The organism is Acidovorax sp. (assembly GCF_021287135.1).
In the GTDB taxonomy this organism is placed as follows: domain Bacteria; phylum Pseudomonadota; class Gammaproteobacteria; order Burkholderiales; family Burkholderiaceae_C; genus Acidovorax.
In genome coordinates this window covers 56,538-99,921 of sequence record NZ_JAJTBB010000036.1, presented here as the reverse complement: position 1 = coordinate 99,921, position 43,384 = coordinate 56,538, and the positions used below count along the sequence as shown (strand labels likewise).

The following is a 43,384-nucleotide window of genomic DNA, read 5'->3' as shown; positions in this document are numbered from 1 at the left end:
GCGAACTTCGTCGGGATGGTCGTGTTCTTCGTGATCATCTTGGTCATCACGCCGCCCAGGGTCTCGATGCCCAGGGACAGGGGCGTCACGTCCAGCAGCAGCACGTCCTTGCGGTCGCCCGACAGCACCTGGCCCTGGATGGCGGCACCCACGGCCACGGCTTCGTCAGGGTTCACGTCCTTGCGGGGGTCCTTGCCGAAGAATTCCTTCACCTTCTCCTGCACCTTGGGCATGCGGGTCATGCCGCCCACCAGGATCACGTCGTGGATGTCGGACACGGACACGCCGGCGTCCTTGATGGCCATGCGGCAGGGCGCAATGGTGCGCTCGATCAGCTCGTCCACCAGGCTTTCCAGCTTGGCGCGGGTGAGCTTGATGTTCAGGTGCTTCGGGCCCGAGGCATCGGCCGTGATGTAGGGCAGGTTGATGTCGGTGGAGGCCGAGTTCGACAGCTCGATCTTGGCCTTCTCAGCGGCTTCCTTCAGGCGTTGCAGGGCCAGGACGTCCTTGGACAGGTCCACGCCTTGCTCTTTCTTGAATTCGCTGATGATGTAGTCGATGATGCGCTGGTCGAAGTCTTCGCCGCCCAGGAAGGTGTCGCCGTTGGTCGACAGCACTTCGAACTGCTTTTCGCCGTCCACGTCCGCGATCTCGATGATGGACACGTCGAACGTGCCGCCGCCCAGGTCATACACGGCGATCTTGCGGTCGCCCTTTTCCTGCTTGTCCAGGCCGAAGGCCAGGGCTGCAGCCGTGGGTTCGTTGATGATGCGCTTCACATCCAGGCCCGCGATGCGGCCGGCGTCCTTGGTGGCCTGGCGCTGCGCGTCGTTGAAGTACGCGGGCACGGTGATCACGGCCTCGGTCACGGGCTCGCCCAGGTAGTCCTCGGCGGTCTTCTTCATCTTGCGCAGGATGTCGGCAGACACCTGCTGGGCCGACAGCTTCTTGCCGCGCACTTCCACCCAGGCGTCGCCGTTGTCCGCAGCCACGATGGAATAGGGCATCAGATCGATGTCCTTTTGCACTTCTTTTTCGGTGAACTTGCGGCCGATCAGGCGCTTGATGGCGAACAGCGTGTTCTTGGGGTTGGTCACGGCCTGGCGCTTGGCCGAGGCGCCGACGAGGATCTCGCCGTCTTCCTGGTAGGCCACGATGGAGGGCGTGGTGCGGGCGCCTTCGCTGTTCTCGATCACGCGGGTGGTGTTGCCTTCCATGACGGACACGCAGCTGTTGGTGGTGCCCAGGTCAATGCCGATGATTTTTCCCATGTTTTTTCTCCGAAATGCTGGAATGGTTTGGATGGCTAGTAACTTGTGGATAACTTGCGTCGCTTCAAGTCGTCCCTCTCGATTTATTTCAAGGCCGATGTCAAGGCGGCAGCAATTACTTCGGCGCCGTGACGGTGACCAGCGCGGGGCGCAACACCCGCTCGGCGATCACATAGCCCTTTTGCAGCACGGCCACCACGGTGTTGGGCTCCTGCTCGGCCGGCACCACGCTGATGGCCTGGTGCTGGTGGGGGTCGAACTTGGCGCCCGCCTCGGGGGCGATGGCCAGGACCTTGTTGCGCTCCAGGGCGGAGGTAAGCTGGCGCAGGGTGGCGTCGGCACCTTCGCGCAGTTGCTGCGGGGTCGCTTCCTTGATGGCCAGGGCGGCGTCCAGGCTGTCGCACACCGGCAGCAGGCTCTCGGCAAAACTCTCGATGCCGAACTTGCGGGCCTTGGACACTTCCTCTTCGGCGCGGCGGCGGGCGTTCTCGGCTTCTGCCTTGGCGCGCAGGAACTGGTCTGCCAGCTCGGCGCTCTTGGCCTTCAGCTCGGCCAGTTCGCCCTGCAGGCGGGCCAGCTCGTCAGAGGCGTGGGCAGCCATGGCGGCTTCGACTTCTTCGGGGGCGGGGGCGCTGGCAGCGGGGGTGGGGGAGCTGTTTTCGGACATGTCTTGTCTTGTGGTCTGAAGGAAATGGAAACAAGGGCCCCGGGGCCCGGATTGGCGGGTACGCGCGGCACTTGGGGGCAAGCGGCCGCAAATCAAGACCTGCCCGGGCGCGCCCTTGCGGCGGGCGCAGGGCGGAGGCCGCGCGCATTGTCGGTCATCGGCATGTCGGCCCGCGGCCTGGTTTTGCAAGGGGTGGCCCCGGCGGGGCGCGCCGGCAGGCCCGTGCGGACTGCCTGGGTGGCGGCCAGTGTACAAGCGCCAGCCGCCGGGCTATAATCGCAGGCTTTCCCTTGCCACACCACTTCACGACGCGGTGGGTGGCTTCATCCAGAAGGAGTCTGCATGCGTCATTACGAAATCATTTTGTTGATCCACCCGGATCAAAGCGAGCAAGTTCCAGCCATGCTGGAGCGCTACAAGGGCATGATCACCCAGGGCGGCGGCAAGATCCACCGCGTGGAAGACTGGGGCCGCCGTCAACTGGCGTACCTGATCAACAAGCTGGCCAAGGCCCACTACCTGTGCGTGAACATCGAAGCCGACCAGGCTGTGATGGCCGAGCTGGAGCACGCCTTCAAGTTCAACGACGCCGTGCTGCGCCACCTGACGGTTCAGAAGAAGAAGGCCGAGACCGGTCCTTCCTCCATGATGAAGACCGTGGAGCGCGAAGAAGCCCGCAAGGCCAGCCAGGCTGAGTACGCCGCAGCCGGCGGCGAGCGCTGATCCTTTCCCGTTGGAGTGGAGAACCGCGTCGTCTTGACCGCCTGTATCGCAGAGGCTGAGTCGCTGCGCTACACGCCCGCCGGACTGCCTGCCATCACGCTGCGCCTCGAACACGAGTCGCAGCAAACCGAGGCAGGCCATCCCCGCGAAGTCAAGGCGGCCATCAAAGCCGTCGCGTTCGGCGCGATGGCCGAGCGCCTGGCCCGGCAGAACATCGGAAGTCTCTGGACTTTCTCCGGTTTTCTGGCCAACCCGCGCAATGGCAAGACCCCGGTGCTCCACATCCAGGATATTCAACAAAATTAATTTTCAAGAGGTCCGCAATGGCCACGTTCAAGAAGTTCAACAAAGACAAGCGCCCCAAGCGCAACACCCAGTCCCTGCTGTTCAAGCGCAAGCGTTTCTGCCGCTTCACGGTGACGGGCGTTGAAGAGATCGACTACAAGGATGTCGACACGCTGCGCGACTTCATCGCCGAAAACGGCAAGATCATCCCCGCACGCCTCACCGGCACGCGCGCCATCTACCAGCGTCAGCTGAACACCGCCATCAAGCGCGCCCGCTTCCTGGCCCTGGTGCCCTACAGCGACCAGCACAAGATCTAAGGAGCACAACCCATGCAAATCATTCTGCTCGACAAGGTTGTGAACCTCGGCAACCTGGGTGAAATCGTCAAGGTCAAGGACGGTTACGCTCGCAACTTCCTGATCCCCTCGGGCCGCGCCCGCCGCGCTACCGAAGCCGCCAAGGCTGAGTTCGAAGCCAAGCGCGCCGAGCTGGAAAAGGCTGCTGCCGCCAAGCTGGCAGAAGCCCAGGCCCAAGGCGAAAAGCTGGGCGGCACCACCGTCAAGCTGACGCAAAAGGCTGGCGTGGACGGCCGTCTGTTCGGTTCCGTGACGAACCACGACATCGCCGAAGAGCTGAACAAGCAAGGCTACAAGATCGCCAAGTCGCAGATCCGCCTGCCCAACGGCCCCATCAAGACGGTGAGCGACTCCACGGTGAGCGTGGCCCTGCACACCGACGTGGTCGTCGAAGTCAACGTGTCGGTCTACGGCGAAACCGCCTGATCGGCCCTTGAGCTGCCGCAACAGCCGCCTCCGGGCGGCTTTTGCATTTGGGCTGCCGGTTTTTATACAGGCTTGCCCACGGGCTGTCCCGCCCTTTTCCACAGACTTATCCCCCGCCAGCTTGCGTGGGGAGAGGGTCCAGAGTCCCAACCGCCATCGCCTTTGCCCGGAGAGCCGCCATGTCTGCAGTGTTTCCCCCCTTGGAGGAGAACGGCTTCGCGCCGCATGTGCCGCCGGTGTCGTCCGACCGCGAGGTGGCGCAGTTGCGGGTGCCGCCGCATTCCATTGAAGCCGAGTCCAGCGTGCTGGGGGGCTTGCTGCTGGACAACAACGCCTGGGACCGCGTGGGCGACCTGCTGGTGGAAAGCCATTTCTACCGCCACGAACACCAGCTGGTCTACACCGCCATCGGTGCGCTCATCAATGCAAGCAAGCCGGCCGATGTGATCACGGTCTTCGAGCACCTGCAGAACCTGGGCAAGGCGCAGGAGGTGGGCGGGCTGGCCTACCTCAACAACCTGGCGCAGTATGTGCCGAGCGCCAGCAACATCCGCCGCTATGCGGAAATCGTGCGCGAGCGGGCCATCCTGCGCAAGCTCGTCACGGCCAGCGACGAGATCTCCACCAACGCCTTCAACCCCCAGGGCAAGACCGTGGAGCGCATCCTGGACGAGGCCGAAGCCAAGATCTTCGCCATCGGCGAGGAGGGCTCGCGCACCAAGCAGGGCTTCCAGTCGCTCGATTCGCTGGTGATCGACCTGCTCGACCGCGTGCAGGAGATGGCGGACAACCCGGTGGACGTGACCGGCGTGCCCACCGGCTTTGCCGACCTGGACCGCATGACCTCCGGGCTGCAGGCGGGCGACCTGGTGGTGCTGGCGGCCCGGCCGTCCATGGGCAAGACCTCGTTTGCCGTGAACATTGCCGAGCACGTGGCGCTCAACGAGGGCCTGCCCGTGGCCATCTTCTCGATGGAAATGGGGGCCGCGCAGCTGGCCGTGCGTATCGTGGGCTCCATCGGGCGGGTGAACCAGGGCAACCTGCGCACCGGCAAGCTGACGGACGACGAGTGGCCGCGCCTGACGGAGGCCATCGAAAAGCTGCGCACCGTGTCGCTGCACATCGACGAGACGCCGGGCCTGACCCCGGGCGAGCTGCGTGCCAACGCCCGGCGGCTGGCGCGCCAGTGCGGCAAGCTGGGGCTGATCGTGGTCGACTACCTGCAGCTCATGAGCGGCTCCGGTGCCGCCAGCGCCGACAACCGAGCCACCGAGCTGGGCGAAATCTCCCGGGGGCTCAAGATGCTGGCCAAGGAGCTGCAGTGCCCGCTGATCGCGCTGTCGCAGCTCAACCGTTCGGTGGAGCAGCGCACCGACAAGCGCCCCATGATGTCCGACCTGCGCGAGTCCGGCGCCATCGAGCAGGATGCCGACATCATCATGTTCATCTACCGCGACGACTACTACAACAAGGACTCCAAGGAGCCCAACGTGGCCGAGGTCATCATCGGCAAGCAGCGTAACGGCCCCACCGGCACGGTGAAGCTGTTCTTCCAGAAGAACCAGACGCGTTTCGAGAACCTGGCGATGGGCGGCGGAGACGACTACTAGTGAAATTGGCTGCTAGCGCCCATGGATAAAGCGCTGCAAGCTATAAAAATAGTAGCAAACAGGTTCTGGGCCGCCCGGCTCGCGCGCGTCAGCGCGTGAGCACCCAGGCCAGCAGGCCCGCGCAGACGCAGCCCAGCGCGACGGCGGCCAGCCGCAGCCGCCGGTAGCGTTGGCGCAGGTCGTCCACCGCCTGGATCACCTGGGCGTTTTGCTGGGCCAGCGACTGGATCAGTGCCGCGCTGTCCATCTGCTCCTGCTCCAGCTGCGCCACGCGCTCGCGCAGGTGCTGCAGCTGGGCCGGGACGGGCAGGCTGGACTCGGCCGGGTCCGGCAGGCCGCCGGCGGAGGCCGTGGCCTCGGCGCTGCCCTTGCGGGCCGCACCCAGCAGCTTTTTGGCGGCTTGCAGGATCTGTGGCGTTGCCTCGATGACGTCGCCCCAGGGCACCAGCTTGAGTGCTGCGACCCAACCCGCCATCGTCAGAGCACCTCGCTGGCGAAGTCCGCCAGGCGCGAGCGTTCGCCACGCGCCAGGGTGATGTGGCCGCTGTGCGGCCAGCCCTTGAAGCGGTCCACCGCGTAGGTCAGGCCGGACGAGCCTTCGGTCAGGTAGGGCGTATCGATCTGCGCCAGGTTGCCCATGCAGATGATCTTGGTGCCAGGGCCCGCACGGGTGATCAGCGTCTTCATCTGCTTGGGCGTCAGGTTCTGCGCCTCGTCGATGATCACGTACTTGTTGAGGAAGGTGCGCCCGCGCATGAAGTTCATGCTCTTGATCTTGATGCGGCTGCGGATCAGCTCGTTGGTGGCAGCGCGGCCCCATTCGCCCGCATTGCCGCCGTCGCCCTTGGCCAGAAACTCGAGGTTGTCGTCCAGCGCGCCCATCCAGGGACCCATCTTTTCTTCTTCGGTGCCGGGCAGGAAGCCGATGTCCTCGCCCACGCTCACGGTGGCGCGGGTCATGATGATCTCGGTGTAGCGGCGGTCGTCCAGCACCTGGGTGAGGCCTGCAGCCAGGGCCAGCAGGGTTTTGCCGGTGCCGGCCGTGCCGGTGAGGGTGACGAAGTCCACCTCTGGGTCCATGAGCAGGTTCATGGCGAAGTTCTGCTCGCGGTTGCGGGTGGTCACGCCCCACACGGCGTTCTTGGTGGAACCATAGTCCTTGAGGGTCTGCAGCACCGCCGTCTTCTCGCGGATCTCGCTCACCCGGGCAAACAGGCTGGGCTCGCCGGGCGCCTCGAAGTACACGAACTGGTTGATCATCAGCTGCGGCACGACGGGCCCGCCGATGCGGTAGTAGGTGTGGGAGCCGCTTTGCCAGCTCTCCACGTTCTTGCCGCTCTTGGTCCAGAAATCGGGGGGCAGGGCCATCACGCCGGCGTACAGCAGGTCGCCATCTTCCAGCGTCTTGTCGTTCTGGTAGTCCTCGGCCTGCAGGCCCAGGGCGCGCGCCTTGACGCGCATGTTGATGTCCTTGGACACCAGCACCACCTCGCGCGGCGCGTGCAGCTTGCGCAGCGCCTCGACCACGCCCAGGATCTGGTTGTCCGCCTTGCCCGGGGGCAGGCTGGTGGGCAGGCTGTAGTCGAGCGGCGCCGTCTGGAAGTACAGGCAGCCGCCGGCGGCGCGCTGGCCCGTGGAGTCCAGCTTCAGGCCGCGGGCGATGTCTGCACCCTGCACGCCCGCCAGCGCGTCCAGCGTCCGGCTGGTCTGGCGGCCGTTGCGGGCGACTTCCGTCATGCCCTTCTTGTGGGCGTCCAGCTCTTCCAGCACGATCATTGGCAGGAAGATGTCGTGTTCCTCAAAGCGGAACAGGCTGGTCGGGTCGTGCAGCAGCACGTTGGTGTCCAGCACGAACAGTTTGGTGGGGCCGGACGCTGGTGTGCGCTTGCTCCGCGTCGGCGCTTCCGAGGCCTTTTTCAGCGTGGCAGCGGCGGCGGTGGTGCTGCGCCGTGTGGCACCGCCACTGCGGGCCGATGGTGCGGCGAGCGCGGCGGGCTCGGGCGCCGCCAGCGCTCGGGGGGCTGCGGCCGTTGCGGCCATGGGCTCGGTGGCCGCTGCGCTGGCTGTTGCCGCCGTCAGCGCCTTGCCCCGGGCCTTGGTGGCGGACGTGCTGCGCGCGGCAGCGGGGGCGAGGACGGCGGGCTCGGCCGCCTCGATGGCCACGGCGGTGCGGGGCCGGGCGGGGACGTCAAAGGCTTCAGGAGCGAGCAGGGCGGCGCGCCGTGTGGGGGCGGGGGGCAGGGGCATGGTGGCAGGCCTCGGGAAGAGAGTGTTCAGAAAGCAAAAAGCCGCCTGGAGGCCAAGGCGGCTTTGTCGGTAGAGCGGAGGGTGTGCGTTGCGGCAACCAGGTGCATCGACCCATTATGCCTAGCCCGGGTGTCGCCCCGGTGCGGGCAGGGTCCGTGTGTGGTTTTAGCGCTGCAGGCTCCGCGTCCGTGGCTCAGGCGGCTTTCTTGAGCGCCTTGATGGACTTCACGGCCTTGAGCACCTCGTCCACGTGGCCGGGCACCTTCAGGCCGCGCCACTCTTGCACCAGCACGCCGTCGGGGCCGATCAGGAAGGTGCTGCGCTCGATGCCCTTGACCTTCTTGCCGTACATGATCTTGTTCTTGACCACGCCGAACATGTGGCACATTTTTTCCTCGGTGTCGGCGATCAGCTCGAACGGCAGTTCCAGCTTTTCCTTGAAGTCGTCGTGCGACTTCATGTTGTCGCGCGACACGCCGAACACGGCGGCGCCGGCCTTCACGAAGTCCTTGTACTTGTCGCGGAACTGCATGGCTTCGGTGGTGCAGCCGGGGGTGTTGTCCTTGGGATAGAAGTACAGCACCATCACCTGACCCAGGTGGGAGGTGTTGGAGACCTTGATACCACCGGTCGCGTTGGCTTCAAATTCAGGGAGGGGTTTGTTGACAACGATCGCCATAGCACTTCAATCTCTCAGGATGTAGTCGTTGAAAAGCCGGGGACGGATGTGTGCTTGCTCTTGGTGGCGCCCCCGACCGCAACCGTAAATTTTACTCTGAAAACCCCAGGCGACCAAATGTAAGACAGTGTGTCTTTCCCTGGGGCGGGGGGCGTTTTCGGTGGCGTGCGCCTGCGCTGCAGCGGGCGGCGGGCGGGCTGCTCAAGCCGCTTCGAGCACCAGCGCGGCCACCACGTTGCGGCCCTCTGCCGCCAGGATGTTGAAGGTGCGGCACGCGGCCGCGGTGTCCATGGTCTCCAGCCCCAGGCGCCGCGCCATCAGCGGCGCCAGCCAGGCGGCCGGCGGGAATCGGTTGCGGTTGCCGCTGCCGAAGATGATGAGTTCGGCGTCCAGCTCGGCCAGCTGCGCGAAGTGCGCGGGCGTGAGGTCCTCGAAGCGCGCGCAAGGCCAGGCTTCGCGCAGCCCGCTGGCGCCCACGATCACGCTGTGGGTGACCTTGTCGGCGTCGATCCCGATCCAGCCGGGGCCATAGCCGCTGATGGTTTGCGTGGTCGAGCGCTCGGGCTGGAATTTCATGGGCGGGAAGGGTTGTGCAGGCGCAAAGCGGCCGGATGGCTGCGGGGCGCCGGGCCCGGTGCCGGGGCTGATCTGTGGTCAAATTATAGGTTTCGCCCGGGCTGTCGCGCCCCGCGACGCCCTCCGACCCTACTGCCTTGTCGTCCGCGCATGAAAACCGTCCAGAAATCCGCCAAGCTCGCCAACGTCTGCTACGACATCCGGGGGCCCATCATGGACGCGGCCAAGCAGATGGAGGAAGAGGGCCACAAGATCATCAAGCTCAACATCGGCAACCTCGCGGTGTTCGGCTTTGATGCGCCGGAAGAGATCCAGCAGGACATGATCCGCAACCTGCCGAACTCGGCGGGCTATTCGGACAGCAAGGGCATTTTTGCGGCCCGCAAGGCCGTGATGCACGAGACCCAGAAGCAGGGCATCAAGGGGGTGACGCTGGACGACATCTACCTGGGCAATGGCGCCAGCGAGCTGATCGTGATGGCCACCAACGCACTGCTGGACAACGGCGACGAGCTTCTCCTGCCCTCGCCCGACTATCCGTTGTGGACGGCGGCGACCAGCCTGTCGGGCGGAACGCCCGTGCACTACCTGTGCGACGAGGCCAATGGCTGGATGCCGGACCTGGCCGACATCCGCGCCAAGATCACGCCGCGCACCAAGGGCATCGTGGTCATCAACCCCAACAACCCCACGGGCGCGCTGTACTCCGATGACCTGCTCAAAGGCATCGTCGCCATCGCGCGCGAGCACGGTCTGGTGATCTTCGCGGACGAGGTGTATGACAAGGTGCTGTACGACGGCGCCAAGCACACGGCCATCGGTTCGCTTTCCGAAGACGTGCTCACGCTCACCTTCAACTCGCTGTCCAAGAGCTACCGCTCGTGCGGCTACCGTGCCGGCTGGCTGGTGGTGTCGGGCGACAAGAAGGCCGCCAAGGACTACATCGAGGGCCTGAACATGCTCTCGAACATGCGCCTGTGCGCCAACGTGCCGGGCCAGTGGGCCGTGCAGACGGCGCTGGGCGGCTACCAGAGCATCAACGAGCTGGTGTGCGAGGGCGGGCGCCTGCGCAAGCAGCGCGACCTGGCCTATGAGCTCATCACGGCGATTCCGGGCGTCACCTGCGTGAAGCCCCAGGCGGCGCTGTACATGTTCCCGCGCCTGGACCCGGCGGTTTATCCCATCCAGGACGACCAGCAGTTCTTCCTGCAGCTGCTGCAGGAAACCAAGGTCATGCTGGTGCAGGGCACCGGGTTCAACTGGCCCGCGCCCGACCATTTCCGCATCGTGTTCCTGCCCCACGAGGACGACCTGCGGGACGCCATCGGCCGCGTGGCCAAGTTCCTGGAGCAGTACCGCAAGCGCATGCAGACGGTTGCGGCCTGACGCCGCGGGCGCCAAATTCCCTTGTTGACCACCACCATGCGCTGCCGTTTGCCTGCCCACCGGCCCACCCACCGTGCCGCGCCGTGGCGGGCGTCCGCGCGGGTGGCTGCATGGGCCTCGGTGGTGTGGGCCGCAGCGGCTGTGCACGCTGGCGGTACGCCGCCGGTCAGCTTTGCGCACAAGGACTGGGCCCTGCAATGCGACAACACCCGCACCTGCCGCGCGGTGGGCTACCAGTCCGAAAGCGGTGATTCCGAGCCCGTCTCCCTGCGGCTGACGCGCGAGGCGGGCCCGGGCACGCCGGTGCAGATCGAACTGCAGGTGTCTACCGAAAAGGCGAGCCCCGCGGCGCTGCACCTGAAGGTGGGCAGCCTGTCCCTGCCCGGCCTGCAGGGCGACACTCCGCGCATTCCGGCGCAGCAGGTGCCGCGCCTGGTGCAGGAACTGCTCAAGAACGATGAAGCCACCGTGGCGGCCGGCAAGGACCCGTGGGTGCTGTCGCTGGCTGGCGCCAGTGCCGTGCTGCTGAAGATGGATGAAGCCCAGGGGCGTGTCGGCACGCCCGGCGCGCTGGTGCGCCGCGGCACGCGGGCGGAGTCGTCGGTGCTGCCGCCGCTGCCCGCGCCGCGGGTGAACGCGGCCGTGCCGGTGGCCCAGCGCAAGGCAGACGCCGCGCTGGCCAAGCCGCTGATTGCGGCGCTGGACCGCGCCAGCGTGGAAGGCCAGTGCAATGGAGACGACCCGTTCCGCCCGGACCAGGTGCAGGTGTACCGGCTGACGGAGCGCAAGGTGCTGCTGTCCGTGCCCTGCGCCATGGGCGCCTACAACTTCAGCCAGCTGCTGTGGCTGGCCAACGACCGCCCACCCTACCAGCCGGTGCTGCTGGACGACGTGGACGGCGACTTCGACCCCGCCACCGGCACCGTGCGTTCGGCCATGAAGGGCCGTGGCATCGGCGACTGCTGGTTTGTGCGCGAGTGGTCGTTTGACGGCAAGGGGTTCGTGCTGGCCCGCGAGAGCGGCGACTCCCTGTGCCGTGGCTTCGCAGGCGGGGCGTGGCAGCTTCCTGTCTACGTCACCCGCTAGGCCTCCGCCCTGTTTTCGCAAGAGTTTGACTGCAATAGATCCATGACCATGAAACCCATTCAAGTAGGCCTGCTGGGCATTGGCACCGTCGGCAGCGGTGTGTTCAACGTGCTCCGGCGCAACCAGGACGAGATCAGCCGCCGTGCGGGCCGGGGCATTGCCATCACCATGGTGGCCGACCTGGACGTGGAGCGGGCCCGGAGTGTGGTGGGGGAGGGCGTGCAGGTGGTCAACGACGCCCGCGCCATCATCGCCAACCCTGACATCGACATCGTCATCGAGCTGATCGGTGGCTACGGCGTGGCCCGTGCGCTGGTGCTCGAGGCCATTGCCGCGGGCAAGCACGTGGTCACCGCCAACAAGGCCCTGCTGGCCGTGCACGGCACCGAGATCTTCGCGGCCGCGTCGGCCAAGGGTGTGATGGTGGCGTTCGAGGCCGCCGTGGCCGGCGGCATCCCCATCATCAAGGCGCTGCGCGAGGGCCTGACGGCCAACCGCATCCAGTGGATCGCCGGCATCATCAACGGCACCACCAACTTCATCCTGTCCGAGATGCGCGACAAGGGCCTGGACTTCGACGTGGTGCTCAAGGAGGCGCAGCGCCTGGGCTACGCCGAGGCCGACCCCACCTTCGACATCGAAGGCGTGGACGCCGCGCACAAGGCCACGCTGATGAGCGCCATCGCCTTCGGCATCCCGGTGCAGTTCGACAAGGCCTACGTCGAGGGCATCACCAAGCTGTCTGCGGCCGACATCCGGTACGCCGAACAGCTGGGCTACCGCATCAAGCTGCTGGGCATCACCAAGCGCGCCGAAAAGGGCATCGAGCTGCGCGTGCACCCCAGCCTGGTGCCCACCAAGCGTCTGATCGCCAACGTGGAAGGCGCCATGAACGCCGTGGTCGTGCAGGGCGATGCCGTGGGCACCACGCTGTACTACGGCAAGGGCGCGGGCAGCGAGCCCACCGCCAGTGCCGTGATTGCCGACCTGGTGGACATCGCCCGCCTGCACACGGCCGACCCGGAACACCGCGTGCCGCACTTGGCCTTCCAACCCCACACGCTGACCGATGCCATGGGCCAGCTGCCCGTGCTGCCCATGAGCGAAGTGGTCACCAGCTACTACCTGCGCCTGCGCGTGGCCGACCAGGCTGGTGTGCTGGCCAAGGTCACGGGCCTGCTGGCCGAGGCCGGCGTCAGCATTGACGCCGTGCTGCAGCGCGAGGCCGACGAAGTGGGCGGGGAAGGCTCCACGCAAACCGACCTCATCATCCTGACCCACGACACGCGTGAAGGCACCATGGATTCCGTCATCGCGCAGATGCAGGCCCTGCCCACGGTGCTGGCGCCCATCACGCGCATCCGCAAGGAGGAGCTGAACTGATGCGTTACCTTTCCACGCGCGGGCACGCAGACCGCAAACAGTTCTGCGACATCCTGCTCGAAGGCCTGGCGCCCGATGGCGGCCTGTACCTGCCCGAGCACTACCCGCAGGTGGACGACGCCGCGCTGACGAAGCTCCGCAAGGCGTACCACGAGCAGGGCTACGCCGAGCTGGCCTTCCAGATCCTGTCGCTGTACATCGACGACATCCCGGCGGCCGACCTCAAGGCCCTGTGCGCCAAGACGTACACCGCCGAAGTCTTCGGCACCGGCGAGATCGTGCCCCTGCGCCACCTGGAAGACGGCCTGTGGCTCGAAGCCCTGTCCAACGGCCCCACGCTGGCCTTCAAGGACATGGCCATGCAGCTCTTGGGCAACTTGTTCGAGTACGAGCTGGGCCGCCGTGGCGCGGAGCTGAACATCCTGGGCGCTACCAGCGGCGACACCGGCAGCGCGGCCGAATACGCCATGCGCGGCAAGCAGGGCATCCGCGTCTTTATGACCAGCCCGCACGGCCGCATGAGCCCCTTCCAGCAGGCGCAGATGTTCAGCCTGCAGGACGCGAACATCCACAACATCGCCATCGAAGGCGTGTTCGATGACTGCCAGGACATCGTGAAGGCGGTGAGCAACGACCTGGAGTTCAAGCGCAAGTACAAGATCGGCACCGTCAACTCCATCAACTGGGCGCGCCTGCTGGCGCAGGTGGTGTACTACTTCGCGGGCTACATCCAGGCCACCGAGACGAATGATCAGAAGGTCAGCTTCACCGTGCCCTCGGGCAACTTCGGCAACGTCTGCGCCGGCCATGTGGCCCGCATGATGGGCCTGCCCATTGCCAAGCTGGTGGTGGCGACGAATGAGAACGACGTGCTCGACGAGTTCTTCCGCACCGGCGTGTACCGCGTGCGCGGGAGTAGCGACACGCACGAAACGTCGAGCCCGTCCATGGACATCAGCAAGGCCAGCAACTTTGAGCGCTTCGTGTTCGACCTGCTGGGCCGCGACGGCGCCAAGACCCGGGCACTGTTTGGCGACGCACTGTCGCAAACGGGCCAGTTCGACCTGAGCCAAGACCCGCGCTTTGCCGACGCGGCCGCCAAGTACGGCTTTGAAAGCGGCAAGAGCACGCACGCCGACCGCCTGGCCACCATCCGGGACAACTACCAGCGCCATGGCGTCACCATCGACACCCACACTGCCGACGGCGTGAAGGTGGCGCTGGAGCACCACCGCGATGCGAACGTGCCCATGATCGTGCTGGAGACGGCGCTGCCCATCAAGTTCGCGGCCACCATCGAGGAAGCCCTGGGTCATGCGCCCGAGCGGCCCGCCAAATTTGAAGGCATCGAAGCCCTGCCCAAGCGCGTGCAGGTGATGCCGGCGGATGTGGCGCTGGTCAAGGCCTACATCGAACGCCACTGTGCGCCCGCCGTGCTGGGCTGACCGGCAACGGCTCACGGCGTTTGTTTTTGAACTAAAAATGCCCCTGGCGCTTGTCTGGTAAGCGCAAGCAGCTATAAATAGCGTAGCAATACGAGGAGCATTGGATGAAGGTTGTAGGCTTCGCCGGGTTCTCTGGCAGCGGCAAGACCACGCTGGTGGAGCAAGTGATTCCGGAGCTGCGCCTGCGCGGTCTCCGGGTGTCGGTGGTCAAGCATGCCCACCACAGCTTTGACATCGACCACCCCGGCAAGGACACCTATCGCCACCGGGAGGCCGGGGCTTTTGAAGTGGTGGCCGCGTCGGACAAGCGCCTGATGCTGGTGCGCGAGTTCGAGCGCCCCGCCACGCTTTCCGTGCACCACCTGCTGGCCGAGCTGTACCAGGGCGTGGACTGGGTCCTGGTGGAAGGCTTCAAGGACAGCGATCTGCTCAAGATCGAAGTGTGGCGCGCACCCGAGGCCGGGCAGCAACCCAAGCCCGTGCGCTATCCCGAGGACGATTTCGTGGTGGCCGTGGCCACCGACGCGCCGGCCCGGCTGCCCGTGCCCACGCAGTTGCCGCTGCTGGACCTGAACCAGCCCGCGCAGGTGGTGGACTGGCTGCTCGAATACGCCCACCGCTTTGAGTACAACTGGGAGCTGCACGGCGGTCTGTTGCCGTCGGCATGAGCATGATGATGAAGAAGTCACCCCTCAAGCCCCTGGACGACGCCCTGGCCGAGCTGCTGGCCCATGCCGCGCCCCTGGCGGGCACCGACACCGTGGCCACCTTCGATGCCGACGGCCGCGTGCTGGCGCAAGACTGTGTGTCGGCCCTGCACGTGCCCCCGCAGGACAACAGCTCCATGGACGGCTATGCCGTGCGCTGCGCCGACGTGGCCGCGCCGGGCACGGTGCTGCCCGTGTCGCAGCGCATTGCCGCGGGCAGCGCGGGCGAGCCGCTGGCCGCCGGCACCGCCGCGCGCATCTTCACCGGCGCGCCCGTGCCGCAGGGCGCCGATGCCATCCTGATGCAGGAAGACTGCGAGCCCGTGGAGCCCGCCAGCGTTCGCCTCAACGCCGTGCCCCAGCCGGGCCAATGGATCCGCCGCGCGGGCGAAGACATCACCCGCGGCGCGGTGGTGCTGGCCGCGGGCACACGCCTGTCGCCCGCCGAGCTGGGCCTGGCCGCCAGCATCGGCCTGCACCAGCTGTCGGTGGCGCGCCGCCCGCGCGTGGCACTGTTCTCCACCGGCGACGAGTTGGTCATGCCCGGCGACGTGCCGCCCGAGCAGATGCGGCCGGGCGCCATTTACAACAGCAATCGCTTCTTCCTGCGCGCCATGCTGCTGCGCCTGGGCTGCGAGGTGACGGACTTCGGCATCGTGCCCGACCGGCGCGACGCCACCGTGGCCGCGCTGCGCGACGCCAGCAGTGCCCACGACCTGATCCTGACCAGCGGCGGTGTGAGCGTGGGCGAGGAAGACCACATCAAGCCCGCCGTGGAGTCGCTGGGCCGCCTGGACCTGTGGCAGATCGCCATGAAGCCGGGCAAGCCTTTCGCCTACGGCACGGTGGGCAATGCGCACTTCATGGGGCTGCCGGGCAACCCCGTGTCCAGCTTCCTCACCTTTGCGCTGCTGGTGCGGCCGTTCCTGTTGCGCTTGCAAGGCGTGCAGGAGGTTGCTCCCAAATCAATAGCAGCTACCGCACGTTTTGATTGGCCCAAGGCCGATAAGCGCCGAGAATTTTTGCGCGTGCGCCGCCACCCTGAGGGCGGGCTGGAGCTGTTCAACAACCAGAGTTCGGGCGTGCTCACGTCCGCCGCCTGGGGCGATGGCGTGGTGGACAACCCGGTCGGCCAGACCATCGCGGCGGGTGACACCGTGCAGTACATCGCCTTCTCGGACCTCATTTCATGAAGATCACCGTCCGCTACTTTGCCTCCATCCGTGAGGCCATCGGCCAGGGCAGCGAGGCACTGGACACCAGCGCCGCCACGCTGGGCGCGCTGCGCGACGAACTCATCGCCCGCGGCGGCGCGCACGCCACCAGCCTGGCGCGCGGCAAGGCGGTGCGCATGGCGCTGAATCAGACCCTGAGCGATGAGTCCGCCACCCTGGCCGACGGCGCCGAGGTGGCGTTCTTCCCGCCGGTTACGGGCGGCTGATCCCCGGCAAGGCCTGCAGGCGCTGCAGCAGCGCTTCGGAGGCCGGCATCATCGGCGCCCGCAGCTCGTTGCGCATCCAGCCCGCCTGCGCCAGCACAGCCTTCAGCGGGGCCGGGTTGGGCTCGGCAAAACACATTGCCACCCAGGGCTGCACGGCCTGCCATACACCGCGCGCCTCGGCCAGCCGGCCCGCGCGCAGCAACGCCACCAGCTCCACGAACTGCGGCGTCTGCCAGTGCGCGCTGGCCGCGATGGCGCCCGTGCCGCCCAGGGCCAGGGTGGTGAACATCTGCGCGTCCTCACCCGCCAGCACGGCCAGGCGGCCGTCGGCAATGAGCGCCTGCGTCTTGGCCGGGTTGCCCCCGCAGTCCTTGATGGCGCGGATGTGCGGGTGCCCGGCCAGCGCCAGCAGCGTCTCGGTGGCCAGCGTGGCGCCAGTGCGGTAGGGGATGTCGTAGAGGACCAGCGGCACATGGCTGGCATCGGCCAGCGTGCGGAACCAGTGCAGCAGGCCGTCCTGCCCCGGGCGGATGTAGTGCGGCGCGGGCACCAGCAGGCCAGCCAGCGGGTAGCGCGACAGGGTCTGCACCCACGCCACCGTTTGCCCCAGGTGGTAGCCCGACAGGCCCATCACCACCGGCAGCCCCCGGGCGGCGCCGAGCACCGTCTCCAGCACGGCCAGCTGCTCGGCCTTGTCCAGCGCGGCGGCTTCGCCGGTCGAGCCGCAGGCCACAAAGCCCGAGACGCCTTGCTGCGCGAGCTGTGCGGTCATGGCGGCCAGGGCCGGGTGGTCGACGGCCCCGTCACGGAACGGTGTGACGAGGGGAATCCAGAGCCCGCTGAAGACAGTGTCAACGGCGGCGTTGGGGGACTGGGAGAACGAAGAAGGCATGCGAAACACTCCAGGGAGATTCGACCGCAAGGAAGAACCGTCCAGGGTGCGCGCGCGGAATGCCAGGAATCAAAAATCGAGGGTTTTGTGCCAAGGGTTCCGTCGCTCATCCGGGACGGAACCACGCAGCTCCGGTCAGATGAGCTGGGGTTTTTTGGCTTTGGTGGAGATGACCGCGCACGGCAACGCCACCGCCGGTGCGGCGGTCAGGGCGATGGGGGTGTGCGTGGGCATGCGGCGCAGTATAGCCAGGCGTTGTTCAAACGCCCTCGGCGCCTTCTGCGGACTGTGGTGCGGGCGCCACCAGCTCGGGGCAAGGCCAGTTCAGCAGCTCCGCCAGGCGGGTCGTGATCCACGTGGCCTCCGGCACCGGCACGCCCGACTCGGCCGCACACAGCCCGGCGTGGATGCGCCGCAGGATCTCGGCTTCAGAAGGCGCCTGCACGTGGTACAGCGTCTGCGCCTGCTCCACCAGGTGGCCGGCCAGGTCTTCGCACAGCTCGTAGCGGGCGCGCACCTCGTTCGCGCTGGCGGTGAGCCGGCCGCGGGCGTCGGAATACACCGCCATGAAGGAAGGCGGCACGTGGATCTGGTTGTCGTCGTACATAGAGTCCGTGAAAGGTGTCAGTGGCTCGCGGCATGCCGTGTGCCGCGGTCGGCGGCCTGGGCGGCTTCAGCAAACCAGCCCAGCAGGTGGTGCAGCCAGTGGCGCAGCTCGGCCTCGAAGCGGGGCGTCAGCGCCACCAGCCCGCGCCGCGCGTCCTGCGTGAGCAGGCCCTCGGCCGTGGCGTCGTTGACCAGGTTGCGCACATGCGAATGCGAAAACCCCAGCCGCTCGGCCAGCTCCTGCGCGCGCAGCGGAAACAGGGGCGCCGGGCCGCCGCCCAGGCCGGCTGCGGCGGTGCGGCAGTGCTCGCGCAGCAGCAGCATGGCCACGCGGCCGCCGCCCTCGCGCTGGTCAAACCAGTCCCACCCGCCCAACTGGCCGCGGTGCGCGGCCAGGCGGTCCAGGATGGTGCCGGCGCGGCACAGAAAGGACTCGAAATAGTCCGCATCGGCCTGCAGCCGCGCCGCGTGGCCGTGGGCGAGCACGCCCAGCGCCTCGGCGCACTGCAGGTGGTGCACTACCCACGTGCGCAGCCCGTCCAGCAGCCGCGGGCCGGGCACCAGGTAGCGCACGCGGCGGTCCGCCGCGTCGGGCTCGGCGGTGACCATGCCGGCCAGGCGCAACACCGCAAAGAACGTGGCCAGCGTGCGCCCGCCGCTGCCCGCCTGGCGCTGCAGCAGGGCCAGCGTGGGGCGGGGCGCGCCTTCGCGCTGCCACTGGAAATGCTGCACCACCAGCCGCCCCGCAGCGTGCGACTGCAGCGCGCGGCCGAAGATCTTGTTGATGAGCCGCTCGTTCCAGTGCAGCCGCAAAATGCCGTGGCAGTAGGCCTCCACGGCCTCGGTGTAGGCGTCGGGGGCCTGCGATTGCAGCGGGTGAAAGGACTCCTGGAAATCCATGGACCGGTGCGGCGGGGCGGCTCAGTCGGGCGTGAACAGGCGCTCAAAGCGCGCCAGGTCCGCCGGCAACTCGAACGTCACCACCTGGCCCATCTTCATGTCGGCCAGCCGGCAGGCGGCAAACAGCGTGGTCTGGCCCGCCAGATCCATCGCGTCGAGGTCGATGATGGCGTAGGGGTAGGGCACGAACACCTGGTGCGCAAACACGTTCTTGGTGGCGTTGCGCGGCGAGGGGTAGAGCTTGTACAGCGCGGTTTGGATCGTCTGGGTGGCCATGGGCGGGTGTCGAGAAAAGGGGCGCCGCGCGGTACGAAGCGGGTACAGTGCTGCCGGATGGGACCGCATCGTACAGACAAAGCCCTCCCCTCGTTTTCCGTTTTCCCGTCTTTCCGCTTCTATCGTTCTATGGCGCGCAGCAGCAACATCAAAAGCAAGAGTGAATGGCCGGCCAAGGTGCTGGCGCTGGTGCGGGGCGGCAACATCCCGGCGGCCGTGGCGCAGATCAAGGTGGCGCCCACGGTGGCGGACATCACCCGCCTGCAGACGCTGCTGGCCCAGCTGCCGTCCACGCCGGCGCTGGTGCAGCTGAACAAGGTGGTGGAAGAAGAGCGCGCCCTGCTGGCCGCACCGCGCCTGCACCGTGCGCCCTGATCCTGACCGATTCCTGCCGAGCTTGCCTTAACTCCTGCCATGACCTTGCCCCGCGTTTCCATCCAGACCGAAGACTTCGACCTGTCCGCCGAAGTCGCCGCCCTGCGCCGCGAGAACAAGGGCGTGGGCGCCGTGTGCAGCTTTGTCGGCACGGTCCGCGACCGTAACGAGGGCGATGCCGTCTCGTCCATGGAGCTGGAGCACTACCCCGGCATGACCGAAAAATCCATCGAGGCGATGGTGGACGAAGCGTTCGCCCGCTTCGACATCTTTGGCGCGCGCGTGATCCACCGCGTGGGGCTGCTGCAGCCGCTCGACCAGATCGTGCTGGTGGCCGTGACCAGCGCGCACCGCGGGCAGAGCTTCCAGGCCTGCGAGTTCTTGATGGACTACCTCAAGACCCAGGCGCCGTTCTGGAAGAAAGAGCAGACCGCCCGGGGCGCCCGCTGGGTGGATGCCCGCGTGAGCGACGACGCGGCGCTGGCCCGCTGGGGCATCGTGGCCAGCAACGCCTGAGGGCGGCTCCTGGATTTTGTTAAAAATGGCCTCTAGCGCTTGTCCTTCAAGCGCTGGCAGCTAGCAAAATCATAGCAATTTGCCCGGCTGGCCGGCCTGGGTGTCTGTGGATAAGTTGATCTGGCACCGCTTGAAAACCGCCGGCCCCTCCTCACATGAGACGCAATCGGAGGACATTGACCCATGCGTCTCGACAAATTCACCACCAAGTTCCAGGAAGCCTTGGGCGACGCCCAGAGCCTGGCCCTGGCCCATGACAACGCCTACATTGAGCCCGTGCACGTGCTGTTGGCCATGCTTCAGCAGGACGACGGCCCCAAGGCGCTGCTGCAGCGCGCGGGCGCCAACGTGCCCGGCCTCATCAGCGCGGCCGAGGCCGCCATCAAGCGCCTGCCGCAAGTGCAGGGGCACGACCAGGTGCAGGGCGGCCCCGAGCTGGGCCGCGTGCTACAGGGCACCGAGAAGGAAGCGCTGAAGCGCGGCGACCAGTTCATTGCCAGCGAGCTCTTCCTGCTGGCGCTGACCGACAGCAAGGGCGACGCCGCCCAGATCGCCAAGGACAACGGCCTCACCCGCAAGAGCCTGGAAGCCGCCATCAACGCCGTGCGCGGCGGCCAGAAGGTGGACAGCGCCGAGGCCGAGGGCCAGCGCGGTGCACTGCAGAAATACTGCCTGGACCTGACCGAGCGCGCCCGTGCCGGCAAGCTGGACCCGGTGATCGGCCGCGACGACGAGATCCGCCGCGCCATCCAGGTGCTGCAGCGCCGCAGCAAGAACAACCCCGTGCTCATCGGCGAGCCCGGCGTGGGCAAGACCGCCATCGTCGAGGGCCTGGCCCAGCGCATCGTGGCGGGCGAGGTGCCCGAGTCGCTCAAGAACAAGCGCGTGCTCTCGCTCGACATGGCTGCGTTGCTGGCCGGCGCCAAGTACCGCGGCGAGTTTGAAGAGCGGCTGAAAGCTGTGCTCAACGAGCTGGCCAAGGACGAGGGCCAGACCATCGTCTTCATCGACGAGCTGCACACCATGGTGGGCGCCGGCAAGGCCGAGGGCGCCATGGACGCCGGCAACATGCTCAAGCCGGCGCTTGCGCGCGGCGAACTGCACTGCGTGGGCGCGACCACGCTCGACGAATACCGCAAGTACATCGAGAAGGATGCTGCGCTGGAGCGGCGCTTCCAGAAGATCCTGGTGGGCGAGCCCAGTGTGGAGGCGACCATCGCCATCCTGCGCGGCCTGCAAGAGCGCTATGAGCTGCACCACGGCGTGGACATCACCGACCCGGCCATCGTGGCCGCGGCCGAGCTGAGTAACCGCTACATCACCGACCGCTTCCTACCCGACAAGGCCATCGACCTGATCGACGAGGCCGCGGCCAAGATCAAGATCGAGATCGACTCCAAGCCCGAGGCCATCGACAAGCTCGACCGCCGCCTGATCCAGCTGCAGATCGAGCGTGAGGCCGTGAAGAAGGAAAAGGACGAGGCCTCGCAAAAGCGGCTGGGCCTGATCGAGGACGAAATCGTCCGCCTGCAGAAAGAGATTGCCGACCTGGAAGACATCTGGACCGCCGAGAAGGCCCAGGCCCAGGGCAGCCAGCAGGTGCGCGAGCAGGTTGAGAAGGTCAAGCTGCAGATCGAGGAACTCAAGCGCAAGGGCGACTTCAACAAGGTGGCCGAGCTGCAGTACGGCAAGCTGCCCGAGCTGGAGCGCCAGCTGAAGGAGGCGCAGGCCAAGGAAGAGGGCAAGGACGGCGCGTCCACCCCCAACCGGCTGCTGCGCACGCAGGTGGGCGCGGAAGAAATCGCCGAAGTGGTGAGCCGCGCCACGGGCATTCCCGTGGCCAAGATGATGCAGGGCGAAAAGGACAAGTTGCTGCAGATGGAAGCCAAGCTGCACGAGCGCGTGGTGGGCCAGGACGAGGCCATTGCCGCCGTGGCCAACGCCATCCGCCGCTCGCGTTCGGGCCTGTCGGACCCGAACCGGCCCACGGGCTCGTTCCTGTTCCTCGGCCCCACGGGCGTGGGCAAGACCGAGCTGTGCAAGGCGCTGGCGGGCTTTTTGTTCGACAGCGAAGACCACCTGGTGCGCATCGACATGAGCGAGTTCATGGAGAAGCACTCCGTGGCCCGCCTGATCGGTGCGCCGCCCGGCTACGTGGGCTACGAGGAGGGCGGCTACCTGACGGAAGCCGTGCGCCGCAAGCCCTACAGCGTGCTGCTGCTCGACGAGGTGGAAAAGGCCCACCCCGACGTGTTCAACGTGCTGCTGCAGGTGCTGGACGACGGCCGCCTGACGGACGGCCAGGGCCGCACCGTGGACTTCAAGAACACGGTGATCGTGATGACCAGCAACATCGGCTCGCACCTGATCCAGGCCATGGTGGGCCAGGACTACGAGGACGTGAAGGACGCGGTGTGGGGCGAGCTGAAGAACCACTTCCGGCCCGAGTTCCTGAACCGCATTGACGAGACGGTGGTCTTCCACGGCCTGGACGCGCAGCACATTGCCGCCATCGCCAAGATCCAGCTGGCGCAGCTGCAAAACCGCCTGGCGCGGATGGATTTGGAGCTGCAGGTGTCCGACGCCGCCTTGGCAGAATTGGCCAAGGTGGGGTTCGACCCGGTGTTCGGTGCGCGGCCGCTCAAGCGGGCGATCCAGCAGCGCATCGAGAACCCGCTGTCGAAGTTGCTGCTCGAAGGGCGCTTCCCGCCCAAGAGCGTGATTTCGGTGACGGTGAACCCGGTGCTGGAGCCGGGCGTGTTCCAGTTCAGTGCCGGCGCCGCGGCCACCGACGCCTGAGTCGCGGCGCGGTGGCGGCCCGCCATGGAGTGAAGGAGAGGTAGCGTTTGAACGATTTCGTTGCGGCGGTATTGCGCTGGGCCCTGCGCGTGCTGGTGGTGGCCATGGGGCTGGTGGTGTTCCTGAGCCTGCTGGTGGCCGTGCTGGTCCTGGGCGCCGTGTGGGCCCTGCGGGCGGCTTGGGCGCGGCTCACCGGCCGGCCTGCGGCGCCGTGGGTGATGCGGGTGGACCCGCGCACGGGCTTTCGCACCGTGTTTGCAACCAGCCAGCGCTGGTCGTCGGCGGCAGAGCGCCCCGCCTCCTCGGCGGCGGCCTCGCCGCGCCGCGGCGGCGTGCTGCCCGGTGCGGCCGAGGTGACCGACGTGGAAGCCCGCGACGTGCGGTAAAAGAACGCAACACCGCGGGCCGATCCCCCATCCGGTGCGGCCGCGGCGCATGCGTCTTCTATGATGCCCTCCATGACGCCTGCCGAGATCCACGCCCTTTTTGATCTGCAACACCGTGCCAGCCGCGAGCACGTGGAGGTGCCGCTGCTGGTGCGCCGTGAGCGGCTGCTGCGCATGCGCAAGCTGTTGGACGAGAACGGTCCGGTGCTGGCGGCCGCCGTGCAGGCGGACTTCGGCATGCGCTCGCCGCGCCTGACCGAAGTGGCGGACTTCTTCGTGCTGCGCACCCTGCTGTCGCACACGCTCAAGCACCTGGCAGGCTGGATGAAGCCGCGCCGGGTGCGCACCCCCATTTTTCTGCAGCCGGCCAGTGGCTACATCCACCGCCAACCGCTGGGCGTGGTGGGCGTGATCGCGCCGTGGAACTACCCGGTGCAGCTGTCCCTGGCCCCGGCCATCACCGCGCTGGCGGCGGGCAACCGCGTGATGCTCAAGCCCAGCGAGCTCACGCCCCACACCTCGGCCCAGCTGGCCTTGCTGGTGGCGCAGTTCTTTTCGCCCGATGAGTTCAGTGTGGTGCAGGGCGATGCCAACCTGTCGGCCCTGTTCGCCTCGCTGCCGTTCGACCACCTGGTGTTTACCGGCTCCACCGCCGTGGGCCGCAAGGTGGCGCAGGCGGCGGCGCAGAACCTCACGCCCACCACGCTGGAGCTGGGGGGCAAGTCGCCGTGCATCATCGACGGCCAGTGCGACATGCAGGATGCGGCGCTCAAGATTGCCCATGGCAAGCTGCTCAATGCCGGGCAGACCTGCATCGCCCCGGATTACGTGCTGCTGCCCCGCGGCCGCGAGGGCGAGTTTGCCCAGGCCTACCGCGCGGCGGTGCAGCGGCTGTTCCCCACCATTGAGGGCAACGCCGACTACGCGTCCATCATCACGCCGCGCCACCACGGGCGCCTGCGCACCATGCTGCAGCAGGCCCAGACGCAGGGTGCCGAGGTGGTCGCCATCGACCCGACCGAGGGCAAGCCCGCGCCGGCCACCGTGGGCACGCTGGGCGATGGGGCCAGCCGCCAGATGGTGCCCACGCTGGTGTTTGGCGCCACCTCGCAGATGCAGCTCATGCAGGAGGAGATCTTCGGTCCCATCCTGCCTGTGATCTCCTACGAGCGGCTGGACGATGCGATCGCCCACATCAACAGCGGCCCCCGCCCGCTGGCCCTGTACTGGTTTGGCCAGAGCGAGGCCGTGCAGGGCGACGTGCTGCGCCGCACCGTGAGCGGCGGCGTGACGGTGAACGACACGCTCATGCACATCGCCCACGACAACCTGCCCTTTGGCGGTGTGGGCGACAGCGGCTGGGGCGCTTACCACGGGGAGCAGGGCTTTCTGCGCTTTTGCCACCAGAAGTCCGTGCTGGTGCAGTCGCGCTGGGCGCTGGGCTCGCTGTTCTACCCGCCCTACGGGGCGCGGTTCGACCAGGTCATGGGGCTGCTGCGCCGCTGGTTGTAGCCGTGGCGGCGGCATCTTCGCCGGCTGCCCGGGGCTGCCGGAGCAGCTGGACCATGGCACTGTGCAGCTGGCTGGTGGACACGGGCTTGTGCAGCAGCAGGGCCGAGGTGGACTGGGCGTCGCGCAACCGCTGGGGAGACGTGTCTCCCGTCATGATGATGGCGGGCACGGGCGCGCCCAGGTAGGCGCGCAGGGCCTGCAGGATCTGCTTGCCGGTTTCCTCGTGCCGCAGTCGGAAGTCGGTGATGATGAGATCGGGCGTGAAGTCTTCCAGGCAGTCCAGCGCCTGGGCGCCCGATTCGGCCGTGATGCACTGGCAGCCCCAGCTGTGCAGCAGCGACCGCATGCCCATGCGCACCGCTTCGTCGTCGTCGATGGCCAGCACCTTCAGGCCGACAAGGCCGCGTGCATCGGGCGCGGGCGCCGCGTCGTCCTCCAGCGCGCCTTGCCAGCGGTCCAGCCAGAGCCGGAAGACCGAGCCGCGGCCGGGCTGCGACAGCACCTGCACGGAGGTGTGCATCTCGCGCGCCAGGCGCTGCACGATGGCCAGCCCCAGGCCCAGGCCCTTGCGCCGGTCGCGCTCGGGGTTCCCGAGCTGGTGGAACTCCTTGAAGATGTTGTCCCACTCGCTGCGCGGGATGCCCTGGCCGGTGTCCCACACTTCCAGGGCCAGCCGTTTGCCCCGGGTGCGGCAGGCAATCAGCACGCCCCCGTGGGTGGTGTAGCGCAGCGCGTTGGAGATGAAGTTGTGCATGACCAGCCCCACCAGTGAGCGGTCGGCATACGCGGCGGCCGAGGTCTCGCGGGTGCGGTACACCAGGCCGGCCGTGTCGGCCTGCGCGCCGAACTCCTGCTCCAGCGCGGTCAGGAGGGGCTGCACGGCGAAGGCGTCCGGCCGCACCTTCACCACGCCTGCCTCCAGCCGCGAATAGTCCAGCAGCGTGGTCAGCATCTCGGCGGCCGCGCCCGAGGCCGCGTGGGCGTGTCCGAGCACCGTGCGCTGGTGATCGTTCAGCGGGCTGCGTTGCAGCGATTCCAGAAACAGCCCCAGCGCGTGCAGCGGCTGGCGCAGGTCGTGGCTGGCGGCGGCCAGGAAGCGGGACTTGTCCCGGTCCGCCTGCTCGGCAGCCTCCTGCGCGGCCAGGGCGCGCTGCGATTCGGCCCGCAGTTCGTTCACGAGCCGGTCGTTCTCCAGCTTGATGGCGATGCTGCGCCGGGTGGCGCGGTCGGCGGTGCGGGCCTGCATGCAGGTGAGGGCGTAGTACACGCTGGTCATGAACAGCGCAGGCCACAGCACGGGCCCGCCCGCCAGCGCCACCGCCGCCATCACGCCCCCGACCGCACACGTAAGGTAGATCACGTAGGCCCGGTACAGTGGAGCGCCGAGCCCCAGCGCGCCGGAGGACACTGTGCTGACGATGCCGATGGCGTAAATCACGCTGTCGGGCGTGCCCCAGTGGAGGACCACAAAGCCCAGGCTGCCCCAGCTCAGGCCCATGGCGGCCATGCAGGCACTGAGCTTGCGCGTGGCCTGCCGCGCGGGGCCGGCGTCGGGCGCGATGCTGCGCAGCGTCAGGTAGACGCACGCCACCACCACGGCATGCGAAGCCAGCCAGACGGTGACGGCCTGGAACTCGGCCACCCGGGCCATGACCCACAGGGTGCCCAGCGCGGTGATCAGCGACGCCAGCAGCGTCATGGGGAAGTTGTGGCGCAGCAGGGCCACCTGCTCGCGCAGCACTTCGTCGTTGTGCTCCCACACCGGCCAGCCCCAGCGCGTGGCGGGCCGTGGGGCCATGTCCGGCGCGGCCGGCAGGGCGTCAGTGGGGTGTGCCATGGAGCTGGGGTGTGGCCAGCCCCAGGCGCTGGGCTGCCAGCAGGGCTGCGCTGCGGCTGTTGACGCCCAGCTGGGCAAAGATGGCGGCCACGTGCACGCGCACCGTGTTCTCGCTCAGGCCCAGGTCGCGCGCGATCACCTTGTTGGGCTTGCCCGTGCACAGCAGGGCCAGCACATCGAGCTGCCGCGCAGTGAGGCTGGGCGCATCGGGGCCACGCGCGGCCGCGGCGTTGCCGCTGTGGGCGGGAAAGCAGGGCTGGCCCGACAGGGCGAGGCTGATGGCCTCCAGGATGTCCTCGGCGCTGGCGGATTTGGGCAGAAAGCCATCAGCCCCCCGCACGCGCGCCTCGTGCACGGCGTCGGGCGCCACGCTGGCAGACACCAGCACGATGCGCGCCTTGGGGCAGGCGTGGCGCAGCAGGCGCAAGCCGTCCAGGCCGCTCAGGCCGGGCAGCTGGATGTCCAGCAGCACCAGGTCGGTGTCCACCGGCTTCAAGGCGCAGGCCTCGGCGATGGAGCCCGCCTCATCAATCGCTCCCACGCTCGGGTGGTCCTGCACGATCAGCCGCAGTCCGGTGCGAAAGAGGTTGTGGTCGTCCACGAGCAGAAGGCGGGCAGTCATGCAGCGAGTATTGCGCACAACACCCTGGGGCGGCCTAGTCTTTTTGTGGGATGGACGCACGCTAGAGCGCTTTCTAGACTTTCCGTCAAGCAATGAAAAGCAGGTGCGGCAGGCGCCGGTGCGCCGCCTGCCGTTCCCTCCATCCCTTTCCTTCTTCATCGTTACTTTCTTCAAAGGTATTCCATGACTGCCAATGCTCTCCGCCCGGGTTCCTCGTCTTCCGAAGTGCCATGCCGCCAGGGCGGCGACGGGGCCGGCGACGGCGGCACGGGCCTGGGCGGCAACACGCTGGCGCGCATCGTGGAAGAGAACTGCCCCGGCATGCTGGCCTTTGCGGGGCTGGTGCTCGAGCAGCTGGATGCACAGGCCGGCACCTGGCAGTTTTCCATCGACGAAGGCCAGACCTGGCGGGCCATCCGCACGGACCTGATCAACCGCCCCGGCAACATGGGCCTGGCGCTGGACCGGGGCGCACGCCTGCGTGTGCTGCCATTTGCAGGCCACCGGGTGTCGGGCGCACGGGTGGCCTTTCATACCGTGCAGCGTGCCCACGGCCCGGGCAACGGCAGCTACCGGGCCTATGCCAGCGACGACCGTGAGGACGGCTCGCGCACCGTGACGCTGGTGCTGGGGCTCTCGGCCATCAACGGAGCGCCGCCCGCGGTGCATGTGCCGCGCCCGCGCAACAAGCGGGCGCTGGTGCGCCGCAGCGCAGCGGCGGGGGCCACGCCGCTCACCGGCTCGCTGGCCCTGGCCTGACCTTCGGCGCCCCGCTGGGCTGGGCAAGGCTGGCGAGGGGGAGCCTTCCGTCAGCGCGGCAGGGGCGCTAAAAGGGGTATGGGGAAGGGGCGCACGGGGGAGAAAAACCGTTTGCGGCGACAATGCTGGGTTTCCGATTTTTTATTCCCTGTTTTCGTTCGGTTTTTCCATGTCCAGTATCCAGGTTCGTCCCGCCACGCTTCGCGATGCCAAAGCCATCGCCCAGGTCCACACAGCCTCTGCCCAGGAGGCCTACAAAGGGCTGGTGCCAGACGAGCAATTGAAAGCCATGTCTTCGGTCGAGAAGCGCCAGGCCTATTGGCGCGAGGCCATCGAATATTGCGAGCCCCAGGTGCAGGTGGCGGTGGACGGCGAGAAGATCGTCGGTTTTGTCGGCTACGACCGCTCGCGCGATGAGAAGTCCCGTCCCACCACGGGCGAGATCTGGGCCATCTATGCGGCGCCCACCCATTGGAACCAGGGCGTGGGCTTGGCGCTGTGGGACGCTGCCCGCGACGGCCTGCAGGAAGAGGGTTGCACCAACGTCACCGCCTGGGTGCCGCTGCGCAACGAGCGCGCGCTGCGCTTTCATGAACTCGCAGGCTTCAAGCGCGAGCTGTCCACGGCCAAGACGGCGGTGGTCGGCGGCGTGAAGATCGAGGAAGTGCGGCTGAAGCGGCCGATTAATGCATAGGATGAGGCGCATCCCCCTGAGCGGCTGCGCCGCTTCCACCTTCTCTCGTGCTTCGCACGGGAAGGGGGACGCCGCCAGCGCACGCAAGCGACGCGCCGTCCACGGGGCTTGGCGGCCCTTGCGCGGCGGCCCTGGTTTTGTCAGCGCCCGCTTCACAAGCACTCGGCAGCTCGCGGCTCCACGTCTTTTGGGCGTCACGGTATCCCAATGATCCACTGGGCCCACCAAGGCCAAGCCCAGCAAGCGCTGTGGCGCTCGGAGAGCGGGACGCCCGTTCCGCGCCGGGTCGAAGTCGTGGACGACACGCTGTCCGCTGACGCGGCCTACCGCATGGCGTGCGAGGGCGCGGGGCTGCTGTGGCAGGGTGATTTTCAGAACGCGCGGCACTTGTTGCAGGCGCTCATGCGCCGGGCTGACAGAAAGCCGCGCAAGTCGGCTGCGAAGGCGTCCCACAAGCTGGCATCCGCCACGCCGGCCGAGGCTTTTCACCTGCACCGCCAGGCGCAGGCGCAGCGGGCGCGGGTGCTGGCGGCGGTGCTCATCCCGCTGGAAGGTGACTACGGCATCGCCCTGCGCCGGGCGCCGGACTGGCGCGCGGCCTGCGCGGAGGCATGGGGTCCGGCCACGGGCGAGCGCAGCGTGGCCACGTTGCGCGAGCTGCTGGGCCTGGTGGGGGCGCACGAGTGGCGCAAGAAAGGCGTGGAGGTGCCCGCGCTGGGAGCGCCGCCCCACAACCGCATCCACCCGCACTACGGTGTGTTTTCGCCCGTGCGCGGCGAGTACGTGGACCTGGTTGCCAGCGCGCCGCTGCCCGGTGGCAACCCGGCGCTGGCCTTCGACATCGGCGTGGGCACGGGCGTGCTGTCTGCGGTGCTGGTGCGCCGCGGCGTGCGGCAGGTGGTGGCCACCGACCAGGACCCGCGCGCGCTGGAGTGCGCACGCGACAACCTGCAGCGCCTGGGCATTCTCGCGTCCGTGCAGCTGTTGCAGGCCGACCTGTTCCCGCCCGGCCGCGCGCCGCTGGTGCTGTGCAACCCGCCCTGGGTGCCCGCGCGGGCCAGTTCGCCCATCGAGCGTGCGGTGTACGACGAAGGCAGCAGCATGCTGCGCGGCTTCCTGGCGGGCCTGGCAGAGCACCTGGAGCCCGGCGGGGAGGGGTGGCTGATCCTGTCTGATCTGGCCGAGCACCTGGGCTTGCGCCCGCGTGCGCAGTTGCTGGAGTGGATCGCCGCGGCGGGGCTGAAGGTGCTGGGCCGGCACGATATCCGTCCCCGCCATGCCAAGGCCGCGGACACGGCCGATGCGCTGCACGCGGCGCGTGCGGCCGAGGTCACGTCCCTCTGGCGGTTGGGCGCGGCCTGAACGCGCGGGCGCGCCGCCGCATCAGCGGGCGAGGGCCGCGGGCTGCGTGGCGTCGGCGGCGCCCGTCGTGGCCGTGGATGCTGCAGCGGTGCGGGGCACCGAGGCCAGGGGCAAGAGCAGCTCGAACTTTTCGCGCAGGCTGGCGGCACGTTCGGCCCCCGCGGTCAGTGCTACTTCCTCGAACAGGGCTTCGCCTGCATCCAGCATGCTGTCGCGGTCCTTGGCGGCGCGCAGCGCCTCGCGGAAGTGCTGCGCCAGCACCGGGTCGCGGCGGGCAAAAAGCCGCTCGCAGGTGTCAAAGAGGTACATGCGGGCACCCGCCAGCGAGCGCAGGGACTCGCCCGGCTCAGGACGCTGAATGGAGGGCTTGTCGCGCGGCGGGGCGGCATCAGCCGCCGGCGGTTGCGCCGGGCCGGTCAGGTAGCCCTGGCGCATCAGGTTTTCGACGATCTGTGCGCCGATGCCGTTGTACATGGCCTGCAGGTCCGACAGCGGCTTGCCGTCGGCCAGCAGCAGCAGCGATCGCTCGCGCAGGCTCAGGGTGCGGACGCCGGGCAAGAGTTCCAGGCGGGCTTTCTCTGTCTTTTGCAGCAGCATGGGGCTCTCCGTCACGGTGAATGGCGGCGATTGCAGCAAACCGCCGTGACGCAGTGATGACCCCGGTGCCGCACAATGGCGGCCGCACGGCCGGCGCTGACCGGTGGGACAAGCTGGATGCTATATTTTTGATAGCTGCTTGCGCTTATCCCATAAGCGCTGGTGGGCAATTTCTTTGCTATTTTTTGCTGCCACGGGTGGTGCGACCACGGTGGCGCTTCGGGTCATGACTTTGCTGCTCGCCCCCATGGAGGGGCTTCTCGATTTTGTCCTGCGTGACGTGCTGACCCGTATGGGCGGGGTGGACCGCTGCGTGTCCGAGTTCATTCGCATCACCGGCACATTGCTGCCGGACAAGGTGTTCCTGCGCTATGTGCCCGAGCTGCGCAACGGCGGCCGCACGCTCAGCGGCGTGCCGGTGCGCGCGCAGCTGCTGGGCTCCGACCCCGTCAGCATGGCCGAGAACGCGGCGCGCCTGGCTGCCCTGGGCCCTGAGGGGATTGACCTGAACTTTGGGTGCCCCGCCAAGGTGGTCAACCGCCACGGCGGCGGTGCCGCGCTGCTGCAGGAGCCCGAGCGCATCGCCGCTGTGGTGGGGGCCGTGCGCCGGGCCGTGCCGGCCCACCTGCCCGTGTCGGCCAAGATGCGCCTGGGTTTCAACGACACCGCCTTGATGCGCGAATGTGCGCAGGCCATGCAGGACGGTGGCGCAGCCGAACTGGTGGTGCACGCACGCACCAAGGCCGACGGCTACCGCCCGCCGGCCTACTGGGAGCACATTCCTGCCATCCGCGCGGCGGTGCGGATTCCCGTGGTCGCCAACGGCGAGATCTGGACGGTGGCCGACGCGCAGCGCTGCCGCGCAGTGTCCGGCTGCGACGCCCTGATGCTGGGGCGCGGCATGGTCGCCGACCCCGGCCTGGCCCGGGCGATCCGTGCAGCCGACAGCGGCCGGCCGGGCACGGACACCGTCGCGTGGTCCGACCTGCTGCCGCACCTGGCCGACTTCTGGCACCTGGTGTGCGAAGACCTGGAGCCGCGCCAGCGGGCGGGGCGCCTCAAGCAGTGGCTCAACCTGCTGCGCCGGCGCTTTCCGGAGGCGGAGGCGGCGTTCCAGCAGGTGCGCACCATGACGGATCAACGGGCGATCAGCATGTGGATTGCGGCGCTGCCTGGGCGCGACTTTTAGGGCCTGTTGGCGGTCTGGGTTCTAGAGCAGGTGGTCCGGCGCCAGCGGACCCAGCAGCTGCAGCATCATGCGCAGCGGAAGGCTGGCGTCAGGCTCCGTGGTGGCGTCGGGCAGGCCGCTGCCCGCGGGGGCTCGCCACACCAGTGAGCCGCCGTCCTGCAGTTGCACCTGCCAGGCGACTTCGCGCAGCGCTGCTTCGATCTGCGCGGTCGCGCGGCGCGACAGGCTGCCGCTGCGGATCAGCAGGGCGATCTCGGTGTTTTGACGCTGCGAGCGGATATCCAGGTTCATGGACCCGACCACCAGGAGGCGGCCGTCGAGGATCAGCAGCTTGGAATGGAGCATGGCCCTTGAACTGCCCGGCGCGGCAGAGGCGGCGGCGCCGTCGGCGTGGCCCCCTGTACTGCCGGTGGAGCCCAAGGCTCCCCGCAGTCCGCTGGGAAGCTCGCTGCGCATCTCGTAGAGATCCACCCCCATGGCCAGCAGATCGGGGCGGTGACGTGCGTAGCCGGCGTGGGCGATGGGTGCGTCGTTGGAGGCCAGCGAGTTGGTGAGCACGCGCACCCGCACACCACGGGCCCGGGCGGCCGCGAACGCCTGCTTCATGTCCGGGCCGGGCACGAAATAGGGCGAGATGATGAGCAGGTCCCGCTGGGCCTGGCCCATCAGCTGCAACAGCCCGTCCACCACGGTATCCGTCTGGGCATCCGAGACGCGTGGGGGTGTGCCCGGGGCGCCGGGTGCTGCCGCAGAGGCCGGGGCCGCGGGGCCCGGCGCTGTGATCGTCCGGGGCGAGGCCTGGGCGGGCGGCGTTTCGGGGGAGGGGGTGTCGGGCGTATTGCCGTCGGGCGGGATCTTCGCCGGCCGGTCGACCAGGACGGCTGCAGGGGCCCACGTGAAGGGCACCCGGGCCAGGTCCATGGGTTGCTGGTCCCACACCCGGGCGCGTTGTTGTTCTGCGGGAGGCCGCGCGTCGGGGCTGGGTGGCTGGCCGTCCGGCGCAAAGGCCCCGCCTTGGCCGGCAATGCGCTCGCGCTGCGTTGCATCGCCAGCGCGCGCCTGTTGGCTCAAGGCCTCCAGCTCCTCGCGCGTCACCAGGGATGGCACGGGGTAGGCGCGCTCGTTGTTCCAGTAGCTGTCGAAGCTGCGCGACAGCTCTTGCACCACTGGCCCGGCCGCCAGCACGTCCAGATCCACGAAGTTGCCGGAGTCTGCGTGACCGAAGTAGGCGTCGCCCAGATTGCGTCCACCCGTCACTCCCAAGGCATTGTCTGCAATGAAGAGCTTGTTGTGCATGCGCTGCTGCACGCGGGCGAAGTCGCCCAGGGCACTGAACATGCGGCCGAGCGGCGACCCGCGTGCCCCGGTCAGCGGGTTGAACATGCGCATTTCAATGTTGGGCACGAACGCAAGCCGCATCACCTGGGCATTGCGGCCTGCGCTATGGAAGTCGTCCAGCAGAATGCGCACGCGCACGCCCCGTTGCGCTGCTGCAATCACCCCCAGCAGCAGGCGTTCGCTGCTGGCGTCGGCGTGGATGGCGTAGTACTGCAGGTCCAGCGTCTTCTGGGCGGCATCTACCAGGGCCAGCCGGCTGCCATAGGCTGCCTGCGGCCCGCTCAGCAGCAAAAAGCCGGAGGGGTGGCGGGCCCCTGCGGCAGCGCGGCGCTCTTCCACGAGCCGGCCCAGGGCCGTCGTGGCGGGGGAGGCCAGTGCGGTGGACACGGGGCGCTCCACATGCCTGGGCAGCCCCGTGGCGCAGCCGCCCAATGCGCCGGCAACCAGCACGGCGGCCCCCACGAGCCGCCCGTACCGGGCAGCGGCCTTGAGGGACGCCGCAACATCCGCGGCGCAAGCACTGGGCAGAAAGCGCATGGCGCCATTGTGGCGCTGCTGCTGCCCGCCTTTGTGTCGGACGCTGCGCCAACGCGACAGCAGCGGGGGCGCCCCCGCCGGCTGGCGCAGGTTGACGTGCGCCGAGCTGCTGCCGCGGGCTTACCAGCTGGCGTCGCGGTCGGGCGTGGCGCTGATCTTGTGGATGGACAGGTCGGCGCCGTCGAACTCTTCTTCCTGCGTGAGGCGCAGGCCGACCACCCGCTTGATGACGCCATAGACGACAAAGCCGCCCGCCAGCGCCCAGGCCACGCCCATGCCCGTGCCGATCAGCTGTGCCGAGAAGCTCACGCCCCCCAGCCCGCCCAGCGCCTTGCTGCCAAACAGCCCGGCGGCCAGGCCGCCCCAGGTGCCGCACAGGCCGTGCAGCGGCCACACGCCGAGCACGTCGTCGATCTTCCAGCGGTTCTGCGTCAGCGTGAACATCACCACGAAGATCGCGCCCGCCACGCCCCCAACCACCAGTGCACCCAGGGGATGCATCAGGTCCGAGCCCGCACAGACGGCCACCAGCCCCGCGAGCGGGCCGTTGTGCACAAAGCCGGGGTCGTTCTTGCCCAGCACCAGGGCGGCCAGCGTTCCGCCGACCATGGCCATCAGCGAATTGACGGCCACCAGACCGGAGAGCTTGTCCACGGTCTGCGCGCTCATGACATTGAAGCCGAACCAGCCCACCACCAGCACCCACGCGCCCAGCGCCAGGAAGGGGATGTTCGAGGGCGGGTGGGCAGAGATCGCCCCATCCTTGCGGTAGCGGTTGGCACGCGAGCCCAGCAGCACCACGGCCGGCAGGGCAATCCATCCGCCCATGGCGTGCACCACGACGGAGCCGGCAAAGTCATGGAACTCCTCGCCCGTCAGCGCCTTGAGCCAGGCCTGCACGCCGAAGTGCTGGTTCCAGGCAATGCCTTCGAAAAAGGGGTACACAAACCCCACAATCACCGCCGTGGCCATCAGCTGCGGCCAGAACCGGGCCCGTTCCGCAATGCCGCCGGACACGATGGCCGGAATGGCGGCCGCAAAGGTGAGCAGGAAAAAGAACTTGACCAGCGCGTAGCCGTTTTGCTGGACCAGCGACTCCGCGCCCACGAAAAAATGGGTGCCGTAGGCCACCCCGTAGCCCACCGCAAAGTACACCACCGTGGACACGGAAAAATCCACCAGGATCTTGACCAGGGCGTTCACCTGGTTCTTTTTGCGCACGGTGCCCAGCTCCAGAAACGCGAACCCCGCGTGCATGGCCAGCACCATGATGGCCCCCAGAAGAATGAACAGGGCATCCGTGCCCTGTTTGAGTGCTTCCATAACGTCCTCGTGCGATTGAATGATCTGATTTGGTGCGTCGGTGACCTGAATACCGAATGCGCACCAAATTGAAGCAAAAATCGCGCCAAAGTGGAGAGGGGATGCACCCTCGAGGGGCGGGTGCCTGCAGTGCGGGCTAGAACCGATCGCGTCCCGCCACGCGGGCGACGATGCGCAGGTCGGGTCCGATGGACTCCGTGGAGTGGAACTCCAGCGCCAGCCCATCGGCCAGCGCCGTCAGCGGGCCGAAATCTGCCATGCCGTGCCCCGGGCCCAGCAGCCGGGGCGCCAGGTACAGCAGCAGTTCGTCGACCAGGCCTTCGCGCACCAGCGAGCCATTGAGCTTGTGGCCCGCCTCGACATGCAACTCGTTGATGCCGCGCTTGCCCAGGTCTTGCAGCATGGCCGGCAGATCCACCTTGCCCTGGCTGTTGGGAAGGTGCACCACCGTGGCGCCGCGTTCCTTCAGTGCTGCTTCCTTTTGAGGGTCTGAAGGGGCTGCAGTGTAGATGTAGCAAGCGCGGCCAGCTATGAAAATGCGAGCATCTAAAGGCGTCTGTAACCGGCTGTCGACCACCACCACATGGGGCTGGCGGGGCGTGGCGACCTCTCGCACGTCCAGCCGCGGCTTGTCATCCAGCAGGGTTCCGATGCCGGTAAGGACTGCGCAGGCGCGCGCGCGCCAGGCGTGGCCATCGGCCCGCGCCGCAGGCGACGTGATCCACTGGCTGGCGCCGTTGGACAGCGCCGTGGTTCCGTCGAGCGAGGCGGCTGCCTTCATTCGCACCCAGGGCGTTCCCCGCAGCATGCGGCTGAAAAAACCGATATTGAGCTCCCGCGAGGCCTGCGCACCCGGCCCCACCACCACCTCCACCCCCGCCGCGCGCAGGCGCTCGAAGCCATGCCCTGCCACCAGCGGATTGGGGTCGGTAAGCGAGGCCACCACCTTGGAAACACCGGCCTGGATGAGCGCATCGCAACACGGGCCGGTGCGGCCGTGGTGGGAGCATGGCTCCAGCGTGACGTAGGCCGTGGCGTTTCGGGTGCCGTGCCCCCGGGCAGCGGCGTCCCGCAGCGCCATGACCTCCGCGTGCGGCCCCCCGGCCTGCTGCGTGAAGCCCCGGCCGATCACGGCCCCGTCCGGGCCCACCAGCACGCAGCCTACGCGCGGATTGGGGTTGGAAAGAAAAAGCGCCTGGGCAGCGAGCCCAAGCGCTTCATCGATAGGGTGGGGCGCTGCGGTGGTCATGCGCCCTGGATGGTAGCGCAGACGCTATTTGTTCCAGCAGTCGGCGGCGGTGGCGCCCGCTGAGAGGTTATTCGCCCCCCGCGTACCGGTATTGGTCAGTGTGAAATCCCCGCACTTATCTGTAGCCTGAGGGGTTCCCGCTTTGCGCGTGGCGACCAGAGTGAAGGCGGCGTTGGTGTTACCGGCAGCGAACCCGATGGTGTAGTGTTTGGTGGGATCGCCAGCCCACGTCAGGCTGCCTGGCAGGGCTGTAGGGTACACGCCGGTCGCGGTGGACGCTCGTTCCAGCCACTGCTGCGCCTGAAGCAGCCCTGCCCGCGCGTCCGCCCGGTGACCGCGCCGGATGTATTCCGCATAGCTGGGGTAGGCGATGGCCGAGAGGATGCCAACGATGGCCACGACGATCATCAGTTCGATGAGCGTGAAGCCCTTTTGTCGGGTGGAGAGGATCCTGGTCATTTCTTGCGTCCTGTGAACCGCGGTCATTGGATTTGGCGCCAGCTGGGGCGCAGAGATTGTTCGGGCATGGCAGCGAGGTTCTCCTTGTTGTTCTTGGCGTCGATGTCCGCGTTCTCGAACTTGTCTTTTCTGATCATGCTGTGCGGCCCCTTGGTAACCTTGGCGCGGGAGATGCTGATCAGGCTCGTGCCGCTGGCGACGGCATCACCTCCGGGCGACGAGATGGTGCCCATATCGAACTTCCCATCCTTGTTCTTGTCCACGATGGCGATCGAGGGAGCCTTTCCGTCCATGACGTTCACAAAGGTGCGGTACTGGCGCTCGGCGTCCACGGAGGTGGACTCACAGCTCTCCACGTTCGGGTCCACATTCGAACCCTTGGCTGGAACTTGCGACCACACGGTCAGCAGGTTGCTGGCATCGTAGAAGTCAAAAGGCTTGAGCAAGCGCTCGCCAATGGCGGGCAGGTCGAGATACCAGCCGTTCCAGTTGGCCCAAGTGGTTTTGTCCAGGACATCGACTTCCTTGATGGCGCCGTAAGCCCCGGAGTCGATTTCAATGAACTCTCGCTTGGCCAGCTTCGCTGTGGCGACGCCTGCGCCGAGGGCGGTGGGCGTGGGGATGCAAGTGGTGCCGGGGCAGGTACCTGCACCTGGGTGTACTTCCAGGCGCTTGCCGAGGGGGGAGGTAATCTGGCGATAGCGGGTGTTGTCCAGCACGGAATACAGAGACTGGACGTCCACACTCGATGGGTCGTCCTTGGTCGCATTGCGGCCGGTACCAAAGGCCACCATCATTCCGCCGACGCTCACGGTTTTTGCCGATGGGCCGGTTCCAACTACCATCAGCCGATCATTGGCGCGCGCGGTGGGGGCTGCAAAAATGGGTTGCACCTTGGTGCGTGGTCCATTGAGGGCCGCGGGCCCCTGGGCCGTGAAGAGAGGGTTGCCATTGAACGCGACTTTCCAGGCCCCGGGGTCGTAGCTCGTGAGATCAAATTTCCACAAATTGCCCAGGTTGTCGCCGGCGTACACCACATCGACGAGGCCATCGCCATTGATGTCCACCAGCCGCGGCGAAGCCAACCCATTGTCAGTGGCCTTCCCGGTCCCAGCGGGGTCGGTGGTCACGGGAATGCGCAGGAGTTCCTTGGCACCGTCGAGGTATTGCACAAGCAGCACAGGGCGCTGGTTGGTGCTGTTGTATCCATTGCCCAGAATTGCGGCCCAGCGGTTGTTGTTCAGGCGCGTGATTTGCGTGGTGCGCATGCTGTCGTTGTCATCCCGTACCGGCCGTGCGGTGATATGACCGATGTCCTTGTCCTCATCAACGATTTTCAGGCATGCTGTTTTTTCCGCGCCGGTGAGCGCGGTGCAGTTCGGCGCGGCTTCGGCGTAGCCGCGGGTACGGTCGAGCTTGACCAGTTGGGCGGCGTTGGTTTCGTTCAGGCCGGGGGTTCCATCGGGCAGGTTGCCCGCCGTGGGATTGGTGACGTCCAGCACGAAATAGCCCTTGCCGCCCAGTCCCAGGGTGCCCACCAGCAGGGTTCGCCAATTGGGGGTGTACGTGGCGTAGTTTGGGTCGCTGGGGTCCTGAATGCCACCGTTGAGATCGACGTCCCCGGTCATGGGTGAGCCGTCAACGAAATACTTGTGCTTGTTGTTGTATTGCGGATCGGTCAGCAGGGAGAGCGCCGGAATCACGCCGCGGGGTACGTAGGCCAGCTTCTCTTTGCCATCGTACGAAGCGAATCCGTGGAGCATGCCGTCGTTGCCGCCCACGTACAGCATGCCAGTGCGTGATTTGTTGCTGCGCACGAAAGCACTGTAGCCTTTGAGCAGATAGTCCGAAGCCGGTGCGCCCGTAAACCACACGTCGGAGTTGATGATGTCGCCCTGGATGCTTTGGCGCTGGCGGAAGGGCTTGGAGGTTGTGTAGCCTGAAGGGTCTACCCCTTCCAGGGACTTGTCGCCACGGATGTAGTCGAGCCGCTGCTGGCCTTTGGTGGCGCCTTCGTCCGTGCCGCCCATGTTTTTCTGCAGCCAGAGCTTCTGGTTCGTGCTGAGGCGGCTCTCATCGGTCGCCCAGCGGAAGGGAACGCCGCCCTGGTAGGCGGTGCCGGTCCATTTGTCGCTCCAGCTCAGCACCAGGCGGCTGCTGACGGTGGAGGCATCGAGCAGGTCTGCCGTGTTCTTTCCGTTCCAATTGGGGTCAGGGTAGGTGGTGCCGTCGGTCTTGACCTTGTCGGCGGTGACAAAACCCTTCCAGAATTTCTCAGGCTCGTAGGCGGCCGTGTATTTGCCAACCTCGCTGCGTGAGACGTTGGAGCCGCTGGTGGCACTGGAGCTCAAGTCAGGGTCGGTGGCGGTATTGATTTGCGCAAAGATGTCGCGGAAGGCTTTTTCAAGATCATCGCCTTTCTTGACCGCATAAAAGCGGCCCCGGCCGTTCAGGGCAGAGTGCCACAGATCCAGTGCATGGTTATTGTTCTGGCTGTCATCGTTATCGCTCATCGAGGGCCACGTTTGAGTGCCGGTGACGAAGTTCAGGAAACTTTTGTCATAGCCGAACGGCAATTGCTGGGTCGGCGCCACGATGCTGGCGGCGGCGCCGTACGGCCAGGTGACGGCGTCGTTACTGAAGCCAATGGTGTAGGTCACCATGTGGGGCCATGTGGCCGGGTTGTAGCGTGGGTTCCAGTACCGTTCCAGGATGGCGTCCTTGTTGGCACTGTCCTTGCCGAAATTCTCGGTGGCCGGTGCCGCGCGGTAGTCGGCCGCAGGCTGCATGGTGCCGGTCATGCCGCTGGTCTGCAGGGGCGTTGACCAGCTGTAGAAAGCCCAGTCGGCCAAGTTGTCCGGATCGGTATCGCGGTAGAGCGCCGTTTTCGCGCGGTCGGCCGCGGTGGCGCCGCCGTACACCATGCCGTCGGGCAGTGTCTTGTTGGTGGCGTTGTCCTGCGAGCCGCCCGAATCAGTGCCGTTCCAGCGGCCGTCCGACATGAAGATGTGGTACGTGCGGCGGCAACCCAGATAAGGGGAACCTGTGGTGCCGGGATCGCTGGCCCAGGCGCTGCTCGTGCCCAGGGGTTGGCGCATGTAGGCGTCGGCCTGGCTGAACATCAGGTGCGAAGGCGTGCCGTTGCTTGCCTTCAGGCTGTTCACGAAGTTGAGAAAGTTGGTGCGGTGCGTGCCCTGCAGGATGCGCATGGAATTGGTTTTCATGCTGGTACTGTTCACGCTCTTGGCGTCGGGCGCGTTACCGTTGTTCCACATTACCTGCCAAGAAAGACGGATCTTCTTGTCGGGCATGAGGCTCGGGTCGTATTCCGGGTGTGTGGGATCGAATACCGACTTGAGCGCGTACTTCAAGATGTTGATGCGCTTGGCGTTGGTAGGCCAGGAGCCGTCAGCGTTCGGGGCCGTGACTGTTGAACTGCCGGTATTTGAGTTGGTGACCTGCCAATCCATACTGCCCGAATCGTCCACGGAGATGATGACGTTGGGGCGCACGTAGGGTTCCACCGTGCCAGGGGGAGCTTCGGCCAGGTCAAGTGCCCAACTGCTGAACGGCGCGAGCGCCGCTCCGGCGGCCATGGCGAGCAGGGTTTTGCGAAAGCGGGGTGGGGTTTGGCGGGGCATGGCTGCTCCTTGGAGTGCTGTTTATTTGTTGGGTGAGGAGTCGGAGGGCTTGCAGATGTTGATTGCGAGCGGCGCTCCAGTCGCTATCAGTCTTTGCGCATTTGGCGTGCGTAGGTCTGTTGCAGCACGGCCATGGTTCCCGGCTTGCGACCATAGGCCAGCGCGGTGATGCGGTAGACCACGTTGGGCTTGAGGTTCAGACGCAACAGGTTGTCGGTGTTGGCGCCGCCAACGATCAAGCCGGAGTTCTTGGTGCTCTCGTCGTAGCGCAAGACTTCGATCCAGTACCAACCGCCTCGGTTGTTGGCGCTTGTGTCGGTCAGAATGGGGTTGGCGGGTTTGTCGATGTCAGGTTTGTCGTTGCCGTCTCTCCCCGTGGAGGCACCTGTGTACTGGCCATAACGAGCGCCGACATCGGGCTGGGTCATGTCTTCAAGCTTCACTTCGCCGGCGACCGGTGCGGGCGTTGGGACGGTCGAGCCAGAGTAGTTCCAGAAGTCCTGGCGCCCCGTGCGCTTGATGCACAGACCGGATTTGCATTTGGTCGTCTCTTGGTCCAGGTCGGCCAACAAGGGGATGACTTCCTGGGCGTCCAGCGGAATTTTCCTGGCGGTGCCAATGTTGTTGCGGCAGCCCGCAGCGATGCAGGGGCTGCCGTCCGCGTTTTCACCACGGATATCCAGCTCGGCATCCTGCAGCAGGGCCTGCGCGGCTTCGAAGGCGCGCTGGTAATCGGCGTCGTTGCCCACCACCAGTTCGTTGAAGAGCGAGGTGCGCGAGGCCCACAGCGCCAGCAACATGGACAACATGACAAACACGATGACGACAAACAGCGCCACGCCTTGCTGGCGCGCTGGGCGGCGCCAACGCTCATGGTGGGTAGGAAACATCCGTTGCATGATGACTTTCTCGTCAAGGGTTACAGCACAGAGCCCACGAGCCCCTGGCTGCGCAGTTGGAATACGTTGCGAAAGGCCATGTGCATGCGCCGCGCACGGGCGCCGGCGAGGGTGCTCATGTCGACCGCGCTGCCGTCGCAGTCGGTGTAGGTGCTGCCTGCACCCATGCCGATCGGTTCGGTGCCAAAGAGCACCACACAGACTTCCACGGCTTGGACCCGCCCCCAGTTCGTGCCTACGCCTGTGGCATCGACCGACTTGATGGTGGGAATGCCGGGACTGGTGGTCGTGTCCTGGAGCAGGTAGCGCACCTGGAAGTTGGCCACGTTCTGTGCGATGGCCTGCGGTGCGGCACCGTTGCCGCTGCATCGCAGATCGGTACCGTTGAGCTGGAAGATGTTTTCCACGCGTCCGTCGGTGCTGGTGTCGGCGGGGCCGCCCTGGCAGTTGCGCGAAATTGCCTGGGGCACTGCGCTGGCGAACACGGACTCCGTAAAGCGCCGATAACCTGCGGTCAGGCTCACAGGAGAGGCGGTGCCGCTGAGGGTGTGCGTGGCGGGATCGAAGCTCTCCAGGGTGCCGGCGGACGGGGCGACGGTGGTCTCGAACGCCACGGGCGCCATGTAGGGCGCCGGGGTGGTCACAATGCCAGGGTCCAGGTTCAGGCGCAGCGAGCCGGCTTGGCGCAGTTGCTGGCCGATCACGCGCATGACAGAGGAGGCCTGCTGCTGGATGTTGCTGGCATCACTCACCGTGCCCGAGACGCCGCGAGACACCATGAGTGCGCCCATGGCCACGGCAATGACAAGCAGGCCGATGGCAATGCCCACCATCAGTTCGATCAGCGTGATACCGCGCTGAGTGCGCGGGCGCCGTGCCGGACGCTTTGGAGGTTTCTGGCCTGGGGTGCGAGCGCTTGTGTAGTCAGTCATGGTGTGGGGATGCATCTCAAGCCCCTGGGCAGTAGTACAAGGTGGCGCCTGAGCCGGGTGCATAAGGGGCGCAGCGCGCGGCAACAGGGATGTATTGCAAGTGGCACGTGTGGTCTGCAGGGCAGGTGGCGGCAGTTCCAGCGCCAGCGCTCAGGCTTCCATCGGCGGCGCGGACCTTGGTGGCGTCGATATCGTCCTTGTAGGCCGTGCTGGCATCCCGCTCGTTTTCTCGCCAGGCGATCATCACGCCCAACTGACGCCCTTGCCCGGCCGCCGCGGCGGCGGTCTCGGCAAGCGGTACAAAGATGCTGGCCTTGCCCAGGGGCAGGTTGTCCCGCACGGATTTTTTCCAGACGGCCAAGTCATAAGCGGCCAATTGCGAGTGATTGCAGCCTGTGGAGCAATTGGGGACAGAGGGCGTGGCGCCGAACGTGGTGACATACACATTGGTGTCTGCCAATGCGTTGGGGTTGACCTTCATGCGCTCGCCCAGGTCTTCAATCAACCGGATCGCCTGGGCGCGGCGCACGGTGGTGGATGTATCGGACAAGGTGCGCATTTGTACGCCCAGGATGCCCAAGATGCCCAGCGCCGCAATGACGATGGCGACCAGGGATTCGATCAACGTGATGCCGCGTTGGTGTTTGCTGTGTGACATGGAATTCATGGATATCAATTAGTGCAAGGAAGGGCTTCCTGGGAAATGATCCGGACCCTTCCGCCAGAATTCATGCAGACGCCAAGCGCGCCGCTGTACGAAATGGTCTTGTTCAACGGCACCAAGTTGAACCCGGGCCATGAACCACTCACAAGCCCCCAACGGTTGAGCTTGATGCTTTCGCCCCCGCGGGTGCGCCTTACCTCAACCTTGGCAGAGGAGGCAACGCGTTGCAGGACAGGATCGGCGGCAGTGCATGTGCCGCTGTCATTGGTATCGTGGCAGACCATCCAGCCGCAATTCCATTTGCTGGTTTCATCGGCGGTGGAGCAGCCGTTGGTGTTATTCGGGAGCTTTTGTACCACCACGTGTCCTCCCCGCTTGATGGCTTCAGACCGCGCATAGACCAAGGTGTCTTGTAGCAGTTCTGCCGATTCGCGCACGCGCCAGTTTTCAATCAACAGGGTAAAACTGGGGCCAGCCAGCGCGGCCAGAGTGGCAACAATGGCAACCACGACCATCAATTCAATGGTGGTGAATCCGGCCTCAAAATGTTGAGCCTGTATCGATGGGGTGTGGCGTGGATGCATACGAGTGGGATTACTGGCGCTTACTGCCTAGGAGCATGCACCGCCTTGTTTCTTTTGCTCAATGCGCCCCCCGCTCACAATGCACAGTCGGATGGCGCTGATATCGGTCGTGCTTTTACCGTCGGGGTACAGCAGAATGTTCATC

44 protein-coding genes (1 of these 44 running past the window's edge) are annotated in these 43,384 nt (G+C 66.8%); 21 read left to right on the top strand and 23 right to left on the bottom strand.

Going from position 1 to position 43,384, the window contains the following annotated elements:
• Together dnaK and grpE are read right to left on the bottom strand one after the other, a co-directional pair.
• The coding region (gene dnaK / locus LWW96_RS09550) for a molecular chaperone DnaK (RefSeq protein ID WP_291486332.1) at positions 1 to 1,271 on the bottom strand (1,271 nt) is incomplete at its 3' end.
• 115 nt (positions 1,272 to 1,386) lie between these two features.
• The gene (gene grpE / locus LWW96_RS09545; protein WP_291486330.1) at positions 1,387 to 1,938 is read right to left on the bottom strand and encodes a nucleotide exchange factor GrpE; all 552 of its coding nucleotides are present in this window, start codon (positions 1,936 to 1,938) and stop codon (positions 1,387 to 1,389) included.
• A gap of 342 nt (positions 1,939 to 2,280) precedes the next feature.
• Here grpE and rpsF point away from each other — a divergent pair, with 342 nt between their 5' ends.
• The 5 genes from rpsF to dnaB all read left to right on the top strand — a co-directional run bounded on the left by rpsF (position 2,281) and on the right by dnaB (position 5,341).
• Positions 2,281 to 2,661 carry a 30S ribosomal protein S6 gene (gene rpsF / locus LWW96_RS09540; protein WP_291486329.1) on the top strand — a complete coding sequence of 127 codons (381 nt, stop codon included), beginning with the start codon at positions 2,281 to 2,283 and terminating at the stop codon, positions 2,659 to 2,661.
• A 15-nt stretch (positions 2,662 to 2,676) separates the two neighbouring features.
• Positions 2,677 to 2,967, top strand: coding sequence for a primosomal replication protein N (priB, locus tag LWW96_RS09535; RefSeq protein WP_291486327.1), 291 nt, complete (start codon positions 2,677 to 2,679; stop codon positions 2,965 to 2,967).
• A 17-nt stretch (positions 2,968 to 2,984) separates the two neighbouring features.
• A complete protein-coding gene (gene rpsR, locus LWW96_RS09530) occupies positions 2,985 to 3,266 on the top strand; it encodes a 30S ribosomal protein S18 (protein ID WP_044397946.1) in 282 nt (93 codons plus the stop codon).
• Between the two features lie 12 nt (positions 3,267 to 3,278).
• On the top strand, positions 3,279 to 3,731 hold the full coding sequence (gene rplI / locus LWW96_RS09525) for a 50S ribosomal protein L9 (RefSeq protein WP_291486316.1): 453 nt from the start codon (positions 3,279 to 3,281) through the stop codon (positions 3,729 to 3,731).
• Between the two features lie 179 nt (positions 3,732 to 3,910).
• Complete coding sequence (gene dnaB, locus LWW96_RS09520; protein ID WP_291486314.1) at positions 3,911 to 5,341, top strand: replicative DNA helicase; 1,431 nt, start codon at positions 3,911 to 3,913, stop codon at positions 5,339 to 5,341.
• A gap of 88 nt (positions 5,342 to 5,429) precedes the next feature.
• On the opposite strand, the gene LWW96_RS09515 is transcribed toward dnaB, so the two are convergent.
• The 4 genes from LWW96_RS09515 to LWW96_RS09500 form a co-directional block, all read right to left on the bottom strand.
• Positions 5,430 to 5,816 carry a hypothetical protein gene (locus tag LWW96_RS09515; protein ID WP_291486312.1) on the bottom strand — a complete coding sequence of 129 codons (387 nt, stop codon included), beginning with the start codon at positions 5,814 to 5,816 and terminating at the stop codon, positions 5,430 to 5,432.
• A gap of 2 nt (positions 5,817 to 5,818) precedes the next feature.
• Positions 5,819 to 7,588, bottom strand: a complete 1,770-nt coding sequence (locus LWW96_RS09510) for a PhoH family protein (protein WP_291486310.1) — start codon at positions 7,586 to 7,588, stop codon at positions 5,819 to 5,821.
• Between the two features lie 193 nt (positions 7,589 to 7,781).
• Positions 7,782 to 8,267 (bottom strand): peroxiredoxin, encoded by a 486-nt coding sequence (locus tag LWW96_RS09505; RefSeq protein ID WP_291486308.1) that lies wholly within the window; start codon positions 8,265 to 8,267, stop codon positions 7,782 to 7,784.
• Between the two features lie 201 nt (positions 8,268 to 8,468).
• Positions 8,469 to 8,843: an Mth938-like domain-containing protein gene (locus LWW96_RS09500; RefSeq protein ID WP_291486306.1), complete on the bottom strand. Its 375-nt coding sequence runs from the start codon at positions 8,841 to 8,843 to the stop codon at positions 8,469 to 8,471.
• 150 nt (positions 8,844 to 8,993) lie between these two features.
• Here LWW96_RS09500 and LWW96_RS09495 point away from each other — a divergent pair, with 150 nt between their 5' ends.
• The 7 genes from LWW96_RS09495 to moaD all read left to right on the top strand — a co-directional run bounded on the left by LWW96_RS09495 (position 8,994) and on the right by moaD (position 16,291).
• Positions 8,994 to 10,229 (top strand): pyridoxal phosphate-dependent aminotransferase, encoded by a 1,236-nt coding sequence (locus tag LWW96_RS09495; protein ID WP_291486303.1) that lies wholly within the window; start codon positions 8,994 to 8,996, stop codon positions 10,227 to 10,229.
• 36 nt (positions 10,230 to 10,265) lie between these two features.
• The gene (locus LWW96_RS09490) at positions 10,266 to 11,315 is read left to right on the top strand and encodes a DUF1176 domain-containing protein (RefSeq protein ID WP_291486301.1); all 1,050 of its coding nucleotides are present in this window, start codon (positions 10,266 to 10,268) and stop codon (positions 11,313 to 11,315) included.
• Between the two features lie 48 nt (positions 11,316 to 11,363).
• Positions 11,364 to 12,698 (top strand): homoserine dehydrogenase, encoded by a 1,335-nt coding sequence (locus LWW96_RS09485; protein WP_291486336.1) that lies wholly within the window; start codon positions 11,364 to 11,366, stop codon positions 12,696 to 12,698.
• Positions 12,698 to 14,143, top strand: coding sequence for a threonine synthase (gene thrC, locus LWW96_RS09480; RefSeq protein ID WP_291486299.1), 1,446 nt, complete (start codon positions 12,698 to 12,700; stop codon positions 14,141 to 14,143). Before LWW96_RS09485 ends, thrC begins: the two co-directional genes overlap by 1 nt.
• 104 nt (positions 14,144 to 14,247) lie before the next feature.
• On the top strand, positions 14,248 to 14,811 hold the full coding sequence (gene mobB / locus LWW96_RS09475) for a molybdopterin-guanine dinucleotide biosynthesis protein B (RefSeq protein WP_291486296.1): 564 nt from the start codon (positions 14,248 to 14,250) through the stop codon (positions 14,809 to 14,811).
• A gap of 8 nt (positions 14,812 to 14,819) precedes the next feature.
• On the top strand, positions 14,820 to 16,043 hold the full coding sequence (gene glp / locus LWW96_RS09470; protein ID WP_291486294.1) for a gephyrin-like molybdotransferase Glp: 1,224 nt from the start codon (positions 14,820 to 14,822) through the stop codon (positions 16,041 to 16,043).
• Positions 16,040 to 16,291, top strand: coding sequence for a molybdopterin converting factor subunit 1 (moaD, locus tag LWW96_RS09465; RefSeq protein ID WP_291486293.1), 252 nt, complete (start codon positions 16,040 to 16,042; stop codon positions 16,289 to 16,291). The genes glp and moaD overlap by 4 nt, the downstream gene beginning before the upstream one ends.
• Here the strand turns inward: moaD and dapA are convergent.
• The 4 genes from dapA to LWW96_RS09445 form a co-directional block, all read right to left on the bottom strand.
• Complete coding sequence (gene dapA, locus LWW96_RS09460) at positions 16,278 to 17,183, bottom strand: 4-hydroxy-tetrahydrodipicolinate synthase (protein ID WP_291486291.1); 906 nt, start codon at positions 17,181 to 17,183, stop codon at positions 16,278 to 16,280. The two genes, moaD and dapA, sit on opposite strands and share 14 nt — an antisense overlap.
• A gap of 259 nt (positions 17,184 to 17,442) precedes the next feature.
• Positions 17,443 to 17,790, bottom strand: a complete 348-nt coding sequence (locus LWW96_RS09455) for a hypothetical protein (protein ID WP_291486289.1) — start codon at positions 17,788 to 17,790, stop codon at positions 17,443 to 17,445.
• 17 nt (positions 17,791 to 17,807) lie between these two features.
• Positions 17,808 to 18,689 (bottom strand): hypothetical protein, encoded by an 882-nt coding sequence (locus LWW96_RS09450; protein ID WP_291486287.1) that lies wholly within the window; start codon positions 18,687 to 18,689, stop codon positions 17,808 to 17,810.
• Between the two features lie 21 nt (positions 18,690 to 18,710).
• Positions 18,711 to 18,965 (bottom strand): hypothetical protein, encoded by a 255-nt coding sequence (locus tag LWW96_RS09445; RefSeq protein ID WP_291486286.1) that lies wholly within the window; start codon positions 18,963 to 18,965, stop codon positions 18,711 to 18,713.
• Between the two features lie 129 nt (positions 18,966 to 19,094).
• Here LWW96_RS09445 and LWW96_RS09440 point away from each other — a divergent pair, with 129 nt between their 5' ends.
• The 5 genes from LWW96_RS09440 (at position 19,095) to LWW96_RS09420 (ending at position 24,553) form a co-directional block, all read left to right on the top strand.
• On the top strand, positions 19,095 to 19,340 hold the full coding sequence (locus LWW96_RS09440; protein ID WP_291486285.1) for a hypothetical protein: 246 nt from the start codon (positions 19,095 to 19,097) through the stop codon (positions 19,338 to 19,340).
• A gap of 39 nt (positions 19,341 to 19,379) precedes the next feature.
• Positions 19,380 to 19,856: a molybdenum cofactor biosynthesis protein MoaE gene (locus tag LWW96_RS09435; RefSeq protein ID WP_291486284.1), complete on the top strand. Its 477-nt coding sequence runs from the start codon at positions 19,380 to 19,382 to the stop codon at positions 19,854 to 19,856.
• Between the two features lie 183 nt (positions 19,857 to 20,039).
• Positions 20,040 to 22,655, top strand: coding sequence for an ATP-dependent chaperone ClpB (gene clpB, locus LWW96_RS09430; RefSeq protein ID WP_291486282.1), 2,616 nt, complete (start codon positions 20,040 to 20,042; stop codon positions 22,653 to 22,655).
• A gap of 47 nt (positions 22,656 to 22,702) precedes the next feature.
• On the top strand, positions 22,703 to 23,041 hold the full coding sequence (locus tag LWW96_RS09425) for a hypothetical protein (RefSeq protein WP_291486280.1): 339 nt from the start codon (positions 22,703 to 22,705) through the stop codon (positions 23,039 to 23,041).
• 72 nt (positions 23,042 to 23,113) lie between these two features.
• Positions 23,114 to 24,553, top strand: a complete 1,440-nt coding sequence (locus LWW96_RS09420) for a coniferyl aldehyde dehydrogenase (RefSeq protein ID WP_291486278.1) — start codon at positions 23,114 to 23,116, stop codon at positions 24,551 to 24,553.
• On the opposite strand, the gene LWW96_RS09415 is transcribed toward LWW96_RS09420, so the two are convergent.
• Positions 24,525 to 26,390 (bottom strand): hybrid sensor histidine kinase/response regulator, encoded by a 1,866-nt coding sequence (locus LWW96_RS09415; RefSeq protein WP_291486276.1) that lies wholly within the window; start codon positions 26,388 to 26,390, stop codon positions 24,525 to 24,527. The genes LWW96_RS09420 and LWW96_RS09415 overlap by 29 nt on opposite strands.
• Positions 26,374 to 27,012 carry a response regulator transcription factor gene (locus tag LWW96_RS09410; protein WP_291486274.1) on the bottom strand — a complete coding sequence of 213 codons (639 nt, stop codon included), beginning with the start codon at positions 27,010 to 27,012 and terminating at the stop codon, positions 26,374 to 26,376. Before LWW96_RS09410 ends, LWW96_RS09415 begins: the two co-directional genes overlap by 17 nt.
• Positions 27,013 to 27,195: 183 nt before the next feature.
• On the opposite strand from LWW96_RS09410, the gene LWW96_RS09405 reads away from it, so the two are divergent.
• The 3 genes from LWW96_RS09405 to LWW96_RS09395 all read left to right on the top strand — a co-directional run bounded on the left by LWW96_RS09405 (position 27,196) and on the right by LWW96_RS09395 (position 29,827).
• Positions 27,196 to 27,771 (top strand): hypothetical protein, encoded by a 576-nt coding sequence (locus tag LWW96_RS09405; protein WP_291486272.1) that lies wholly within the window; start codon positions 27,196 to 27,198, stop codon positions 27,769 to 27,771.
• 169 nt (positions 27,772 to 27,940) lie between these two features.
• Positions 27,941 to 28,465 carry a GNAT family N-acetyltransferase gene (locus LWW96_RS09400; protein WP_291486270.1) on the top strand — a complete coding sequence of 175 codons (525 nt, stop codon included), beginning with the start codon at positions 27,941 to 27,943 and terminating at the stop codon, positions 28,463 to 28,465.
• A 207-nt stretch (positions 28,466 to 28,672) separates the two neighbouring features.
• On the top strand, positions 28,673 to 29,827 hold the full coding sequence (locus LWW96_RS09395) for a class I SAM-dependent methyltransferase (RefSeq protein ID WP_291486268.1): 1,155 nt from the start codon (positions 28,673 to 28,675) through the stop codon (positions 29,825 to 29,827).
• 21 nt (positions 29,828 to 29,848) lie between these two features.
• Here the strand turns inward: LWW96_RS09395 and LWW96_RS09390 are convergent, their stop codons facing one another.
• A complete protein-coding gene (locus LWW96_RS09390; RefSeq protein WP_291486266.1) occupies positions 29,849 to 30,424 on the bottom strand; it encodes a hypothetical protein in 576 nt (191 codons plus the stop codon).
• Positions 30,425 to 30,650: 226 nt separating this feature from the next.
• On the opposite strand from LWW96_RS09390, the gene LWW96_RS09385 reads away from it, so the two are divergent.
• Positions 30,651 to 31,613, top strand: a complete 963-nt coding sequence (locus LWW96_RS09385) for a tRNA-dihydrouridine synthase (protein WP_291486265.1) — start codon at positions 30,651 to 30,653, stop codon at positions 31,611 to 31,613.
• A gap of 21 nt (positions 31,614 to 31,634) precedes the next feature.
• On the opposite strand, the gene LWW96_RS09380 is transcribed toward LWW96_RS09385, so the two are convergent.
• The 10 genes from LWW96_RS09380 to LWW96_RS09335 all read right to left on the bottom strand — a co-directional run.
• A complete protein-coding gene (locus LWW96_RS09380) occupies positions 31,635 to 33,488 on the bottom strand; it encodes a phospholipase D family protein (RefSeq protein WP_291486263.1) in 1,854 nt (617 codons plus the stop codon).
• A 120-nt stretch (positions 33,489 to 33,608) separates the two neighbouring features.
• On the bottom strand, positions 33,609 to 34,811 hold the full coding sequence (locus LWW96_RS09375; RefSeq protein ID WP_291486261.1) for an ammonium transporter: 1,203 nt from the start codon (positions 34,809 to 34,811) through the stop codon (positions 33,609 to 33,611).
• Positions 34,812 to 34,947: 136 nt separating this feature from the next.
• Positions 34,948 to 36,060, bottom strand: coding sequence for a bifunctional diaminohydroxyphosphoribosylaminopyrimidine deaminase/5-amino-6-(5-phosphoribosylamino)uracil reductase RibD (gene ribD / locus LWW96_RS09370; RefSeq protein ID WP_291486259.1), 1,113 nt, complete (start codon positions 36,058 to 36,060; stop codon positions 34,948 to 34,950).
• Positions 36,061 to 36,084: 24 nt separating this feature from the next.
• Complete coding sequence (locus LWW96_RS09365; protein ID WP_291486257.1) at positions 36,085 to 36,519, bottom strand: type IV pilin protein; 435 nt, start codon at positions 36,517 to 36,519, stop codon at positions 36,085 to 36,087.
• A gap of 23 nt (positions 36,520 to 36,542) precedes the next feature.
• Positions 36,543 to 40,160 carry a PilC/PilY family type IV pilus protein gene (locus LWW96_RS09360; protein WP_291486255.1) on the bottom strand — a complete coding sequence of 1,206 codons (3,618 nt, stop codon included), beginning with the start codon at positions 40,158 to 40,160 and terminating at the stop codon, positions 36,543 to 36,545.
• 86 nt (positions 40,161 to 40,246) lie between these two features.
• Positions 40,247 to 41,059 (bottom strand): PilX N-terminal domain-containing pilus assembly protein, encoded by an 813-nt coding sequence (locus LWW96_RS09355; RefSeq protein WP_291486253.1) that lies wholly within the window; start codon positions 41,057 to 41,059, stop codon positions 40,247 to 40,249.
• A gap of 20 nt (positions 41,060 to 41,079) precedes the next feature.
• On the bottom strand, positions 41,080 to 41,991 hold the full coding sequence (locus LWW96_RS09350) for a PilW family protein (protein WP_291486251.1): 912 nt from the start codon (positions 41,989 to 41,991) through the stop codon (positions 41,080 to 41,082).
• A 16-nt stretch (positions 41,992 to 42,007) separates the two neighbouring features.
• Positions 42,008 to 42,658 (bottom strand): type IV pilus modification protein PilV, encoded by a 651-nt coding sequence (gene pilV, locus LWW96_RS09345; RefSeq protein WP_291486249.1) that lies wholly within the window; start codon positions 42,656 to 42,658, stop codon positions 42,008 to 42,010.
• 5 nt (positions 42,659 to 42,663) lie between these two features.
• Positions 42,664 to 43,239 (bottom strand): GspH/FimT family pseudopilin, encoded by a 576-nt coding sequence (locus LWW96_RS09340; RefSeq protein ID WP_291486247.1) that lies wholly within the window; start codon positions 43,237 to 43,239, stop codon positions 42,664 to 42,666.
• A gap of 27 nt (positions 43,240 to 43,266) precedes the next feature.
• On the bottom strand, positions 43,267 to 43,384 hold the final stretch of the coding sequence (locus LWW96_RS09335) for a GspH/FimT family pseudopilin (RefSeq protein WP_291486245.1). It continues 419 nt past the right edge of the window; the window shows 118 of its 537 coding nt (coding positions 420-537); the start codon falls outside the window, past its right edge; its stop codon occupies positions 43,267 to 43,269.

Excerpts from the sequence above, each read along its gene's own strand:
- LWW96_RS09400 (WP_291486270.1), top strand. The coding sequence starts at position 27,941 with ATGTCCAGTATCCAGGTTCGTCCCGCCACGCTTCGCGATGCCAAAGCC.
- LWW96_RS09410 (WP_291486274.1), bottom strand. The coding sequence starts at position 27,012 with ATGACTGCCCGCCTTCTGCTCGTGGACGACCACAACCTCTTTCGCACC.
- glp (WP_291486294.1), top strand. The coding sequence starts at position 14,820 with ATGAAGAAGTCACCCCTCAAGCCCCTGGACGACGCCCTGGCCGAGCTG.
- LWW96_RS09420 (WP_291486278.1), top strand. The coding sequence starts at position 23,114 with ATGACGCCTGCCGAGATCCACGCCCTTTTTGATCTGCAACACCGTGCC.
- LWW96_RS09455 (WP_291486289.1), bottom strand. The coding sequence starts at position 17,790 with ATGTACGACGACAACCAGATCCACGTGCCGCCTTCCTTCATGGCGGTG.
- grpE (WP_291486330.1), bottom strand. The coding sequence starts at position 1,938 with ATGTCCGAAAACAGCTCCCCCACCCCCGCTGCCAGCGCCCCCGCCCCC.
- clpB (WP_291486282.1), top strand. The coding sequence starts at position 20,040 with ATGCGTCTCGACAAATTCACCACCAAGTTCCAGGAAGCCTTGGGCGAC.
- LWW96_RS09490 (WP_291486301.1), top strand. The coding sequence starts at position 10,266 with ATGCGCTGCCGTTTGCCTGCCCACCGGCCCACCCACCGTGCCGCGCCG.
- rpsR (WP_044397946.1), top strand. The coding sequence starts at position 2,985 with ATGGCCACGTTCAAGAAGTTCAACAAAGACAAGCGCCCCAAGCGCAAC.
- LWW96_RS09445 (WP_291486286.1), bottom strand. The coding sequence starts at position 18,965 with ATGGCCACCCAGACGATCCAAACCGCGCTGTACAAGCTCTACCCCTCG.
- LWW96_RS09390 (WP_291486266.1), bottom strand. The coding sequence starts at position 30,424 with ATGCTGCTGCAAAAGACAGAGAAAGCCCGCCTGGAACTCTTGCCCGGC.
- LWW96_RS09395 (WP_291486268.1), top strand. The coding sequence starts at position 28,673 with ATGATCCACTGGGCCCACCAAGGCCAAGCCCAGCAAGCGCTGTGGCGC.
- rpsF (WP_291486329.1), top strand. The coding sequence starts at position 2,281 with ATGCGTCATTACGAAATCATTTTGTTGATCCACCCGGATCAAAGCGAG.
- dapA (WP_291486291.1), bottom strand. The coding sequence starts at position 17,183 with ATGCCTTCTTCGTTCTCCCAGTCCCCCAACGCCGCCGTTGACACTGTC.
- LWW96_RS09365 (WP_291486257.1), bottom strand. The coding sequence starts at position 36,519 with ATGACCAGGATCCTCTCCACCCGACAAAAGGGCTTCACGCTCATCGAA.
- LWW96_RS09415 (WP_291486276.1), bottom strand. The coding sequence starts at position 26,390 with ATGGCACACCCCACTGACGCCCTGCCGGCCGCGCCGGACATGGCCCCA.
- LWW96_RS09485 (WP_291486336.1), top strand. The coding sequence starts at position 11,364 with ATGAAACCCATTCAAGTAGGCCTGCTGGGCATTGGCACCGTCGGCAGC.
- ribD (WP_291486259.1), bottom strand. The coding sequence starts at position 36,060 with ATGACCACCGCAGCGCCCCACCCTATCGATGAAGCGCTTGGGCTCGCT.
- rplI (WP_291486316.1), top strand. The coding sequence starts at position 3,279 with ATGCAAATCATTCTGCTCGACAAGGTTGTGAACCTCGGCAACCTGGGT.
- LWW96_RS09450 (WP_291486287.1), bottom strand. The coding sequence starts at position 18,689 with ATGGATTTCCAGGAGTCCTTTCACCCGCTGCAATCGCAGGCCCCCGAC.
- LWW96_RS09360 (WP_291486255.1), bottom strand. The coding sequence starts at position 40,160 with ATGCCCCGCCAAACCCCACCCCGCTTTCGCAAAACCCTGCTCGCCATG.
- moaD (WP_291486293.1), top strand. The coding sequence starts at position 16,040 with ATGAAGATCACCGTCCGCTACTTTGCCTCCATCCGTGAGGCCATCGGC.
- LWW96_RS09375 (WP_291486261.1), bottom strand. The coding sequence starts at position 34,811 with ATGGAAGCACTCAAACAGGGCACGGATGCCCTGTTCATTCTTCTGGGG.
- thrC (WP_291486299.1), top strand. The coding sequence starts at position 12,698 with ATGCGTTACCTTTCCACGCGCGGGCACGCAGACCGCAAACAGTTCTGC.
- LWW96_RS09505 (WP_291486308.1), bottom strand. The coding sequence starts at position 8,267 with ATGGCGATCGTTGTCAACAAACCCCTCCCTGAATTTGAAGCCAACGCG.
- mobB (WP_291486296.1), top strand. The coding sequence starts at position 14,248 with ATGAAGGTTGTAGGCTTCGCCGGGTTCTCTGGCAGCGGCAAGACCACG.
- pilV (WP_291486249.1), bottom strand. The coding sequence starts at position 42,658 with ATGAATTCCATGTCACACAGCAAACACCAACGCGGCATCACGTTGATC.
- LWW96_RS09495 (WP_291486303.1), top strand. The coding sequence starts at position 8,994 with ATGAAAACCGTCCAGAAATCCGCCAAGCTCGCCAACGTCTGCTACGAC.
- LWW96_RS09440 (WP_291486285.1), top strand. The coding sequence starts at position 19,095 with ATGGCGCGCAGCAGCAACATCAAAAGCAAGAGTGAATGGCCGGCCAAG.
- LWW96_RS09350 (WP_291486251.1), bottom strand. The coding sequence starts at position 41,991 with ATGACTGACTACACAAGCGCTCGCACCCCAGGCCAGAAACCTCCAAAG.
- LWW96_RS09385 (WP_291486265.1), top strand. The coding sequence starts at position 30,651 with ATGACTTTGCTGCTCGCCCCCATGGAGGGGCTTCTCGATTTTGTCCTG.
- LWW96_RS09435 (WP_291486284.1), top strand. The coding sequence starts at position 19,380 with ATGACCTTGCCCCGCGTTTCCATCCAGACCGAAGACTTCGACCTGTCC.
- LWW96_RS09340 (WP_291486247.1), bottom strand. The coding sequence starts at position 43,239 with ATGCATCCACGCCACACCCCATCGATACAGGCTCAACATTTTGAGGCC.
- LWW96_RS09380 (WP_291486263.1), bottom strand. The coding sequence starts at position 33,488 with ATGCGCTTTCTGCCCAGTGCTTGCGCCGCGGATGTTGCGGCGTCCCTC.
- LWW96_RS09355 (WP_291486253.1), bottom strand. The coding sequence starts at position 41,059 with ATGCAACGGATGTTTCCTACCCACCATGAGCGTTGGCGCCGCCCAGCG.
- LWW96_RS09515 (WP_291486312.1), bottom strand. The coding sequence starts at position 5,816 with ATGGCGGGTTGGGTCGCAGCACTCAAGCTGGTGCCCTGGGGCGACGTC.
- LWW96_RS09500 (WP_291486306.1), bottom strand. The coding sequence starts at position 8,843 with ATGAAATTCCAGCCCGAGCGCTCGACCACGCAAACCATCAGCGGCTAT.
- LWW96_RS09510 (WP_291486310.1), bottom strand. The coding sequence starts at position 7,588 with ATGCCCCTGCCCCCCGCCCCCACACGGCGCGCCGCCCTGCTCGCTCCT.
- LWW96_RS09405 (WP_291486272.1), top strand. The coding sequence starts at position 27,196 with ATGACTGCCAATGCTCTCCGCCCGGGTTCCTCGTCTTCCGAAGTGCCA.
- dnaB (WP_291486314.1), top strand. The coding sequence starts at position 3,911 with ATGTCTGCAGTGTTTCCCCCCTTGGAGGAGAACGGCTTCGCGCCGCAT.